Source organism: Methyloceanibacter methanicus (genome assembly GCF_001723285.1).
Classification (GTDB): Bacteria; Pseudomonadota; Alphaproteobacteria; order Rhizobiales; family Methyloligellaceae; genus Methyloceanibacter; species Methyloceanibacter methanicus.
Genome location: NZ_LPWG01000013.1, coordinates 331,498 through 384,508 on the forward strand (window position 1 = coordinate 331,498; position 53,011 = coordinate 384,508).

General features: G+C 64.6%; 46 protein-coding genes and 4 pseudogenes (1 of these 50 cut by a window edge). 25 read left to right on the plus strand and 25 right to left on the minus strand.

The genetic code is table 11. The annotated features are described in order from the left end of the window. From AUC68_RS13485 to AUC68_RS13505, 5 genes are all read right to left on the minus strand, one after another. On the minus strand, positions 1-123 hold the beginning of the coding sequence (locus AUC68_RS13485; protein ID WP_342027494.1) for a PQQ-dependent catabolism-associated beta-propeller protein. It extends 768 nt beyond the left edge of the window; 123 of the gene's 891 nt are visible here — the first part of the coding sequence; its start codon is at positions 121-123; its stop codon lies off the left edge, out of view. Between the two features lie 5 nt (positions 124-128). Beyond that, positions 129-1,436, minus strand: coding sequence for an ABC transporter substrate-binding protein (locus AUC68_RS13490; protein ID WP_069438118.1), 1,308 nt, complete (start codon positions 1,434-1,436; stop codon positions 129-131). Then, complete coding sequence (locus AUC68_RS13495) at positions 1,433-3,274, minus strand: quinoprotein dehydrogenase-associated putative ABC transporter substrate-binding protein (protein ID WP_158008320.1); 1,842 nt, start codon at positions 3,272-3,274, stop codon at positions 1,433-1,435. The genes AUC68_RS13490 and AUC68_RS13495 overlap by 4 nt, the downstream gene beginning before the upstream one ends. 138 nt (positions 3,275-3,412) lie before the next feature. Next, positions 3,413-5,338, minus strand: a complete 1,926-nt coding sequence (locus AUC68_RS13500; protein ID WP_069438120.1) for a PQQ-dependent dehydrogenase, methanol/ethanol family — start codon at positions 5,336-5,338, stop codon at positions 3,413-3,415. A 374-nt stretch (positions 5,339-5,712) separates the two neighbouring features. Then, positions 5,713-6,435 (minus strand): response regulator transcription factor, encoded by a 723-nt coding sequence (locus AUC68_RS13505; protein WP_244500527.1) that lies wholly within the window; start codon positions 6,433-6,435, stop codon positions 5,713-5,715. Positions 6,436-6,665: 230 nt separating this feature from the next. Here AUC68_RS13505 and AUC68_RS13510 point away from each other — a divergent pair, with 230 nt between their 5' ends. From AUC68_RS13510 to AUC68_RS13520, 3 genes are all read left to right on the plus strand, one after another. Continuing rightward, the gene (locus AUC68_RS13510) at positions 6,666-7,640 is read left to right on the plus strand and encodes a VHL beta domain-containing protein (protein WP_158008321.1); all 975 of its coding nucleotides are present in this window, start codon (positions 6,666-6,668) and stop codon (positions 7,638-7,640) included. A gap of 209 nt (positions 7,641-7,849) precedes the next feature. Continuing rightward, positions 7,850-9,229 (plus strand): magnesium transporter, encoded by a 1,380-nt coding sequence (gene mgtE, locus AUC68_RS13515; RefSeq protein ID WP_069438122.1) that lies wholly within the window; start codon positions 7,850-7,852, stop codon positions 9,227-9,229. Positions 9,230-9,244: 15 nt separating this feature from the next. Then, positions 9,245-10,078, plus strand: coding sequence for a YdcF family protein (locus tag AUC68_RS13520; RefSeq protein ID WP_069438123.1), 834 nt, complete (start codon positions 9,245-9,247; stop codon positions 10,076-10,078). On the opposite strand, the gene AUC68_RS13525 is transcribed toward AUC68_RS13520, so the two are convergent. The 3 genes from AUC68_RS13525 to bufA2 all read right to left on the minus strand — a co-directional run bounded on the left by AUC68_RS13525 (position 10,046) and on the right by bufA2 (position 12,055). Next, positions 10,046-10,852, minus strand: a complete 807-nt coding sequence (locus AUC68_RS13525) for an HvfC/BufC family peptide modification chaperone (RefSeq protein WP_083240741.1) — start codon at positions 10,850-10,852, stop codon at positions 10,046-10,048. The two genes, AUC68_RS13520 and AUC68_RS13525, sit on opposite strands and share 33 nt — an antisense overlap. Before the next feature lie 3 nt (positions 10,853-10,855). Next, positions 10,856-11,710 carry an MNIO family bufferin maturase gene (gene bufB, locus AUC68_RS13530; protein ID WP_069438125.1) on the minus strand — a complete coding sequence of 285 codons (855 nt, stop codon included), beginning with the start codon at positions 11,708-11,710 and terminating at the stop codon, positions 10,856-10,858. 87 nt (positions 11,711-11,797) lie between these two features. Beyond that, positions 11,798-12,055, minus strand: coding sequence for a BufA2 family periplasmic bufferin-type metallophore (gene bufA2, locus AUC68_RS13535; protein ID WP_069438126.1), 258 nt, complete (start codon positions 12,053-12,055; stop codon positions 11,798-11,800). A gap of 219 nt (positions 12,056-12,274) precedes the next feature. On the opposite strand from bufA2, the gene AUC68_RS13540 reads away from it, so the two are divergent. Both AUC68_RS13540 and AUC68_RS13545 read left to right on the plus strand, forming a co-directional pair. Then, entirely contained in the window at positions 12,275-13,114 is an 840-nt protein-coding gene (locus AUC68_RS13540) for a universal stress protein (protein ID WP_069438127.1), read from the plus strand. Positions 13,115-13,130: 16 nt separating this feature from the next. Continuing rightward, complete coding sequence (locus tag AUC68_RS13545) at positions 13,131-13,571, plus strand: DUF1489 family protein (protein WP_069438128.1); 441 nt, start codon at positions 13,131-13,133, stop codon at positions 13,569-13,571. A gap of 5 nt (positions 13,572-13,576) precedes the next feature. Here AUC68_RS13545 and panC read toward each other — a convergent pair whose 3' ends face one another. Then, entirely contained in the window at positions 13,577-14,458 is an 882-nt protein-coding gene (panC, locus tag AUC68_RS13550; RefSeq protein ID WP_342027499.1) for a pantoate--beta-alanine ligase, read from the minus strand. 63 nt (positions 14,459-14,521) lie between these two features. Between panC and putA the strand changes: the two are divergent. From putA to AUC68_RS13565, 3 genes and pseudogenes are all read left to right on the plus strand, one after another. Next, positions 14,522-17,695, plus strand: a pseudogene (gene putA / locus AUC68_RS13555) (bifunctional proline dehydrogenase/L-glutamate gamma-semialdehyde dehydrogenase PutA). A gap of 90 nt (positions 17,696-17,785) precedes the next feature. Further along, positions 17,786-18,502 carry a vWA domain-containing protein gene (locus AUC68_RS13560; RefSeq protein ID WP_069438130.1) on the plus strand — a complete coding sequence of 239 codons (717 nt, stop codon included), beginning with the start codon at positions 17,786-17,788 and terminating at the stop codon, positions 18,500-18,502. 11 nt (positions 18,503-18,513) lie between these two features. Beyond that, on the plus strand, positions 18,514-19,224 hold the full coding sequence (locus AUC68_RS13565) for a DnaJ domain-containing protein (RefSeq protein WP_069438131.1): 711 nt from the start codon (positions 18,514-18,516) through the stop codon (positions 19,222-19,224). A gap of 26 nt (positions 19,225-19,250) precedes the next feature. Here AUC68_RS13565 and AUC68_RS13570 read toward each other — a convergent pair whose 3' ends face one another. Next, the gene (locus AUC68_RS13570; RefSeq protein WP_158008322.1) at positions 19,251-20,564 is read right to left on the minus strand and encodes a D-alanyl-D-alanine carboxypeptidase; all 1,314 of its coding nucleotides are present in this window, start codon (positions 20,562-20,564) and stop codon (positions 19,251-19,253) included. A 376-nt stretch (positions 20,565-20,940) separates the two neighbouring features. Between AUC68_RS13570 and AUC68_RS13575 the strand changes: the two genes are divergently transcribed. From AUC68_RS13575 to clpA, 3 genes are all read left to right on the plus strand, one after another. Next, complete coding sequence (locus AUC68_RS13575) at positions 20,941-21,270, plus strand: phasin family protein (protein WP_069438132.1); 330 nt, start codon at positions 20,941-20,943, stop codon at positions 21,268-21,270. Positions 21,271-21,539: 269 nt separating this feature from the next. Then, a complete protein-coding gene (gene clpS, locus AUC68_RS13580) occupies positions 21,540-21,869 on the plus strand; it encodes an ATP-dependent Clp protease adapter ClpS (protein ID WP_069438133.1) in 330 nt (109 codons plus the stop codon). 6 nt (positions 21,870-21,875) lie between these two features. Beyond that, complete coding sequence (clpA, locus tag AUC68_RS13585) at positions 21,876-24,335, plus strand: ATP-dependent Clp protease ATP-binding subunit ClpA (protein ID WP_069438134.1); 2,460 nt, start codon at positions 21,876-21,878, stop codon at positions 24,333-24,335. A 245-nt stretch (positions 24,336-24,580) separates the two neighbouring features. Here clpA and AUC68_RS13590 read toward each other — a convergent pair whose 3' ends face one another. Next, entirely contained in the window at positions 24,581-25,015 is a 435-nt protein-coding gene (locus AUC68_RS13590) for an HIT family protein (protein ID WP_069438135.1), read from the minus strand. Positions 25,016-25,262: 247 nt separating this feature from the next. On the opposite strand from AUC68_RS13590, the gene AUC68_RS13595 reads away from it, so the two are divergent. Next, complete coding sequence (locus tag AUC68_RS13595) at positions 25,263-25,463, plus strand: dodecin family protein (protein ID WP_069438136.1); 201 nt, start codon at positions 25,263-25,265, stop codon at positions 25,461-25,463. A gap of 21 nt (positions 25,464-25,484) precedes the next feature. Here the strand turns inward: AUC68_RS13595 and AUC68_RS13600 are convergent, their stop codons facing one another. The 3 genes and pseudogenes from AUC68_RS13600 to AUC68_RS13610 form a co-directional block, all read right to left on the minus strand. After that, positions 25,485-26,708: a GNAT family N-acetyltransferase gene (locus AUC68_RS13600; RefSeq protein WP_069438137.1), complete on the minus strand. Its 1,224-nt coding sequence runs from the start codon at positions 26,706-26,708 to the stop codon at positions 25,485-25,487. 65 nt (positions 26,709-26,773) lie between these two features. After that, entirely contained in the window at positions 26,774-27,517 is a 744-nt protein-coding gene (locus AUC68_RS13605) for a glycerophosphodiester phosphodiesterase family protein (protein ID WP_069438138.1), read from the minus strand. A gap of 33 nt (positions 27,518-27,550) precedes the next feature. Beyond that, positions 27,551-28,014: pseudogene (locus AUC68_RS13610) on the minus strand (RidA family protein). Between the two features lie 202 nt (positions 28,015-28,216). Here AUC68_RS13610 and AUC68_RS13615 point away from each other — a divergent pair. The 3 genes from AUC68_RS13615 to AUC68_RS13625 all read left to right on the plus strand — a co-directional run bounded on the left by AUC68_RS13615 (position 28,217) and on the right by AUC68_RS13625 (position 31,157). After that, positions 28,217-29,062, plus strand: a complete 846-nt coding sequence (locus AUC68_RS13615; RefSeq protein WP_069438139.1) for a cell envelope integrity EipB family protein — start codon at positions 28,217-28,219, stop codon at positions 29,060-29,062. Positions 29,063-29,403: 341 nt separating this feature from the next. Then, positions 29,404-29,778 (plus strand): response regulator, encoded by a 375-nt coding sequence (locus AUC68_RS13620; RefSeq protein WP_069438140.1) that lies wholly within the window; start codon positions 29,404-29,406, stop codon positions 29,776-29,778. Between the two features lie 5 nt (positions 29,779-29,783). Beyond that, positions 29,784-31,157 (plus strand): PleD family two-component system response regulator, encoded by a 1,374-nt coding sequence (locus AUC68_RS13625; protein WP_069438141.1) that lies wholly within the window; start codon positions 29,784-29,786, stop codon positions 31,155-31,157. 617 nt (positions 31,158-31,774) lie between these two features. On the opposite strand, the gene rpmG is transcribed toward AUC68_RS13625, so the two are convergent. The 4 genes and pseudogenes from rpmG to topA form a co-directional block, all read right to left on the minus strand. Continuing rightward, entirely contained in the window at positions 31,775-31,942 is a 168-nt protein-coding gene (rpmG, locus tag AUC68_RS13630) for a 50S ribosomal protein L33 (RefSeq protein ID WP_069438142.1), read from the minus strand. Positions 31,943-32,049: 107 nt separating this feature from the next. Further along, entirely contained in the window at positions 32,050-32,481 is a 432-nt protein-coding gene (locus AUC68_RS13635) for a DUF983 domain-containing protein (RefSeq protein ID WP_069438143.1), read from the minus strand. Between the two features lie 90 nt (positions 32,482-32,571). Then, positions 32,572-34,542: pseudogene (gene rnr, locus AUC68_RS18205) on the minus strand (ribonuclease R). 501 nt (positions 34,543-35,043) lie between these two features. Next, positions 35,044-37,683 (minus strand): type I DNA topoisomerase, encoded by a 2,640-nt coding sequence (topA, locus tag AUC68_RS13645; RefSeq protein ID WP_069438144.1) that lies wholly within the window; start codon positions 37,681-37,683, stop codon positions 35,044-35,046. Positions 37,684-37,908: 225 nt separating this feature from the next. Between topA and AUC68_RS13650 the strand changes: the two genes are divergently transcribed. Next, entirely contained in the window at positions 37,909-38,136 is a 228-nt protein-coding gene (locus AUC68_RS13650) for a hypothetical protein (RefSeq protein ID WP_069438145.1), read from the plus strand. 46 nt (positions 38,137-38,182) lie between these two features. Here AUC68_RS13650 and dprA read toward each other — a convergent pair. From dprA to AUC68_RS13680, 6 genes and pseudogenes are all read right to left on the minus strand, one after another. Beyond that, a pseudogene (gene dprA / locus AUC68_RS13655) lies at positions 38,183-39,378 on the minus strand (DNA-processing protein DprA). Beyond that, positions 39,308-39,943 carry a glycerol-3-phosphate 1-O-acyltransferase PlsY gene (plsY, locus tag AUC68_RS13660; protein WP_069438146.1) on the minus strand — a complete coding sequence of 212 codons (636 nt, stop codon included), beginning with the start codon at positions 39,941-39,943 and terminating at the stop codon, positions 39,308-39,310. The pseudogene dprA and the gene plsY overlap by 71 nt, the downstream one beginning before the upstream one ends. A 36-nt stretch (positions 39,944-39,979) precedes the next feature. Then, a complete protein-coding gene (locus AUC68_RS13665; protein ID WP_069438147.1) occupies positions 39,980-41,308 on the minus strand; it encodes a dihydroorotase in 1,329 nt (442 codons plus the stop codon). Beyond that, entirely contained in the window at positions 41,233-42,267 is a 1,035-nt protein-coding gene (locus AUC68_RS13670; protein WP_083240745.1) for an aspartate carbamoyltransferase catalytic subunit, read from the minus strand. Before AUC68_RS13670 ends, AUC68_RS13665 begins: the two co-directional genes overlap by 76 nt. A 163-nt stretch (positions 42,268-42,430) precedes the next feature. After that, positions 42,431-44,104, minus strand: a complete 1,674-nt coding sequence (locus AUC68_RS13675; protein WP_069438148.1) for a tetratricopeptide repeat protein — start codon at positions 44,102-44,104, stop codon at positions 42,431-42,433. A 63-nt stretch (positions 44,105-44,167) separates the two neighbouring features. Next, a complete protein-coding gene (locus AUC68_RS13680; protein WP_069438149.1) occupies positions 44,168-44,791 on the minus strand; it encodes a hypothetical protein in 624 nt (207 codons plus the stop codon). A gap of 323 nt (positions 44,792-45,114) precedes the next feature. Here AUC68_RS13680 and AUC68_RS13685 point away from each other — a divergent pair, with 323 nt between their 5' ends. Beyond that, positions 45,115-45,306, plus strand: coding sequence for a DUF5993 family protein (locus AUC68_RS13685; protein ID WP_069438150.1), 192 nt, complete (start codon positions 45,115-45,117; stop codon positions 45,304-45,306). Positions 45,307-45,316: 10 nt separating this feature from the next. Next, positions 45,317-45,871, plus strand: coding sequence for a disulfide bond formation protein B (locus tag AUC68_RS13690; RefSeq protein ID WP_069438151.1), 555 nt, complete (start codon positions 45,317-45,319; stop codon positions 45,869-45,871). Between the two features lie 9 nt (positions 45,872-45,880). Here the strand turns inward: AUC68_RS13690 and ruvX are convergent, their stop codons facing one another. Further along, the gene (ruvX, locus tag AUC68_RS13695) at positions 45,881-46,363 is read right to left on the minus strand and encodes a Holliday junction resolvase RuvX (protein WP_069438152.1); all 483 of its coding nucleotides are present in this window, start codon (positions 46,361-46,363) and stop codon (positions 45,881-45,883) included. A gap of 29 nt (positions 46,364-46,392) precedes the next feature. On the opposite strand from ruvX, the gene AUC68_RS13700 reads away from it, so the two are divergent. The 7 genes from AUC68_RS13700 to AUC68_RS13730 all read left to right on the plus strand — a co-directional run bounded on the left by AUC68_RS13700 (position 46,393) and on the right by AUC68_RS13730 (position 52,684). Continuing rightward, the gene (locus AUC68_RS13700) at positions 46,393-47,094 is read left to right on the plus strand and encodes a metal-dependent hydrolase (RefSeq protein ID WP_069438153.1); all 702 of its coding nucleotides are present in this window, start codon (positions 46,393-46,395) and stop codon (positions 47,092-47,094) included. A gap of 162 nt (positions 47,095-47,256) precedes the next feature. Further along, positions 47,257-47,544, plus strand: coding sequence for an Asp-tRNA(Asn)/Glu-tRNA(Gln) amidotransferase subunit GatC (gatC, locus tag AUC68_RS13705; protein WP_069438154.1), 288 nt, complete (start codon positions 47,257-47,259; stop codon positions 47,542-47,544). Positions 47,545-47,550: 6 nt separating this feature from the next. Continuing rightward, complete coding sequence (gatA, locus tag AUC68_RS13710) at positions 47,551-49,035, plus strand: Asp-tRNA(Asn)/Glu-tRNA(Gln) amidotransferase subunit GatA (protein WP_069438155.1); 1,485 nt, start codon at positions 47,551-47,553, stop codon at positions 49,033-49,035. Positions 49,036-49,077: 42 nt separating this feature from the next. Next, entirely contained in the window at positions 49,078-49,386 is a 309-nt protein-coding gene (locus AUC68_RS13715) for a chorismate mutase (RefSeq protein ID WP_069438156.1), read from the plus strand. Positions 49,387-49,407: 21 nt separating this feature from the next. Next, positions 49,408-50,880: an Asp-tRNA(Asn)/Glu-tRNA(Gln) amidotransferase subunit GatB gene (gene gatB, locus AUC68_RS13720; protein WP_069438157.1), complete on the plus strand. Its 1,473-nt coding sequence runs from the start codon at positions 49,408-49,410 to the stop codon at positions 50,878-50,880. Between the two features lie 256 nt (positions 50,881-51,136). Further along, complete coding sequence (locus tag AUC68_RS13725; protein WP_069438158.1) at positions 51,137-52,111, plus strand: quinone oxidoreductase family protein; 975 nt, start codon at positions 51,137-51,139, stop codon at positions 52,109-52,111. A 297-nt stretch (positions 52,112-52,408) separates the two neighbouring features. Continuing rightward, positions 52,409-52,684: an SEL1-like repeat protein gene (locus AUC68_RS13730; protein WP_069438159.1), complete on the plus strand. Its 276-nt coding sequence runs from the start codon at positions 52,409-52,411 to the stop codon at positions 52,682-52,684. Positions 52,685-53,011: the final 327 nt, after the last annotated feature.

Sequence of the window (53,011 nt, forward strand, 5' to 3'; positions counted from 1 at the left end):
ATCGACCACGGTGACCGTGTTGTCCCGCTCATTCGAAACAAAGATCTTGTCGGCATAGGCCGGCGTGACCGCGAGCATCGCGATCGGCGCCACGACCAGCATGGCGGCATTTCGGCGTTTCATCTCCACTACCTCTGGACAGTTGTTTTTGGGGTCTTGTGTTCGGGGAAACGGCAAGCCGTTTCCGGTTCGTCGAAGCCGAGCGTGTCGGCGGGGAAGTGCTGATGCAGGAATCCCTCCTGCGGCGAGAGGGAGACGAGCGCGCGCGGCGCCATGATCAGGATCGGCTGACGCAGCTGGTGGTCCCAGGGCCGCACGGTCATCTTTTGCCCTTTGAAGCCGGCCACGCGGAACTTGTCCGAAAGGATGTAGTCGCGCAGGGCTTTCACATCGTGCTTGGGCGAGCGCGTGGCCGCTTCCCCGAATGCGCGCACGGCCAGCCAACCGCCATAGTCCTGCTCGGTCATGTCGCGCTTGGCCAGTTTCTGGAACCCGCTTTGCAGGGACATGCCGCCCCATTGCTCGAAGGCACGATGCCAGATGGAGGAGGTGAGGCCATGCGTGCCGACGACCGGATCGGGATCGGCAGTGCGATACATGAAGTAGAGTCCAAAGGCTTCGCCCGTATCGATCACGAAGATGACATCGTGATCGGCGGCGTTGTCCGTGGCCATCGGGATCTGGGTCTGGATTTGCTGGTGACCGGTCTCGACGCGCCGTGATCCCGCCTCGAATTTGTATGTGCGTTCCTCGACGACCTCGCCGCCAAACCGTTTGGCCGCGCGTTTGACCGCCTCAGCGTAATCGTCGTCCTCGGGCGTGACGCCTTTGACGATCATCCAGCGTGGCCACTTCTTCCAGATGAGATATTGCGCGAGCGCGTCGGCGCGCATGGCCCAATTGGGCACGATGTGAACGACGTTGTAGCGGCAGTCCTCCTGACGGAGCCGGTCGTCGGCCGAACGCATGCTTAGGATGAGGGAGTCGTGCGCCTCCGGAAGGTCGGCGACGGCGAGCAGGTCGTCCGGCTCCAGGTCGGCGACGATCAGCTTGGGTCCATCGGCGAGCAGCGCCTTGGCTTCGGCGACGACGTCGTCATCTTCCTGAACGATGTGCTCCTTAAGGGCCGTCTCGACGCCGAGAAACCGTCCCGTGGCATTGTTGTCGAGAACGGCGAGCCGCGCGCCCTGGATCCCCTTGTCGTTCAGCACGGGCTCCATGAGAGAGAGCGGGATGGGCTCCTTGTACTGCTTGCCGAGATAGACGATGTCGACGACCGTCTTCGGCTTCGGCGCGGGGCGCTTCCGGGCCGGGCGGGATTTCTCGGCCGGTTCGGAAAGGGTCCTTCCCGGGTCCTCTACGGCGTGCGCCGGCGCGCACAGCGCAAGGGGAAGGGCCGCGACGGCCAGACGCAAGAGTGTCGTTCCGTATGTCATTTCACCTCCATCAGGGCAGCGGACGCCTTCCCGGGGGCATCGTCCGGACCGCGCCCGGACTTGTTCGTCTTCGGCGTACGGCGCTTGGTTGACAGCTCGAGTTGCATCGCGGCGGCCTTGTTCTGGTTGGCCTTGGCGATATCCAGAGCCGTCTGGCCGGTCGGCGTTTTGACATTCGGGTCGGCGCCGGACTGCAGCAAAATGCCGATCAAAGGCGGGTTGTCGTGGGACGCGGCAATCATCAGCGGGGTCACGCCGTTCTTGCTCCGCGCGTTGACGTCGGCGCCGCCTTCGATCAAGCGCCGCGCGACATCGAGGGAACTCATGCCTTGATTGAAGCGGGCCGCGCGGCCCTTCTTGAGAGGCTGGCTCGCGACAACCATGAGCGGGGTCAAGCCCTCCGACCCGACCGCTTCGTCAAGCTTGGCGCCGGCATCCATCAACGCGTCGGCCGCGAAGTACTTCCGCTCCATGATCGCGATGGCGAGCGGTGTCGCACCATTGGGACTTGCGATTTCCATGTCGGCGCCGGCCTGGACCAGCGCCTCGATCGATGGAACGTGGTTCCGGAACGCAGCATGGAGCAGGGCCGTCCAGCCATCGCGGTCGAGACGATTGGGATCGGCACCATGCGCGATCAGAAACGCGATCATTTCGGAGTCGCGTGCGCGCGCGGCGGTGTGCAACGGCGCCAGTCCCATGAGGTTCAGCTTGTTGATGTCGGCGCCACGCCCGAGCAGGAAGGCGGTGCGCTCGCGGTCGGTTCCCGTCACCGCGTTGCTGAGCTCTTCGTCGATGTTGGCACCGTCATTGAGCCATTGATCGAGACGCTTCTCCGTCACCACCTGATCGGCCGATGCCTGGTCCTTCTTCAGGGCCTCTCTCGTCTTGGTCAGGGCCGTCAGGTAGAGCGCGCGGATCTTTTTCTGACGGTCGGTGAAGAACGTGCCGTGGGAGGGAAGATCGCCTTGCACCACGCACTTGCTGCATTGCACGAGGGGAACGCCGTACTCCGCGAGCACGTCGGCGATCTCGTCCCGGCTCTCTTCAAGGGCGTTGTCCAGCATGTATTTGAGGACGATGTTCGTCGGCTGCACGCCAAGCGCCAGATCGAACTCGAGCGGAATCTCGTCGTCCATGAGATTGACAGGCTGAATGGCGATGTTCTCGCCGCGCATGGTCTTCAGGAACCCGGCGAAGGGGCCGAACACGCCCGCGACATCGAGTTCTCCATCGACGACCTGCTGCACCTGGCGCCAGGGCTGTTTCTCGGGCACGAGATCGGCGTCGTGGCTCAGAACGTGGATGTTGATGTCTTGCATGACGCCGTGTTTCGACAGGACGAGCCGCAGGCCGGAGTGTTGAAACAGGCCGAGGCGGAGTTCCTGCAGGCGGGGGTCGTCGAAGTCCTTGATGACGATCCCGTCATCCGCGCGGGTGACGAAGACATAGGGCGTGCGATAGATCGGCGTGGTCGTCAGCACACTTTCGTAGTGGGCGGGCATTCCCAACAGGACGTCGCATTCATAATTGTCGAAGGTCTGGCGGGTGAGGCCGCGATCGATCTGAGGGCGCCAGAAATAGACGATCCCGGCGTCGAGTTTCTCGGCAACAATGTCGATAATCTTGTTTTCGAAGCCTTCGCGCTTCTCGTTCGACAGCGGCATGTTGCCGGGGTCGGCGCAGACGCGCAGCGTGTCGATCTTCATCTTGCGCGCGATTTCCTTGGCCTTGGTATGTTCGGCCGAGGTCAGCTCGTCCCACGTCTTGTCGGCAAAGCCTTGGCTCAGGAACTCGGCCGTCTCTTCGGCCTGCGCAAGTTCGATTGCGCCGTTCATAAAACAGAGAAACGCCGTGAAGACGGCGGTGCAGGTCATTCGGCGGGTCAACGCGGTAATCCCAAATAGCGAACGGGTTCTCGAATAGGGGGCGGCGCCAGGCGGGTTCTTCCACCTGGCGCCGCTGACAAGCCATAGCTAGTCGGACAGCCTGAAGGTGTAGACCGTTCCTCCCTGCGGGATGTTGGTGAGACCGGTGGCTTTGGCCATGGCCGTCGCACCGATCGCGCCGAACTTGTCGTTCATGTCGAGACCCGCCGTGACCGGGAGGCCGATCCAGCCGCCGATACCGGAATGCACCGACACGTACTGCTTCCCGCCCACCTTGTAGGTGATCGGATTGCCGATGATGCCGGAGCCCAGCTTGCGGCTCCAAAGGATCTTGCCCGAGTTGCGGTCGACAGCGCGCAAGTCACCACCCAGCGAGCCGTAGAAGACGAGGCCGCCGTCGGTCACCATGCCGCCACCCCAGTTCGGATACGGATCCGGGATCTCCCAGACCGTCTCACCGGTCAGCACGTTGAACTTCTTGAACTTGCCGGTGACGCCGGGCTTCTCGGGATACATGTACACGTTCGCGAACACATAGACCGTGCCCTGCTGGGTGTGCGTGCGCTCCTGAGGCTCGTCTTCCATGCACCAATTGTTGGTGGGGCAATAGAACATGTTCGGCTCTTTCGGATCGACAGCGCAGGGCTGCTGATCCTTGCCGCCCATGGCGGACGGGCAGGCCGACGTGTTCACGCCGATGTTGAAGGGCGAGTGCTCCTTCACCTTGATCGGACGGCCGGTCTTCAGATCGACCTTCTCGGCCCAGTCGACGGTGACGAACTTATGCGCGCGGAGAAGCGTGCCGTCGGTCCGGTCGAGCACATAGGCGAAGCCGTTGCGATCGAAATGCACGAGCGTCTTGCGCGGCTTGCCGTCGATCTCCATGTCCACGAGGATGTTCTCGTTGACGCCGTCATAGTCCCACTGATCGAACGGCGTCATCTGATAGGCGAAGACGACCTCGCCCGTGTCGACCTTGCGGCCGAAGATCGTCATGGACCACTTGTTGTCGAACTTGCCCGAGGTGAGATCCGGATCGAACTCGTTGCACTTCTCGTGGGTGTGCTCGTCGCCCTTGAGGCCGCAGCGAAGGCCGGGGCTCCAGTGACCGGGGTTGCCGGTCGAGGCGTAGATCATCTTCAGCTCGGGATCGTAGCTGAACCAGGCCCACGGGGCGCCGCCGCCGATCTTCCACTCGCCTTCCGGATAGGTGACGATGCCAAGATCCTTGCCGTAGGTCCCGTAATGCGGGTTGGCCTTGTTCGAGTCCGGCGTGAGGCAGACATCCTTGTCCGAGCCGGTCGAGTGGCAGGTCCAGACGAGGTCGCCGTTCTCGATATTGTAGGCATCCAGGCGGCCACGTGCGGCGAACTCGTCACCGCCGAAACCGGCGATCACCAGATTCTCGGCGATCATGGTCGGGCCGGTGTGAGTCTCGCCGTGTTCCGGATAGGCGTGCTTGACGGTCCAGATCTCCTTGCCGGTCTTGGCATCGAGCGCGATGACGAAACCGTCCAGCGTGTGGAAGACCACCTTGCCTTTCGCATAGTTCAGGCCGCGATTGACCGTATCGCAACAGGCGCGCGGGATCGCGGACTCGTCACGATCGTTCTTCTTCACGTAGTTCCAGGTCTGCTTCGGATTGTCGGGATCGGACAGATCGAGAGCCTGCACGACGTTACAGAGCGGCATGGACGGGCAGCCGCTCACGAAGAACATCATGGGCGTGCCGTCGTCGAGCTTCACGACAACGGGCTGCCCCTCCTGTCCACGCAGCGAGTTCATGGACTGCGCCCAAGCCATCTCGAGCTGGTCGACGTTCTCGGCGTTGATGTCCGAAAGCGGGCTGTGACGGGTCAGCTGATTGTCGCGGCCCGGCGCGGGCCACAGATTGGGATCTTCGGCTCGCTTGTCGATCCCGGCCGAGGCGGATTCATCCGCCATCACCGACACCGGCGCGAGCAGAAGCGCCGCGGTCAGGCCCACTCCTAGGCCTAGCTTTCCAAACTTCATCTCGGTTGCTCCTCCCGAATTGTCCAATGGCTCGCGGGGATGTTCTCCCGGCGGGCCAGACTTGCCCTGTTGGGGGCGCTATGTCGGGAAGCGCCGACCGGCCAACTTGTCAGAGTGCAGGATGTTTCTAGGGAAGCCCGGTTTGGGAAGAATTGCCCAGCCGCGTGTTCGAAACGATGTCAGCACTCTGACAAGCCGAGCGCCGTCAAAGCTCCCGACGCTTGAATGGTACAGAGTGTCCCTGTGCTTGGTGTTCCAGACCTCGACGAGAAGTTTTCGGACCGGCTTCGATACGACTTGTCCGGGTTTTGGGGAATTTGTCCCGGAAACGCACAACAGATTGTCCCAATGTTGCTCCCGGCTTTCGGGAAGACTTACCCCGAATCTTTTGGATGTTTGGCAGGCTTGCGCGTGGTGGTGGAGGCCGCCGGAAAGTTCTGAACGGCAAAGCGCACCAGCTCTTGCAGCGATTGCACACCAAGCTTCGGCTTCAGGCGATTGCACAGATGAGCGACGGCCTTGTAGCTGAGCGCGAGGTTGTCCGCGATTTGGGCGTAGGATTTCCCCTCCGCGAGCAGAGACAGGACATAGCGTTCCCGCGACGACAACGCATCGATCGCCATCGACTCCGGCGCGTGCGTTTTGTGGAACGCAAGGTCGGAGGCCAAGACGCGGCTGACATAGGGTGTGCCGTGCAGGATCGCCGCCAGACCCTGGACGAGCTCCTCGGGAGAGGTGTCCTTCACCACATACCCGTTCGCCCCGGCTTTCAGGGCCGCCCGCGCGATGAGCGGATCGTCATGCATGCTGAGTACGAGGATCGGGATATCGGAATCGTAGCGGCGGAGCCGGCGCACGAAGCTCAACCCGGCGAGGCTGCCGGCGCTCATGGCAAGGTCGACGACCACGGCCTCGGGCCTGGCACGGCGGCAGAGCCGGAACGCCTTTGCGAAACTGGACGTGTGCTCAACCGCGTGCCAGCCGGCATCGTGCAGCAGGCGGCGAAATCCGGCGACGACGATCGGATGATCGTCGACGATGAGGATGCGCGTATCCGGGCCGTGTCGCCGGCCAATTTGGGCTTGGGCGTTGGGCAAGGCTGCCGACGCTCCCTGACTGAGTCGCTGAAGCAGGGAGCTAGCCGATTGTACGATGCCACTGTTTCCAGACCGGTCGAAGGAAAACGGGAAGCGGCAGGTCTAGGACTGGTAGAAGAGGGCGGCGCGCGCCGGGGGCTCGATCATGCCGATCCGACGCCCACTGTCTGATGTCGGACAACGTCGGTTCGTGTAGGCTCGGCCCGTCCGCTTCGTTGGAGAACCAAGAAATGCTTCCTCGTGTCTCGTTGGCCGTTGGGATTGCCGCCGGCTCAACCATCGCACTTTCCACGGGCCTTCCCTCGGCGAGGCTCCATGCGGAGGAGATGGCCTGGACGGTGAACCGGTACCAAAGCGACGTGCCGGACGACGCCGACACCGTGGTTTTGACCTACGGCATTCCCGAAACCGACGCCGTCGCCTTCGAGGCGGTCTGCGGAGGGCGGGACGGACCGGAGCCGCGCGCCGTCTTCTGGTACGACGTCGTCGATCTTTCGGAGAACGAGGACGTAGTCGTCACCTTCTCGAGCGGGAGCTTTAAGGACGCGTTGCCGGGAAAAGTCTACGGCAGGGACGCGGAAGTGGGCGTCTCCGGCATCCAGATGACGATCGATGCGAGCGCGCCGCTCTGGTCGGCCATGACCACGGGCACGGCGCTCAGCTACGGGATCGCGGGCGGTAAGCGCGAGACGCTTCAACTCAAGGACGCGGCCATCGCCGTCGGCGGTTTCGCGGCCGCGTGCAAGGCCGGAGCCTCGTCGAGCCCTGGAGACGAGGCCGCGCGGGGCGATGTGCCGACAGGCGATCTCGTGGCGCAAGCCGCTGGCTCTGCTGTGGCCGCCTCGCTCAACGACTTGGCGTCGAGATCGCCGAACGGTGCCCCCGCGAGCCCGAAAGCGGATGCCGCGTCTTGCGCGGACTTCGGCACGCTCCGTTCCCAAGACTCCGAGACGCCGGCAACCGTGACCTTCGTCAACACGTCGGACGGCTATCGCGGCCTCGTCTGGATCGACCCGGAAGGGACGCCCATCGACAATACCGGCCTCAATCAAGGGGAGTCGGTCACCGTTCCCACATTCGAGGGACACGTCTGGATGATCACGGACGGTCCGGGGAACTGCATCGAGATGCTGGTGCCGCCGGGCGGCGAAACGACGTTCGAGATCACCGCGCCCGCGCCGGTCCTCGGCCCGGAAGACGACTAGACGCGCCGCGCGACCCCAACCCCAAGGGGCGGGCGCGGTCCGTTTCGTCTCCAGATTGTCCCCGTCACCCTCTTTCATAGGCATCGGGCGGCGGGCCTGTTATCACAGGCGGGCCGGTGCGGACGAATCGTCTCGGGCGGGGACGTGGCGCCGATGGGGCCCGATGACCTGCCGCTTCGAGCCTTGAGAACCCAGCGATTGGACGGTCGATGCAGGACGTCGTAAGCGATTTTCCCTTACGCGACGAGGAAGGGGACATTCGTCCCGAATTCCTCCATGCGGTGACCGATGCCCTGGAGGCGGACGACATCGCGCGCGCCCGCGCGCTGACCCTCGATCTGCATGAAGCCGACCTTGCCGACCTCATCGAGGTTCTGCGGCAGGACGATCGCGCCGCGCTCATCGCGGCCCTGGGCGATGAGTTCAAGGCCGCGGCACTGCCGGAGCTCGACGAGGCGGTGCGCGACCAGGTGCTCGAGGACATGCCGCCCGAGCAGGTCGCCGAAGCGCTGCAGGAGCTCGATTCGGACGAGGCGGTCTATCTGCTCGAGGACCTCGACCGGGAAGACCAGGAAGACATCCTCTCCAAGCTTCCCTATTTCGAGCGGATCGCGCTTCAGCGGAGCCTCGAATATCCGGAAGATTCCGCCGGCCGCATGATGCAGACGGACCTGATCGCGGTGCCGCCGTTCTGGTCCGTTGGCCAGACGATCGACTACATGCGCGAAGCGTCCGATCTGCCCGAGCGGTTCTACGAGATCTTCGTGGTCGATCCGGCCTACCATCTAATCGGCTGCGTCCCCCTCAACAGGATCCTGCGGTCGAAGCGTCCGACGGAGATGGAGGCCATCGTCGATGAGACGATGCATCCGATTCCCGTCGCGGTGGACCAGGAAGAGGTGGCGCGGCAGTTCGAGCGCTACAATATGAACTCGGCGCCGGTGGTGGACCCGGACGGACGGCTGGTCGGCGTGATCACCGCGGACGATATCGTCGAGGTGGTTCAGGAAGAGGCTTCGGAAGACATCCTGGCCATGGGTGGCGTCGGGGGCGAGTCCATGGTCGACACGGTCTGGGAGACGACGCGGCTGCGGTTCAGCTGGCTCGTGGCGAATCTGATCACCGCCATCGTCGCCTCCATCGTTATCAGCTTCTTTGAAGCGACGATCGAACAGATGGTGGCGCTCGCCGTGCTCATGCCCATCGTGGCGTCCATGGGCGGCAATGCGGGAACGCAGACCATGACCGTCGCGGTTCGGGCACTCGCGACCCACGATCTGGGGCCCGCCAACGCGGCGCGGGTCATCTGGCGCGAATGCGCCGTCGGTCTTCTGAACGGGCTCCTGTTTGCCGTCATCATGGCGCTCATCGCCTATTTCTGGTTCGGGAGCGACGGCCTCGGGCTCGTGATCGGCGTTGCCATGGTCGTCAATCTCTTCGCCGCCGCCCTCGCGGGCATCTTGATTCCACTCGGGCTCGACGCCCTGGATCTCGATCCGGCGATCGCGTCCGGCGTCTTCGTGACGACCGTGACGGACGTGGTGGGCTTCTTCGCCTTTCTTGGACTCGCCGCTTTGTGGTTAGCTTAGGGGCGAGGGGGCTTTATGTTCTTTTATCTGGCCAAGGCGGTTTGGTTCGTTTTTCAGCCGTCCACGTTTATCGCGCTGCTGATCGGCTACGGCGCGATCCTGATCTGGACGGGCTGGGCGCGCTGGGGCCGGCGCTTCGTGACGATTGGGGCGATCCTTCTTCTGGTGGTCGGTCTGTCGCCCCTCGGCAATGCGCTCATCCTGCCGCTCGAGGACCGTTTCCCGCGGGCCGATCTCGCCCGGCCGCCGGCGCCGGCGGGTCTCATCATCCTAGGAGGCGCGGAAAATCGTCTGGTGGGCGGGGCGCGCAACGCCCCTACCTTGAACGAGGCAGGCGAACGCCTGGTGGAAGGGGCGATCCTCGCGCTTCGGTTTCAGGACGCCAAAGTCGCGTTCTCCGGCGGCGATGCCGGCATTCTCTATAAGTCCGGGAGCGAGGCGCTGGGCGCCGCGGAGCTTCTCGCCCAACTCGGTATCGCCCGGGACCGGCTGATCCTGGAAGCCAATGCGCGGGATACCTACGAGAACGCGATCTATCTGAGGAAAGAGCTCGAGGCGTCGGGCGCGTTCGGTGACGGCGCGCGCTGGCTTCTCATCACGTCGGCCTACCACATGCCGCGCTCGATCGGGGCCTTCCGGCAGGCGGGGTTCGACGTGGAGCCCTGGCCGGTCGATTACCGGACGCGCGGGCCGCAGGATCTCTCGAAACCGTTCGACAAGGTCTCGGAAGGCTTGCGGCGTGTGGATACGGCGATGCGCGAATGGGTGGGGCTGCTCGCCTACCGGCTTACCGGCCGCACGGATGCGCTGTTCCCATCACCAGATCGGACTGGGGACAGTCAGGGCTGACACCGGCGAGCGCGCCCGTTTCGAGCCAGGCCTTGAGATAGGTCGCCGCGCGGAGCTCCGCTTCGTCCTCGCCGGCGAAGTCGCGACCATCTCGCACAGAACGCCGAAGCGCACGCCCTTGGCGGCCTCGGCCCACATCATCGCCTCTTCGGGGCCAAGCGGCCTGAAGCGCGACATGAGGTCTTGCCGCCACACCAGGATCGTTTGCGGCTCCGGAAGTTGCGCGGGCTCAGGGGGGGAGTCTTCGCCGTTGAGCGCTGTCCAAATGTCTGCGGCGTTCGTCTTGAACCGTAGCCGCGTCGCGGCCGGCTGCGGCGTGAAGACAAGATTGACCCAGTCTTCGGGCGGGATCGCGGCGAGTTCCTCGAGGCTGACCGGGGCGGTATCGGGTCCGTCGAAAGCATCCGCAAGAGCCTTCTCGAGCGCGGCGAGTTCGGCGACCTCCCGGTGCTCCGAAAAGGGGGCCGTCGTCCGCGCGAATTCGGGAAGATAACGGCTGAACCAGCGCGCATTGCGCTTGTCGGACGGGTGGGCCGCGATATAGCCCCGGGCGAGGTCCGAAAAGGCCTCGTCGCCGAGATAAGCGTGCGTCAACTCGTAGTCGTGCTCCAGGATCTCGGCGAGCCGCAGCCCATAGGCGTTGCGGTAGACGCCGAACAGGGTGCGTTCGTCCTCGCGGCTGCTCGGATTGATCTCGCTGAGAACCGCCTCGTCGCGGATAGGATTCCGGCCTGAAAGCGCGCCTGCAGATCTTTGAGCGTCGTCATGAGGTATCTCTCACTCCGCGGCGACCACGTGCTTCGCCTCGGCGACCTCGCCGGCGATCCTGCGGGCAATGTCGAGTTCGGCGATCACCTCCGCCAACGGGGGAATATTGTCGTCGCGCTCGATCATCGTCGAGACCGGGCCGAAATGGGCGACGGTCTCGCGGTAGAAGTCCCAGACCTCGTCGCAGACCGGATGGTCGTGCGTGTCGACGATATGGTCCCCTTCATGGCTGTGGCCGGCGAGGTGGAACTGAACGATGCGGTCGCGCGGTACGCCGTGGAGGAAGTCGCGCGTGGAAAAGCCGTGATTGTAGGAACTCACATAGACGTTGTTGACGTCAAAGAGCAGCCAGCAATCGGCGCGGGTCGCCACTTCGCTCACGAAGTCCCATTCGCTCATTTCGGACTCCGCGAAGGTTACGTAGCTCGAGACGTTCTCGAGGGTGAGGCGGCGGCCCAGGAAATCCTGCACGCGGGCGACCCGGTCGACCACATGGTCCAGGGCTTCCTTCGTATACGGAATGGGCAGGAGGTCGTGCAGATTGACCCCGTGCACGCCGGTCCAGCACAGATGATCCGAGATCCATTTCGGGTCGACACGGTCCGCGAGCGTCTTCAGCTCGGTCAGATAATCCATATCGAGCGGCGCGGTGGACGCGATCGACAGCGACACGCCGTGCATGACGATCGGATACCGTTCGCGAATCTCGTCCAGGATCCGCAATGGCTTGCCGCCGGGGATCATGTAGTTCTCGGAGATGACCTCGAACCAATCCACGTTCGGTTCTCCCGACAGGATCTCGTCGTAGTGCTCCGGACGGAGCCCAAGGCCGAAGCCGAGATAGGGTGGTTTGTGGTCCGACAAGGCGATCTCCGAAGGCTCGATGCGTCGATCTATCCCAATGAGAGGCGAGGCCGGCCGCAAAGGCGGCCGGCGTCACGTGGCGTGGGGCTAGCTCTTGAAATCGCCGCCCTTTTCAGCGCACTCGGTGTCCGTCATGACGACGAAGCCTTTGCCCTTGCACGCATTGTGGCCCTTGCACGAGCTCGAGGCGGTCTTGCAGGCACTCTGACCCTTGCAGGCGTTGACACCGAAGCATTTTCCGGTGGTGCCGCCAGCGGCGATCGCAGACGTGGCAAGCGTGCCGGACACCAGCAGCGCAGCTGCGGTGAGGGCAATCGAAGTGCCGGTCTTCTGAGTCATCTTCATCAGTACTCTCCTGTTTGTGGGGGTTCCCTAAATCTGGCGCCGAACGCCATTTCGAAACGGTAGCCTCGATTGCTGTGGAGGGTGCGTCACACCTCTTCAAAGCGTTGTGACTTGCCTCACGCTGGCGTGAATAATGGCGCGCCGCGTCTGTTTCGGTTTTGCAGTGTTTCCGCTGGGCGCTCCGAACCGCTATCATCCATTGTCCAGGGGGAGCTCGGGATGAGTTTCAAGGATGTCATTGTCTATGTGGACGGGACCGAGGCGTCCAAGGCGCGCGACGGGCTCGCGGTCGCCTTGGCCAAGGCCCAAGGCGCTCATCTCGTCGCGGTCGCGTTTGCGCCGCAGGCGCTGATGCCGCTTTACGGCGCCGACGTCGCCTTCGCCGATATGAGCGGCGTGCTCGAAGGCGTGAGGGCGCAAGGCGAGGAGGCGTTGGCGCGCTTCAAGTCCGCTGCGGATGCGGCCGGGGTCTCACATGAGACCCGGCTCATGCATGGGACGAGCGACGAGTTCCCGCACGACTTCGCTGCCGCTGCGCGCCTTGCCGACCTCGCGATCCTCGGCCAGCCACGGGACGGGGACCCGCTTGTGGGTCAATATGCGTTGCTGGAGCGCTGCCTGTTCGCCTCGGGCCGTCCGGTGCTCATCGTGCCGGCCGCGCCTGGGGACCTGGCCGGCGGCGATAGGATTGTCGTGGCATGGGACGGAAGCGCCGAGGCGGCGCGCGCCGTCAGCGATGCCCTCGCATTCCTCAAGGCCGCGAAGCGGGTCGTGCTTCTGGCCGGCCTTCGCGAGGACTCTCGCCACGATACCGGCGTCTCGGCGGACGGCATGGTGGCGCATCTGGCCCGTCATGGCGTCAAGGCCGAGGCCGTCAAGGTCACCATGAGCGAGGGCGGCGATGTGGGCCGGCTGTTGCTCTCCCGCGCGAAGGAGCTGGAGGCCGACATGATCGTGATGGGCGCGTTCCATCATTCGCGCTGGCGCGAGTTCATCCTGGGCGGCGTTACGCTTACCATGCTGGAAGAGGCGACCATCCCGCTGTTCATGGCGCATTAGCGATGGCCGTAACCGTATGACGCTTCACCTGGTCAAGCTGTGCGTCGGCATCGACCGGCTGCAGGACCTGAGGACCTGGCAGGCGAAGCGCCTGGACGATTTGGCGCGGGCGGGACGCGTGGCGGAACTCTGCCACAAGACGAAGCAGATGCCGCGCCGCCGGGCCGAGGTGCTCGATGGCGGCTCGCTCTACTGGGTGATCAAAGGGTTCATCTGCGCGCGGCAGCGCATCCTCGATTTGAAGGAGACGGCGCGCGAGGACGGCAGCCCGTGTTGCGGCATCGTACTGGATCCCAGGATCGTCGAGACGCGGGCCAAACCGCGCCGGCCGTTTCAGGGCTGGCGTTATTTGGAGGCGGGCGAGGCGCCGCCTGACCTCACCGCGTCGGACGACGGCGCCGCCGAGATGCCGCCCGGCATGCGCGAGGAACTGCGCGCCCTCCGGCTGATCGACTGACGCGCCTAGGCCCGCGGCGGAACCGGCACATTGTCGATCAGACGCGTCTTGCCGAGAAAGGCCGCGACGAGGATGCGGGCCGTGGCCACGGACCCGGAAAGGCGCGCGAGCGTTTCCGGGTCGCGCGCCTCGAGATAGTCGACACGGAAGCCGGCGGCCTCGAGGGCGGCACGCGCGCTTTCGAGCGCATGCTCGGTGGCATGCCCCGCCGCCAGTGCGTGCGCGGCCTGCTGGATCGTGGCGTACAGCAAGGGCGCCGTCTCGCGTTCCTCCGCCGAGAGATAGGCGTTGCGCGAGGACAGGGCCAGGCCGTCCGGTTCGCGCACGATCGCACCGCCGACGATCTTCACCGGAATGTTCAAGTCCCGCACCAGGCGCTTGATGACGAGGAGCTGCTGGTAGTCCTTCTCGCCGAAGATCGCCACATCGGGCCCGCACTGCAGAAGGAGCTTCGCGACCACGGTGGCGACGCCGTCGAAATGATCCGGACGGCTCGCGCCGCACAGGCCCTCGGTGATGTCGGCCACGTGGACCGTGGTGGCGAATCCTTCCGGATACATTTCGCCGGCGCCCGGCGCGAACAACAGGTCCGCACCGGCCTCCGCCAGGAGCGCCGCATCGCGGGCCTCGCCGCGCGGATAGGCCTCGAAGTCCTCGCTGGGACCGAATTGCAGCGGATTGACGAAGATCGAGGCGACGACGTGGCCGGCCAGTCCTTTGGCCTGCCTCACCAACGACATATGGCCTTCGTGGATCGCACCCATGGTGGGGACCATGGCGAGGCTCCCGCCCCGGGCACGCCAGGCCGAGACGCGGGCGCGCAAATCGGCCACGGTTCTGACGGTCTCGATCTCGGTGGTCATCGGGGCTGGTCCAAGATTGCGCATTGCCGGGAAAGGGCGCGACCATAACGCCTCGCCGCGAGCGGCCGAAACCCCTAAATTGGGGGCATGAACGCGCCAACCGCCGCATTGGGTTCGAGCGCCCCGGAGGGCGACCGGGCGGCGCTGAGCGCGGCCTTGCTGGCCGACGAGGATGCGCTGGTCACGGCGCTGATCGAGGCGGCGCGGTTCAGCGGCGAAGACCGCCGCCGGATCGCCGCCGCCGCCACGCGGCTCGTCGAGGCCGCCCGGGCGGGACGGCACGCGCAGGGCGGCATCGATTCCTTCCTGGCCGAGTATGGGCTCTCCAGCGAGGAGGGCGTGCTGCTCCTGTGCCTCGCCGAAGCGCTGCTCAGGATTCCGGACGGGGCGACCGCGGACCGGCTCATCGCGGGCACCATCGGGTCCGGAGACTGGGCCCGGCATCTGGGGCACTCCGACTCCGTACTGGTGAACGCCTCGACCTGGGGGCTCATGCTGACAGGGCATTTGCTCGATTGGGGCGACGACACGGGCGGCGATCTTGGCGCCCGCGTGCAGCGGCTCGTGGCCCGCAGCGGCGAGCCGGTTATCCGCGGAGGCGGTGCGCCGCGCCATGCGCATTCTCGGAAAGCAATTCGTGCTCGGCGAAACGATCCAAGGCGCACTCGACAATGCCGCGCCGGACATGCGGGAGGGCTATCGATTTTCCTTCGACATGCTGGGCGAGTGCGCGCGGACGGCCCGGGATGCCGACCGCTATTTCAGGCGCTACACGGAGGCTGCGTCGGCCATCGCCACGTGGGCCGGCGCGCCGGAGGCGCGAACCGAGGACGCGTTGCATGCGCGCTCGGGGCTCTCCGTCAAGCTGTCGGCCCTGCATCCGCGCTACGCCGCCTCGCAAGAGGCGCGCCTTGCGCGCGAACTGATCCCCCGTCTTCGCAACCTCGCGCTGCAGATGCGCGATGCCTGGTTGCCGCTCACGGTCGATGCGGAGGAGGCGGAGAGACTCGCGCTGTCACTGTCCATGCTGGAACCGCTCTTGGCCGACCCCGCGCTGTCGGGATGGAACGGGCTGGGGATCGCCGTCCAAGCCTATTCCAAGCGCGCGCTGCCGCTGATCGCGTGGCTCGCGCGCGTCGCCGAGGAGACCGGGCGGCGCATTCCCGTTCGTCTCGTGAAGGGCGCCTATTGGGACAGCGAGATCAAATGGGCGCAGGAAGCGGGGCTCGCCGGCTATCCGGTGTTCACGCGGAAGGTCAACACGGATGTGGCCTATCTCGCCGCGGCGCGGGCGCTGCTCGTGCGTCCCGATTGCTTCTATCCGCAATTCGCGACCCACAACGCTCATACGATCGCGGCGGTGGCGGACCTCGCGGGCGACGGCCCATACGAGTTCCAGCGCCTCCATGGCATGGGCCAGGGCGTCCATCGGGCCGTGGTCGAGGACCTGAAGAAGCCCTGCCGCATCTACGCGCCCGTCGGCGGCCACCGCGACCTGCTCGCCTATCTCGTGCGGCGGCTTCTCGAGAACGGGGCCAACACGTCCTTCGTGCACCGTCTGGCGGACGACGAAGCGCCGATCGCCGCCATCATCGCCGACCCGGTCGAGAAGGCGGCCAGGCTGCCCGAGAAAGCCAATCCCGCGATCCCTGCGCCGCCGGATCTCTACGGCGGGGCGCGGCGGAACAGCCTCGGTCTGCCGCTTTGGGACGAGGCGACGCGCGCGTCCCTCCTCGATGGGATCGGGCGGGCCTTGGAACAGCCCGCCACCGCGGCACCCATCGTCTGCGGCAACGAGATCGAGACGGGTCCGGTCACGCAGGTCACATCGCCCCATGACGGCCGGGTCGTGGTCGGTACGTGCCGGGACGCGGACTCCGCCGCCATCGATGCTGCGCTGGAGGCTGCCGGGAGGGGCGCGCAGGACTGGGACGGGCTTGGCGGGGCGGCGCGCGCTTCGATCCTCGACCGCGCGGCGGAGCTTTTCGAGGCGGCGCGGCCCGACCTGATGCGCTGCTGGTACGCGAGGCCGGAAAGACGCTGGCCAATGCCCAGAGCGACCTGCGCGAGGCGGTCGACTTCCTGCGCTACTACGCGGCGCAAGCACGCGCCAAGTTCGAGGACCCGCTAGTACTCGCCGGACCGACGGGCGAACGCAACGAGATGGCGCTGCATGGGCGCGGCGTCTTCGCGGCGATTTCGCCGTGGAACTTCCCGCTCGCCATCTTCACCGGGCAGGTGGCGGGCGCGCTTGGCGCCGGGAACGCCGTCGTGGCCAAGCCCGCGGAGCAGACCCCGCTCACGGGCGCCGCCGCTGTGCGCCTCCTTCATCAAGCGGGCGTGCCGTCCGACGTTCTGCACCTGCTGCCCGGTCCCGGCGAAGTTGTCGGCGCGGCCCTGGTGGCCGATCCGCGTGTGGACGGCGTGGTGTTCACGGGCGGGACCGATACGGGCAAGGCCATCGCCAAGGCTCTTGCCATGCGGCCCGGTCCCATTCCGCAGCTGATCGCCGAGACCGGCGGACTCAACGCCATGATCGTGGACTCTTCCGCGCTTCCGGAGCAGGTGGCGGACGATGTGCTGCGCTCGGCCTTCGACAGCGCCGGTCAGCGGTGTTCGGCGTTGCGCGTCCTGTTCCTTCAGTCCGACATCGCCGACCCGGTGATCGAGATGTTGATAGGAGCGGCGAGGGAACTGACCCTTGGCGACCCGCTCGACTTTGCCACCGATATCGGCCCCGTCATCGATTCCGAAGCCAAGGCGGCGCTCGAGGCGCACAAGGAGAGAATGCGCGCCGAGGCGAAGGTCCTGTTCGACCCGCCGACCGATCCCGCACTCCGTCACGGCAGGTTCGTCGCGCCCGCGATTTTCGAGATTCCGGAGATCGGCGTTTTGAAACGGGAGGTGTTCGGCCCGATCCTTCATGTGGTGCGGTTCGACGGGAACCGGCTCGGGGAGGTTTGCGAGGCCATCAACGCGACGGGCTACGGTCTGACGCTCGGTCTGCACAGCCGCATCAAGGCCACGGCGGATTTCGTCGCCGCGCGGGTCCGGGTCGGCAATTTCTACGTCAACCGGAACCAGATCGGCGCCGTGGTCGGCGTGCAACCCTTCGGCGGCGAAGGTCTTTCAGGAACCGGCCCCAAGGCGGGCGGTCCGCATTATCTGGAGGCGTTCGCCGTGGAGCGCGTCCGGACGACCAATCTGACCGCCTCGGGCGGCAATGCGAGCCTGCTTGCGGCGGGCGGCGACGACAGTTGAGCCTCGATCGGCATTGTGAATGCGGCAAAAAATGACCATCTACGAGAGTATGGATTTTCTTGGATTTGAACGGCATCGCGGAGCGGGTCGATGAGTGAACCGAAGACGCCGTCTAAGACCGCTTCGAGCGATGTCGCCCCGGGGCGTTCTTCGTCGGCGGAGGTCGATGCCTTTCTGAACAAGGTGCAGAGCCTCCAGCCCGCCGCATCCGGAACCGGGCGTCTGATCTTCGCCATGGACGCGACCATGAGCCGGCAGCCCACCTGGGACCTTGCCCTCGGCCTGCAGAGCGAGATGTTTCGCGCGGTCAAGGAGGTCGGCGGGCTCGACGTGCAACTGATCTATTTCCGGGGCTTCGGCGAATGCCGCTCCAGCCGGTGGGTCCGCGACCCGGATGCGCTGGCGCGGCTGATGCGCCAGGTCCGTTGCGAGGGCGGGCATACGCAGATCCGGAAAGTCCTGTCTCATGCGCGCAACGAGACCGGGCGCCAGACCGTCAATGCCCTGGTCTATGTGGGCGACTGCATGGAAGAGAGCATCGACGATCTGAGCCAGCTCGCGGGCGAACTCGGCCTCGTGGGCGTGCCGGTCTTCGTCTTCCAGGAAGGCCACGATGCGCGCGCCGAGCGGGCGTTCAAGGAGATCGCGCGGCTGTCGCGCGGCGCCTATTGCCGTTTCGACGCGGGGTCGGCCGCACAGCTTCGCGCCCTGCTGACGGCGGTCGCGGTCTACGCCACGGGCGGGCGCAAGGCGCTCCAGAACGCGAAGAGCGACGCCGCGACGCTGCTGCTCGAACAGCTCCGGTAGGCTGAAATCGCATGGTCTACTTCTTCATCGGTTGCGCGCTGCTCCTTGCCCTGCTGTTCGTCGGGCGCGTGATTGTCAGGTCGAACCCGCAACAGCTCGCCGGCACGGTCCGGAAAGTCGGCGCGGTCGCGCTCTTCGGCGTTGCGGGCTTCCTCGCATTGCGCGGCGCGCTGCCGCTGGCGATCCCGCTTGCCGCCTTCGCCATGAGCCTTATCGCCGGCGGGGGCGGTCTCGGAGGCTTTGGCGGTTCGGCCCACAAGTCCGAAGGGCAGACCTCGCAGGTGCAAACCGAGCGGCTCGAAATGGAGCTCGACCACGACACGGGCTACATGGACGGCAAGTGCCTCAAGGGTAAGTTCGCGGGCCGCGCGCTCTCGTCCTTGAGCGAAACCGAAGCGATCGAGCTCTATCTCAGCTTCAAAACCGACGGCCTCAAGGAAGCCGCGCTGATGGAAGCCTACCTCAACTGGCGCGTTCCGGACTGGCAGGATAAGACCGGCGGCGCCGGAAGCGCGGGCGAGACCGCCCCGGGCGGGTTCTCGAAGGGGCGCATGAGCACCGAAGAAGCGCGGGCCGTGCTCGAAGTCGCACCCGATGCCTCGGAGGAGGAAATCCGGCAGGCGCACCGGCGTCTCATGATGAAGCTGCACCCGGACCAGGGCGGCTCCAATTACCTGGCGGCGCGCATCAACGAAGCCAAGGACGTTCTGCTCGGCGGCTAGGCGTGGGTGCGTTATTCGGCGGCAAGTTACTCGGCAGCAAGCGCGATGCAGTCGAGCCGCATGCGCTTCAAGGCCTCGCAGGTGCTGCGCGCATCGTCCTTGGAGAAGCCGGCAAACCGGGCCCGATACCACTCTTTATCGTCCATGTAGAACGTGGCCGTGAAGGGCAGGTGGCCTTCCAGAAGCTTCGGCGCGCGCTGACGCACCATCCCGAGCCGGTTCTGCGCATCCGCCGGCGAGGCATAGGACCCGACCTGGACGTGATAGCTGCCCATGCGGTCTGCGGCGGCGGGGCTCGGCGCGGAGAGGCGGGTCGGCGACAGGCTGGCCTGTACGAAGGGACGCTGCGCTGCGGGCTGTGCCACGGCCGGCTGCGCGACGACCGGGTCCGCCGCAGCCTGCTGAACGGCGGGTGCCGGGGCAGGCGTGCGGGTCGCGACGGGAACGGCGGCGCTCGCCACGGAGAAGATGGGCTTCCTGGACGGCGGAGGCGGTGTGGGCGCACCCAGCAGCGAGGCAATGAAGCTCGTCGGTTTCCGCTTGGACGAAGAGGCTTTCGACCAGTGCTTGTCGAGCAGCGACACCATGGCGGCGTTGCGGAGTGAACTCGTCTGGCCACCGAGGACAACGCCGATCAGATGCTTGTCGTCGCGTTCGACGGCGGCTGTGAGGTTGAAGCCGCTGGCGCGGGTGTAACCGGTTTTGATGCCGGTCGTGCCCTTGTAGCTGAACAGCAGACGATTGTGATTGCGGTACTTGCGGCCCTTGTAGTCGAAGTACTTGGTCTCGAAGACGGTGTAGTACTCCGGGTAGTCGCGCATGATGTGCATGGCGAGGATCGCCTGGTCCCGCGCGGTGGTCAGCTGCTCGTTATTGGGCAGCCCGGACGCGTTGCGGTAGGTCGTCCTCTTCATGCCCAGGTTGTGCGCCGTCTGGGTCATGATACGGGCGAAGTTCTCCTCCGTGCCGCCGACATTCTCCGCCACGACGGCCGCGGCATCGTTGGCCGACTTCGTCACCAACGCCTTGATGCAGTCTTTGACCGAGATGGTGGAGCCGGGCTTGAGATAGAGCTTGGTCGGCGCCTGGCTCGCGGCATGCTTGGAGACCTTCAACTTTGTGTCCGGCGTGAACCGGCCTGCGCGCATGTAGGCGAACAGGACGTAGAGAGTCATGATCTTCGTGAGCGAGGCGGGCGAGCGCAAGACATCGGCCGACTGCGAATACAGAACGTTGTTGGTATTCGCATCGACGATGATCGCGCCTTTACCCGCTTGTCCGCGTAGGCCTCGCCGAGGCCGGTCAGCGTCACGCCGAGCGCGAGCAAGGCCACCAGGCACATCCGCACCGTACGACGTACTGGCCCCCAAGAGGCGCGCCTACCCGACGCGCGCATCCGAGCCACCCGCGTCCCGGCCCCAAACTGTACTTGTAAGAACACTGTGGCTTACGCCCTTCCCCGTTTGTCACGCCGCCTTCAAGCGCTTGCGCGCGCGTCCCTGCTAGGCGGTTGCGGATCAGAAATTCCGCGTTGCAACGCCGACAAGCGGAAAGGCTAGAATTTGTCGATTGCCAAAGCGTTAAGGGGGTTTGAGGGGGCGAAAGCGCCACAATGTTGTGCAGTGCAAAATCCAGGTTGACGTTTTTTGTGCAATGCATATATTTGAGTTCGCGTTCGCAGCAATTCTCCCCAATCCAACTCGTGAAGAGGGCCCGATGATTAAAGGTTTTGAAGAGTTTCAGAAAGTTGGCAAAGACGGTTTCGATGCCTATGTCCGCTCGTTCGGCGAGATGAACAAAGGTTTCCAGGCCATTGCCGCCGAGTTCACCGATTACTCCAAGAAGGCGTTTGAGGATTCGACGAAAGCCTTCGAACAGCTCGCGGGCTGCAAGTCCTTTGAGCAGGCCATCGAGATTCAGTCGGAGTTCGCGAAAAAGGCCTATGACGGCTACATGGCCGAGATGTCCAAGATCGGCGAGATGTATGTCGGTCTGGCCAAGGATGCCTACAAGCCGGTCGAGGCCATGGCCAAGAAGGCCGCGTAACGCGACCGCACCTACTTCTTCCTCCCAAAAAAGGCTCGGGGCCTCGGCTCCGAGCCTTTTTTTATGGCAGGTTGCCACAACATGCGGCGTGTTGTCCCTTTTCTGTCGGCAAACCGCGTCACATTCGCATTTTCGTGTCTCGCCGAATTGCTGCGCCAGCTGTGATCACGCTAGAATGGTTTCGAGAGGGTTTTCGGACCTAGCAGGGCGCTCGGCCTTGGAAGAGGCGCGGCGCGTCCCACATAAGGGACGACGATTGAAGGCTTACGATGGCGCGCAATGGCGACCCGCGCCGGGACGACGACTCCGGCACCCAGATTGTTACGAAGACGCGGCCGAAGACAAAACGGCCGAGCCTGTACAAGGTTTTGCTGCTCAACGACGATTACACGCCGATGGATTTCGTCGTGTATATTCTCGAGCGGTTCTTCAACAAATCTCCGGAGGAGGCGACCCGCATCATGCTCCACGTCCACCAAAAGGGCGTCGGGATCTGCGGGGTCTACACTTACGAAGTTGCCGAGACTAAGGTGGCTCAGGTCACCAGCTTTGCCCGTCAGCATGAGCATCCGCTTCAATGCACGATGGAGAAGGAGTAGGAATCCGTGGCTTCTTTTTCGACTAGTTTAGAGCAGGCCCTGCGGCGCGCGCTTCAATATGCCAACGAGCGAAGTCACGAATACGCGACGCTCGAGCATTTGTTGCTGTCGCTCCTGGACGACCGCGACGCCGCGGCCGTGATGCGCGCCTGCGACGTCGATCTCGACCTGCTGCGGGAAAAGCTGACCGGCTATATCGACAACGAGCTGTCGGGCCTGGTGCTCGACAGTCACGGCGACGCGCAGCCGACCGCCGGCTTCCAGCGCGTCATCCACCGTGCCGTGGCTCATGTACAGTCGAGCGGCCGCGAGGAGGTGACCGGCGCCAACGTGCTGGTCGCGATCTTCGCCGAGCGGGAAAGCCATGCGGCCTTCTTCCTGCAAGAGCAGCACATGACGCGGTTCGACGCGGTCAACTACATCAGCCACGGCATTGCCAAGCGTGGCGGCATGTCGGACGCGCGGCCCGTGCGCGGGATCGATGACGACGCGGCCACCGTGGAAGGCGGCGAGGACAAGAAGCGCGGCGCGGACGCACTCGAGGTCTACTGCATCAACCTCAACCAGAAGGCCAGGACCGGGCGGATCGATCCGCTGATCGGACGCGAGGCGGAAGTTCAGCGCACGATCCAGGTCCTGTGCCGGCGCCAGAAGAACAACCCGCTTTTCGTGGGCGACCCGGGCGTGGGCAAGACCGCCATCGCCGAGGGTCTCGCGCGCCGGATCGTCATGGCCGACGTGCCCGAAGTCCTGTCCGATGCCACAATCTTTCAGCTGGACATGGGCGCGCTTCTGGCCGGCACGCGCTATCGCGGCGATTTCGAAGAGCGCTTGAAGGCGGTGATGCGGGAGATCGAGAATTTCCCCGGCGCCATCATGTTCATCGACGAGATCCACACGGTGATCGGCGCGGGCGCGACCTCGGGCGGGGCCATGGATGCCTCGAACCTGCTCAAGCCGGCGCTGCAGTCCGGCTCGCTGCGTTGCATCGGCTCGACCACCTATAAGGAATACCGTCAGCACTTCGAGAAGGACCGGGCGCTGGTGCGCCGTTTCCAGAAGATCGACGTGAACGAGCCGTCCGTGCCCGACACGATCGAAATTCTGAAAGGCCTCAAGCCCTATTTCGAGGACTTCCATCGCATCCGGTACACGAACCAGGCGATCAAGTCGGCGGTGGAGCTGTCGGCGAAGTACATCCACGACCGCAAGCTGCCCGACAAGGCGATCGACGTGATCGACGAAACGGGCGCCTCGCAAATGCTGGTGCCCGAGCGGCAGCGGCGGAAGACCATCGGCGTCAAGGAGGTGGAGACCACCATCGCGACCATGGCGCGCATCCCGCCCAAGACCATCTCCAAGACCGACGCGGAAGTCTTGCGCGCGGTGGACGAGGATCTGAAGCGCGTCGTGTTCGGGCAGGACAAGGCGATCGAGGCCTTGGCCGCGGCGATCAAGCTGAGCCGCGCGGGGCTGCGCGAACCGGGCAAGCCCATCGGCTCCTACATGTTCTCCGGCCCCACCGGCGTCGGCAAGACCGAGGTGGCCCGCCAGCTCGCCACGCTGCTTGGCGTGGAGCTTCTGCGCTTCGACATGAGCGAGTACATGGAGCGCCACACCGTGTCGCGCCTGATCGGTGCGCCTCCAGGCTACGTGGGCTTCGATCAGGGCGGTCTCCTGACCGACGGCGTGGACCAGCATCCGCATTGCGTGCTGCTGCTCGACGAGATCGAGAAGGCCCATCCGGACCTGTTCAACATCCTTCTCCAGGTGATGGACCACGGCAAGCTGACCGACCACAACGGCAAGCACGTGGACTTCCAGAACGTGATCTTGATCATGACCACCAATGCCGGCGCGGCGGACATGGCCAAGGCGGCCATCGGCTTCAACCGCACCAAGCGCGAGGGCGACGACGAGGAGGCGATCAACCGCCTGTTCTCGCCGGAGTTCCGCAACCGGCTCGACGCGATCATTCCGTTCGGTGCGCTGCCGCCTTCGGTCATCGCGCAGGTGGTGGAGAAGTTCGTGTTCCAACTCGAAGCCCAGCTTGGAGACCGGAACATCACCATCGAGCTGACGCCGGAAGCCAATGCCTGGCTCGCCGAACGTGGCTATGACGACAAGTTCGGCGCGAGGCCCTTGGCGCGCGTGATCCAGGAGAACATCAAGAAGCCGCTGGCGGAGGAGATCCTCTTCGGCGCGCTGAAGGATGGCGGCACGGTGCGCGTGGTCGTCAAAGAGAAGGACGGCGAGAAGGGTCTCGACTTCGACTACATCTCGGCCGACGCACCGATCAAGCCGCGCGATTCCGACGAGAAGGACGCCGAGGCCAACGTCAAGGCGAAGGCCAAGTCGGCGAAGCCCAGGGCCAAGCGCGCCCGAAAGCCCCGCAGCAGCAGCGCCAAGGACTCCAAGGAGAGCGGGTCGGGCTCCGTGCCCAAAGTGCCCCTCGGCGAGGACTAAGGACTTCGTCCTGCGCTTCGCGCTTCATCGCAGATCAAATTGTCGGATCGACTTCATGGCCGGGCGCTCGACAGAGCCCCGGCCATGATCGTTCTGACCACCGTCATGCCCGGACTTGGTCCGGGCATCCACGGGCAACCTTGCTTTGCTGCAAATCGTGGAGGCTCGGGACAAGCCCGAACATGACGAGGTTGGTGCCGGCTACTTGATCCGGAACCGATTGCGGACCGCGAGTTGCGTTTCGGCTACCCCTCCAACACGGCCTTGATCTTCTCGGCGGTGGCTTTGAGCTCCTCCGGGTCGGCCATCTTGGCCGCCTCGGGCCGCATGGGCACACCCGCCTTGCGCGGCACGATGTGGACGTGGAGGTGGAACACGGTCTGGCCGGCGGCCGCACCGTTGAACTGCTGGATCAGGACGCGTCGCGCCGACGCCTCCTTGATCTTCGGCGCGAGCGTCTGCACCACCGCCATGACCTTGGCGAGCGCGCCCGGTGAGATGGCGAACAGGTCGCGGGCCGGCTCCTTGGTGATGACGAGGGCATGGCCGTCCGTGCGCGGCATGATGTCGAGAAACGCGAACGTGTCCTCGTCCTCGTAGATCTTGTGGCAAGGGATCTCGCCCTTGAGAATCTTGGCGAAGATGTTCTCCGGATCGTAGGTCGCACCGTTGTCTGCCATGGGGCTGTCCCTCCTCTCGTCGTTTCTGAGCCGCGGACGTTTTCCGATTCATTTCGGGTCCCTAACGCCGCGAGGTCAACCCGTTCGTCAACGGGCAGGGCTATGCGGAACTTTCCCGCACGCCATTCATTGGTCTTGTTCAGGCGGGCGGAGAGCTGCCCAGGCTCGGCGGCCAGGCCCCGTGACGCCGCTTAAGATATTGTGATAGAATATCTTTCTCGAAACTCCACCCCATAAGGAGGTTTCCATGACAATGCTCAAGGTCATCGAAGTTCTGGCCGAGTCCAATAAGAGCTGGGAGGACGCCGCGCAAAGCGCCGTGAAGACGGCTCAGGAAAGCGTGCGCAACGTGCGCTCGATCTACATCAAGAACCTCGAGGCGTCGGTCGAGAACGGCAAGATCAGCAAGTACCGCATCAACGGGAAGATCTCGTTCGTCCTGGATTAGGCGCGCTTCGCCTCATCCCACTTACGCGTCCCGCTTATAGGGCGACTCCGCGGCGAGAAGGGCGTTCTCGTCGGCGACGGCCCGCCGCTCGCGTGCGAGGTAGTCGGCGACGGCGCCCCGGAGGCGCGGGTCCGCGATGTAGTGGGCGCTGTACGTCTCGGCCGGGAGATAGCCGCGCGCCAGCTTGTGGCCGCCCTGGGCTCCGGCCTCGACGCGCGCCAGCCCATGTGCGATGGCGTAGTCGATGGCTTGGTAGTAGCAGACTTCGAAATGTAGGAAGTCGTGGGTCTCGAGCGCGCCCCAGTAGCGTCCGTAGAGCGTGTCCGCGCCGATCACATTCAGCGCGCCCGCGATATAGGTGCCGCCGCGCTTGGCCATGACCAGGAGCATCCGGTCGGCCATGGTCTCACCCAAGAGGCTGAACGCCTCGCGGGTGAGATAGGGGCGCCCCCATTTGCGCGCGCCGGTGTCCTGATAGAAGGCGAAGAAGGCGTCCCAATGAGCCTCGGTGAGGTCGCTGCCCGAGACCCAGTCGATGGCGACGCCGTCGCTCAGGGCGCTGCGCCGCTCGCGCTTGATGGCTTTGCGCTTGCGCGAGGCGAGGGCGCCGAGGAAGTCGTCGAAGCTGTCGTAGCCGTCATTGCGCCAATGGAACTGCTGGTCGGTGCGCTGCAGATAGCCGAGCTCGCCCGCGAGCCGCCACTCGTCCCGCGGCATGAAGGTGATGTGCAGCGAAGAGACGCCAAGCCTGTCGGTGAGGGTCCGTCCCGCCTCAAGGAGGAGCGCCTGCCGTTCGATGCGGGCGCCCCCGCCGCGCACCAGCAGGCGCGGTCCCGGGACGGGCGAGAAGGGCACGGCGGCCTGCAGCTTCGGATAGTAATCGCCGCCCGCACGCAGATAGGCCTCCGCCCAGCCGTGATCGAACACGTACTCACCTTGGCTATGGCCCTTCAGATAGCAGGGCATGCAGGCGAGCAACCGGCGCTGATCGTCCTCGAACAGGAGATGCTGCGGCAGCCAGCCGGTCTCCCGCGTGGCCGAGCCGCTCTCTTCCATCGCCCTCAGAAAGGCATGAGAGACGAAGGGGTTGGGCGGTTTGGCTGAAGCGTTGTCGCCGCGCGCGCAGGCGTCCCATTGGTCCTCGGGGACATCGGCGATGCGGCCGGCGACGCGCACGACTGCTTCGTGCGCCTCGTCGTGCGCCTCTTGGTCTGGATGCTTCGCTGGTCTGTCGACGCTGCCCATGATGGTTGGTCTGTGATCCGGCCCTAATGATGCGATCCCGCCCCGGGGCCCATGCCCTGCGGCCACTAGAGCGCGATCTCCTCGAAGATCGGCGCGTCGGCGTAACGCAAGGCCCGTTCCAGATCCGCCTGCGTTCGAACGGTCCACGCCAGAAGCGGGAGGCCTGCCACGAACTTGGCGATCAGCGGTGCGACGGCCGGCAGCGCCCGCACATCGTACGCGACAAAATGGGGTCTCGCGAAGACGGATGTGAGGAGATGCCGCATGGCGAAACGCTGCACCATCGAAAGGTGCGTCTTCGAGACGCCATCGGCGAAACGGCAAGAGACGAGGCCACGGGGCAGGTCCGGGGCATGATGCCGGAACGCCGCGACCGCATGGGGATCGAACGACATCACCGCCACCGCGCCGTCATAGCCGGCCAGCAGGTTGGCGATGTTCGCCTCGAACGTGCCGGTGCGGCTGCCGTTGCTCTTGACCTCCAGAAGGAGCGGCACCGCGTTGCCGACAAGATCGAGCAGGTCGGGCAGCGACAGGATCCGGTCGCCGCCGTCCTTCAAGGGGATGGTGCGGAGCGTGCCGACGTCACGGGCGGCCACGGGGCCGCTCTCGTTGGTGAGGCGGTCGAGCGTCATATCGTGAAAGACGACCGGCATGTCGCCGCCGGCCCGCTGCAGATCGACTTCGACGGCGATCCCCTTGCGCATGGCCGCCTTCACCGCGGACACGCTGTTCTCGACGATCCCGCGCCCGGCATCGTGAAGACCGCGATGGGCGATCGGCCGCTTCAGCCAGTAGAGTTCGCCCATATGCGCCCTCGCTCGCGCGTAGCCTTGTCGCGACTAGTCTATGGCGAACACCGCATCGATCTCGACCGCGGCGTTCAGGGGGAGCTCGAGCAGCCGACGGCGATCCGCGTATGACGGCCCTTATCGCCGAGAATTTCAACCAGGAGGTCCGATGCGCCGTTGATCACTTTGGGATGGTCGGCGAAGTCGGGGGTGGCGCTCACAAAGCCGTTCAAACGCAAGAGCTGGGTGATCCGGTCGAGGTCGCCGAGGGCCGTCTTGGCTTGCGCCAGGATGTTCAGGGCGCAGAGCTTGGCCGCGTCTTGACCGGCCTCCAAGGCCACGTCGCGCCCAAGGTGTCCCGTGACTGCGATTGCACCGTCCTTCATAGGCAACTGCCCGGAAATCAGGAGCTGGCCGTTCATATGGACGAAGGGAACATAGGTCGCGATGGCCGGCTTCGGTTCGGGCAGAACCAGGTCCAGGGCTTTGATGCGCGCCTCGATCGTTCCTGCCATGATTCCTCCAATACTCGACGTTACCGTTACAGTTGAGCAAATCGCCTTATCCCGCAAGGCTGTCACGCCAAATTCGCGCCGGAACCGGCCGGGACGAGGCGCGTCCGGCCTCTTGCCGGACCGAAGCGATAGTGACAAGAATTACGCCCTGTACAGGGCAGTTTGGTTGCCGCCCACCACGCAGCTTGAGAATGCCGAAGAAATGATACGCGCCAAAGGCCGTTTGCTGCCAATCCTTGTTTTTCTCGCCACGTGGGGCATGTCCCATGAGGCCAGTGCGATCGCCGCCAGCAATCTGGCGCCCCACCGGGCGATCTACGAAATGTCCCTGGGCGAAGCCCGCTCGGGCTCGAGCATCAGCGCGATCGACGGGCGCATGGTGTTCGAATTCACCGGATCCTCCTGCGACGGCTATTCGCTCAACATGCGCATGGTCACGCAGATGACCGATTCCCAAGGGGAATCCAATCTCTCCGATTTGCGATCCTCGACCTGGGAGCAGGGCAACGGCAAGAAGTTCCGGTTTCAGTCGGCGCAGTATCTGAACGACAAGCTCGGGGAGGTGACCATGGGCCGGGCCGTCCGCGGCACGCCGGACGACAGCGTGACGGTGCGGCTGAGCCAGCCGGTGCGCGACGAACTCGATCTGGCGGAGCCGGTCCTTTTCCCGACGCAACACAGCCTTGCTCTGATCGAGCGTGCCGTCACCGGCAAGACCGTGTTCCAGGCGAAGGTCTATGACGGCTCGGAAAAGGGCCAAAAAGTCTACGACACGACCGCTTTCATCGGTAAAAGAGTGAGGCCGGGCAGCGACCGCGACCGGCTCGAGAAGGTGGCGCAGGAGAAGAAGCTCGGCGAGCTACCGTCGTGGCCGATTTCGATCGGCTATTTCGACCTGACCGATGGAGATCTCACCCCGAGCTATCAAATCGATTTCCGGCTTTATGAGAACGGCGTTAGCCGCGATTTGCTCATCGACTATGGCGAGTTCACGGTCCAGGGCAGGCTGACATCTCTGGAGTATTTGAAGGAAAAGCAGTGTAAATAGTCAGAGCACGGATCATCGCCTTCACGGCCGCTTCGAACGCGGATTTGACCCCGTCCGGCGGGCTGCCGAAGTCCCAAATTGGGTCAGAGATTTCTGCGAAATTCCGCTCCGCTTCAGAGTTTAGTTACGGGTTGAAGGCGATAGTGCCCGAAACCATAAGGGGCGATGACACCATGTTTTGGAGGACAAGATCAATTTCCGTGGAGGCGCGCGCACCGGACTTCAGCGCCCTACAGGCGCCATTGGCGTCGTCCATTCGGCCGCCGGTGACGCCAAAGCCTATGGCGTATGGTAGCCAGATCGCGGATCGTGACGGACCAGAATCGCCAGGACCGACGCCGATGACGAAGACAGTGCTGATTGTCGAGGACAACGAGCTCAATATGAAGCTGTTCCACGACCTGCTCGACGCGCATGGCTATCGGACGCTTCAAACCCGCAACGGCGTCGAAGCGCTGGAGCTGGCGCGCGAGCACCGTCCAGACCTCATTCTCATGGACATTCAGCTGCCGGAAGTGTCGGGTCTCGAAGTCACGAAGTGGTTGAAAGAGGACGATCAGCTGAGAGACATTCCCGTCGTTGCCGTGACGGCGTTCGCCATGAAAGGCGACGAAGAGCGGATCCGGGAAGGGGGCTGCGAGGCCTATATCTCCAAGCCGATTTCCGTGATGATGTTTCTGGACACCGTCAAGCAATTCATTGGTGAGGCGCGTTAGAGGCCATGACGGCGCGGGTTCTCATCGTCGACGATATGCTGGCCAATTTGAAGCTGCTCGAAGCGCGGCTCGTGGCCGAGTATTTCGAGGTCCGGACGGCAAGCAACGGCGCCGAGGCCCTGGAGCTTTGCGACCGCGACCTGCCGGATGTGATTCTGCTCGACGTCATGATGCCCGGCATGGACGGGTTCGAAGTCTGCCGGCGGCTCAAGGCGGATCTTCGGACGCAGCATATTCCGGTCGTGATGGTCACGGCGCTCGATCATCCAAACGACTTGCTCAAGGGCCTCGAGGCCGGCGCCGACGATTTTCTGACAAAGCCCGTCAACGATCTGGCGTTGATCACCCGGGTCAAGAATCTGGCGCGGCTCAAGCTTCTCACCGACGAAATGCTCATGAGGGCCTCCACGGAGGAGCAGATGGGCTTTGCCGCGGCGATGGGCGGAGAGGTTGTCGAAGCGGGCCGAAGCGGCCGGATCCTCTTGGTCGAAGACCGGGAAGGCGCCGCCGCGCGTATGGTCGATGCTTTGAAGGCGGACAACGACGTCGTGCATCTGACGGATCCGGCCGAGGCGCTGCTTGGCGCGCCGGATGGGAACTACGACCTTCTGATCGTGAGTCTGAACCTGCAGAACGCGGACGGGCTGCGCCTGTGCTCGCAGTTGCGCTCGCTCGACCGGACGCGGCATCTGCCGATCATGATCGTGGTGGAGCCCGGCGAGGAAGACCGGCTGCATCGCGGGCTCGACATGGGCGTCAACGATTACATCGTGCGTCCCGTCAGCACGAGCGAACTTCTTGCGCGGGTGCGCACTCAGGTGAAGCGGAAACGCTACACGGACTTCCTGCGCTCGCGGCTGGAGCAGACCGTGGAGATGGCGGTGCTCGACCCGCTCACGGCCCTGCATAACCGGCGCTATCTGAGCAATCACCTGGACACGCTCTTCCAAGAGTCCGCCGATCGCGGCCGTGCGCTCTCGGTCCTGCTGATCGACGTGGATCACTTCAAGGCGATCAACGATACGCACGGCCATGACGCTGGCGACGACGTCTTGCGGGAACTGGCCTTACGGCTTCGGCGCAATATCCGGGGCATCGACCTTGCCTGCCGGCTCGGCGGCGAGGAGTTCGTGGTGGTCATGCCGGACACGAGTCTCGACAGCGCCTATTTGGTCGGTGAGCGCCTCCGGCAATGTATCGCCGCGGCACCCTTTATCGTGGGAGCCCACGACCGGCCGATCAGTGTCACGGCCAGCATGGGGGTGGCCGCACTCGAATACGAAACCGATACGCCCGACCTCATCATGAAGCGGGCGGACCAGGCCCTCTATTGCGCCAAGCGCGACGGTCGCAACCGGGTCGTCGCCGACGCCGCCTGAGCCATTCAACTTCCGCGGCGCTTTGCCCGCGATCGGCACCGAATCACTTGGGTGAGGCTCCAAATGGCCGCTCGGGGCGCCGAGAGCCGATTTCGCCCTAAATTCCGACTTGATACCCCAGCTTAGGGTCAATGCTTAACGCTTTACACTACCAGGGAATTTATCGTATTAATCAATTGGCAACGATTGATTTGGTTCCCGTTGCCGCCGTTTATATGCTTTGAGTTAGTTCCAAATGCGCCGTGTGGAAGGCGACATGGGAACACAGACGCAAGGCGTTCGCCTTCGTGGCTGTTATCTCGTCCTTCCACCAGTGAACAACCCTGCGGAATGCTCAGGTCCGCCGCATCTCCTGCGTCCGTGGGGTTTGGCCGGTCGGGGCGCGGTAGAGTGGCCTCCTCGTTAGCGCCGCGTGTCGACCGGCCACCACCTTTGGCGGACTGCCTTATGGGCGGATCGAACACTCCAACACTTCGCTGGATTTGACACCGGGCGCTTCTGTCATGGCGCGGCGTCACGCGATTGCGCGTTCGAATTCGCCAAGCGCTTTTCGGTGCATCGGATGCGCGTGCGCGACCGGTCCCAATCGCTTGCAGGGCGCTGATCGCCCCGACAGATTATTTGATCTTGGTTTCCTTGAACTCGACATGCTTGCGCACGACGGGATCGTATTTCTTGAAGACCATCTTTTCGGTCTGATTGCGCGGGTTCTTCTTGGTCACGTAGAAGTAACCGGTGCCGGCGGTGCTCAAGAGCTTGATCTTTTGGGTGACGGGCTTCGCCATTATCGTCCTCGGATGAAACTGTCGGGATGTTGCGCGGGACCTTCTGGTCCGCGTCAAGTTGCGCGAAACCTAATGTTTCGCGGGCGGAAGTCAAGCTGAGCCGTACCCTAGGCCGATGGCGGTGCCAGCCGGTCTCCGATCTCTTCCTTGTAGTCGGGGTCGAACCCGTGCATCAGAAGCGCCCATTGCAGCGAGACCAGCATGCCCTTGATGGGGGCGAGGACCGCCAGCGCGACCAGGATCGTCATGGGTAGCCAGATGGCGGCGTGAAGCCATAGGGGCGGGCGGAAGGCCATTTCAACCGCAAGCACGAGGCTGACGATCACGTGGCCGACAATGACGATCGTGAAATAGGCCGGGGCATCGTCGGCGCGATGATGATGCAAGGCCTCGCCGCATTCCGGGCAATGGTCGGCGACTTTCAGATAGCGCGAAAACAGTGAACCAACGCCGCAGGCCGGGCATTTCATCAGCGCGCCTCGCAGAAGCGATTGCTGCAAGGGGCGTTCGCCCGTCGACTGGCCTGCATGGTCTGACATGTCCTGCGTTCCTCTCACTTTGCCCGGGCAAATTGCCCAACACTATCGGCGTTTCATGTTACCGGCGCTCCAAGTTACCGGTATCACAAGTCACCGGCGCTTCTTGGACCGTCCGCCTCGGGGCGGGCCGCCGCTTCGCGAACCGCCTCGACCGCCCCGCTTGCTCCGATCGGGGCCAGGCGACCGCCGCCGGCTCCCAGACGTAGCGATCTTGCGTCCCTCGCTCAACATGTCAAATCGTAGCGCACCGGCGGTCGGGATGGCTTCGACCAGGCGGACCTCGACAGGATCGCCGAGCTGGTAGGCCAGCCCCGTGTCTTCGCCGACCAGGGCCTGGCGCACCTCGTCATGGTAGAAATATTCATGGCCAATGGCCGAGGCGGGCACAAACCCATCGGCGCCGGTTTCGGCCAGGCGTACGAACAGGCCGGAGCGCACAAGTCCCGAGACCTTCGCCGGGAACGAGGCCCCGATACGGTCTGCGAGATAGGCGGCGATGAGCCGGTCCACCGTATCGCGTTCGGCCGCCATCGCGCGCCGCTCCGTATCGGAAATGGCGGCGGAGACCTCCTCCAGCTCGTCGATCTCCTTGTCGGTCAGCCCGCCTTCGCCGAGGCCGAAAGCGCGGATCAGGGCGCGATGCACGACCAGGTCGGCGTAGCGCCGGATCGGGGAGGTGAAATGGGCGTAGCGGCGGAGGTTCAAGCCGAAATGGCCGAGATTGCGCGGGTTGTACTCGGCTTGGCTTTGGCTCCGCAGAACCACCTCGGCCACGAGCTCGGCGTGGGCGATTTGCGTGTCTCGGCAAGGATGCGGTTGAACTGCGCGGGCTTGAGCGTGCCGGCCTTCGCGAGCTTCATGTCGATCGTCGCCAGGAACTCGCCGAGCGCACGAGCTTCTCCTTCGAAGGCGCGTCATGGATGCGGTAGACCAGCGGCGACCGTTTGGTTTCGAGCGCTTCGGCGGCGGCCACGTTCGCTTGGATCATGAACTCCTCGATCAGCCGGTGGGCGTCGAGGCGCGGCGGCGTCGCGATGGCCCGGACCCGGCCTTCGTCATCGAGCAGGATCTTGCGTTCGGGCAGGTCGAGTTCCAGCGGTCCGCGTGCCTTCCGGGCTTTGTCGAGGCTCCCATAGGCGCCCCAGAGCGGGCGCAGCACCGTGTCGAGCAGCGGCCCCGTCGCTTCGTCGGTGCGGCCGTCGATGGCCGCTTGGGCCTGTTCGTAGGACAGGCTCGCCGCCGACCGCATCAGGGCGCGGAAGAAGCGATGGCTCTTCTTGTGGCCGTTCTTGTCGAAGATCATGCGCACGGCGAGGCAGGGGCGGGGGACACCCTCTTTCAGGGAGCACAGCTCGTTCGAGATGCGCTCCGGCAGCATGGGGACGACGCGGTCGGGGAAGTACACCGAGTTGCCGCGCTTGCGCGCTTCCCTGTCGAGGGCGCTCCCCGGCGTGACGTAGTGCGCCACGTCGGCAATGGCGACGACGACGGTCCAGCCGCCCTCGTTGCCCGGGTCGGTGTCCGGTTCGGCGAACACCGCATCGTCATGGTCGCGGGCGTCCACGGGGTCGATGGTGATGAGCGGGGTGTTGCGGAGATCGCGCGCGCGCCAAGTTCGACCTCCTTGGCGGCGTCGGCTTCGGCGCTGACGTCCGACGGAAACACGTCCGGGATGCCGTGGGCATGGAGAGCGATCAGGCTGATGGCCTGCTGGGCCTCCGGGTTCCCGAGACGCGCGACAACGCGGGCCGTGGGAACGCCGTATCGCGCCGAGCGGGCAATTTCGAAGCGCACCAGTTCCCCGTTTTCGGCATCGTCGGTGGAGCCCTGCGGCACCGTCCATTCCTTCAGCTGCTTCTTGTCGATGGGATCGATGACGCCGCGCCCGCCCGACAGGGACCGGAAGATGCCGAGCAGGCTGCGCGCGGTGGTGCGCGGCAGCTTCTTGATGGTCCGGGCATGATAGGGGTAGTCGGCATCCGCACTCTGGGTGGTGATCCGGGCGAGGACGCGATCGCCGACGCCAGGGGTTGCTGCGAGATTGCCCCGGCCTTCGACCATCAGGATCTTGGGCGCAGGGCCGGATTCGTCGTCCCAGGTGGCGGGACGCGCGATGAACTCGCCGTCCTCGTCGCGGGTGTAGATCTCCAGCACGGTGACCGAGGGCAGGAGGCCGGGGCGCGCGAGTTTGCGCCGCGAGCCGGCCAACTGGCCATCCTCGGTCATCTCGCGCAGGAGCGATTTCAGAGCGATCCGGTCCGCGCCTTTGATTCCGAACGCCCGGGCGATCTCACGTTTTCCGGCCTTGGCCGACGTGGTCTCCAGGAATTCGAGGATCTCTTTCTTGGAAGGCAGGCCCGTCTTCGCGGCGGCCTTTTTTCCCGATGCCGGCTTGTTTCCCGGTGTCGGCTTGCCGCCCGCGGGGGCCCTCTTCTTCCCAGGCGATTTCGTTTTCGCAGGGGTCTTGGCTTTGGCCTTCGTCTTGGCCGTGGTCTTGGGTCTTCCGGCGGAAGTGGTCTTCTTGGGCGGGGCAGTCTTCTTGGATGTGGCCACGTTCGCCGCTTAGCTGGCCGCCTCGTCGGCGGCCTCCTTGGACGGGGCGCTCTTGCGCGTGGGCTTCTTCGCGGTGCCCTTCTTCGCAGCCGTCTTCTTGGCCGCCTTCTTTTTGGCGGGGGCCTTCTTCGCGGCCTTCTTCTTGGCGGGGCCCTTGGCCGCGCGTGCCGCTATCAAGGCCACGGCGTCGTCCAGGGTGATGTCCTCAGGGGCACGGTCGCCCGGGATGGTGGCGTTGACCTTCTCGTGTTTGACGTAGGGCCCGTAGCGCCCGTTCAATACCTGGACCTTGCCGCCGGCTTCGGGGTGTTCGCCAAGCTCCTTGATGACGCTGGCGCCGCGCTGGGCGCCTTTCGCGGCTTTTTCGGCCAGGAGCGTGATGGCGCGGTTCGCGCCCACCTCGAAGACCTCTTCCGGCGTCGACAGGCTCGCATATTTGCCGTCGCACTGGACGTAAGGACCGAACCGGCCATACCCGGCCGTGATCGGCTTTCCCGACTCGGGGTGAATGCCGACCTCGCGGGGGAGCGACAGCAGCGAAAGCGCGCGTTCCAGATCGATCGCGTCCGGATCGGTTCCTTTGGGAATGGAGGCGCGTTTGGGTTTCTCGCTGCCTTCGGCTTCGCCTAGCTGAATGTACGGCCCGAACCGGCCCGTGCGGATGCTGACTTCGAAACCGGTCTCCGGATCGAGGCCGAGCACCTTGCCGTCGGCAAAGGCGGCCTTTCTCGCCCGTCTCGCGAGCTGCCGCGTGTACCGGCAATCCGGATAGTTGGAGCAGCCGACAAAGGCGCCGAACTTGCCCACCTTGAGGCTGAGCTGACCGTCCTTGCAGGACGGGCAGGCGCGCGGGTTGCCGTCGCCGGTGTCCGGGAAGATGTGCGGCCCCAGCAGGTCGTTCAGCGCGTCGAGCACCTGCGCGATGCGCAAATCGCCGATGTCGTTCACCGCACCAATGAAGTCGCGCCAGAACTCGCGCAGCACGTCCTTCCACTCGAGCGTGCCGGCGGAAATCAGATCGAGCTTCTCTTCCAGGTCGGCGGTGAAGTCGTACTCCACGTAACGCTGGAAGAAGCTCTCGAGGAACGCGGTGACAAGCCGGCCCTTGTCTTCGGGGAAGAGGCGCTTCTTGTCGATGCGCACATATTCGCGCTCGCGCAGCACGTTCAGCGTGGCCGCATAGGTGGACGGGCGGCCGATGCCGAGCTCTTCCATCTTCTTGATGAGGGTCGCTTCGGAGTAGCGGGGCGGCGGCTCGGTGAAATGCTGCTTGGCTTCCACAGCACGCGGATCGAGGCTCTCGCCTTGGGAGAGCGCCGGCAGCGAACCGTCCTCGCCGACCGCGTCGTCGACCCCTTCCTCGTAGATCTTGAGGAATCCGTCGAAGCGGATGACCGAGCCGGTGGCGCGGACCCCGTAGGGCTTTCCGTCCGACCCGGCCACATCGATATCAACCGTCGTGCGTTCGATCTCCGCGCTTGCCGCCTGGCTTGCAAGCGTGCGCTGCCAGATGAGCTTGTAGAGCTTTAGGGCGTCCGGCTGGAGGTAACGGCTGACCTCGTCGGGCGCCTTGCTGAAGTCGGTGGGCCGGATGGCCTCATGGGCTTCCTGCGCGTTCTTGGCCTTGGTCGAATATTGGCGCGGGGAAGACGGCACGTAGCGCGATCCGTAAAGGCCGCTCACCAGCGCGCGGACTTGCGAGACGGCTTCGGGCACGATCTGCACGCCGTCGGTTCTCATATAGGTGATGAGGCCTTCGGTCATGCCACCCAAGTCCACGCCTTCGTAGAGCCGTTGGGCGACCTGCATGGTCTGGCGCGGGCTGAAGCCGAGCTTGCGCGAGGCCTCTTGCTGGAGCGTGGACGTGGTGAACGGGGCGGCGGGGTTTCGCTTCTGAGACTTGCTCTCGATGTTCCCGACCGTGTAGCGCCCGCCCTCGAGCGCGGCCTTCAGGGCGCTGGCCGTCTCCTCGTCGGGGACGTCGAACTTGCCGAGTTTCTGCCCGTCCGCCGAGACGAGGCGCGCGGCGAGCGTCTCGTTCTTGGCCGTCGCGAGGCTCGCGGTGATCGACCAGTATTCCTGGGCGACGAATTTCTCGATCTCCAGCTCCCGCTCGCACACAAGCCGCAGCGCCACGGACTGAACCCGGCCGGCGGACCGGGCGCCGGGAAGCTTGCGCCACAGGACGGGGGAGAGCGTGAAGCCCACGAGATAGTCGAGGGCGCGGCGGGCGAGATAGGCGTTGACCAGCGGCTCGTCGATCGCGCGGGGGTTCTGCATCGCATCGCGGATCGCATCCTTGGTCACCGCATTGAAGACGACGCGCTCGACGGGGATCTTGCCGAGCAGCTTCTTCCGCTCCAACACCTGCAGCACGTGCCAGGAGATGGCCTCGCCTTCGCGGTCGGGGTCGGTCGCGAGAATGAGCTTATCGGCGCCCTTGACCGCCTGGGCGATCTCGTTGAGCCGTTTCGCCGACTTTGGATCGACGTCCCAGTGCATCTCGAAGTCGTTGTCTGGCAGCACGGAGCCGTTCTTCGACGGCAGATCGCGCACGTGGCCATAGGAAGCCAGCACCCGGTAATCGGACCCGAGATACTTGTTGATGGTTTTGGCCTTGGCCGGCGATTCGACGATGACGATGTTCATTGGGATGTTCCTAGCCGCGCGAGTGGCGCGCAGCCAAGGGGGAATTTCGGATTCGGCCCCCAGACTCGAGGGCGAAAATGGTGTCTCGATCAGCCGCTGTCAAATTCGGGCCGAGATCGATTGACAAGCAACAAGTGTATATAATACTAGTCCGCAACCGGAGAGAGAAGGAAGAGACTCTGTGGGACGCGGGGCCGCGGCCGCCGATATCTTGGAAATTTGGACATGGCTGCGGTGACGAAAAGCGGCGGATCGAAACGAGGCGGCGGCGCCAAAGCGCGTTCCGCAGAAGCAAAAGAGCCGGATGCCACGCGCGAAGAGGTGGCCGACTATATCGCGTCCATGCTCACGAGCCTGCGGCTGCTGGCGCATCGAAAGGATATGGCATTGTTGGCGTATCTGATCGGGGTCGCGCTGGAAGAGGCGAACGCGCAGAAGGCCGGGCAGGACTGACCCCTATCGGGGCTCCAGCCGAGACCGCACGGCTCGACCCGAAAAATCACGGTTCCACCAGCGACACGAGTTGGCGCGGATGGCGCTGCAAGCGTCCCGCGAGATCGAGCTCCAGCAAGATGATGTGGACCTTGCGCGTCTCGACCCCTGTGCAGCGGATGATCTCGTCGATATCGATCGGACTTGGTCCCAGGGCCTCCAAGACCCGGCTGCGTTCGTTCGGGCCGATATCGGGAAGCGGGCGGGGGACCTCCTGGTCTTCGCTGGATGAGAGCTCCGTCCGTGTTGCACCCGCGGGCCTGCCGAGGATGGGCGCGAGAACGTCGACGATGTCGGCCGCCGCCGTAACGAGCGTCGCGCCCTGTTTCAGGAGGTTGTTGGTGCCGGTGGCGCGCGGGTCGAGCGGGCTTCCCGGCACGGCGAACACCTCGCGTCCCTGTTCGCCCGCCAAGCGGGCCGTGATGAGCGAGCCGGAGCGCTGGGCGGCTTCCACGACGACGACGCCGAGGGCGATGCCCGAGATCAAGCGGTTACGGCGCGGAAAGTCCTTTGCTTTCGGTCTATGGCCCGGCATTCGCTCGCTGACGAGAAGGCCGCGCTCCCCGATCGCCTCTTGGAGTTCCGCGTTCTCAGGGGGGTAGACCACGTCGATGCCGCCAGCGACCACCGCGATGGTTCCGGCGTCGAGGCTTGCGGCATGGGCCGCCGTATCGATGCCGCGCGCAGCAGCCGATGCGATGGCGAAGCCTCGAGGCCGAGCGCGTTGGCGATCTGTCTCGTAAACTTTTGTCCGGCGGCGGACCCGTTGCGCGCGCCGACAATGGCCACTATCGGCATGTCGGCGAGCTCCAGCCGCCCCTTCGCGTAGATCAGGGGCGGGGGCGCATCCACCTGCGCGAGCGCCGGCGGGTAACCGGCTTCGCCATGGGCGACAAGATGGGCGCCAATCCGCTTAGCACGCGCGAGCTCGGCTTCGGCGTCCTCCATGCTGCAGAGGCGGATGGCCTGCGCCCGTCCGCCGCGCCGCGACAGCTCGGGCAGGGCCTCGATCGCCGCCTCCGCGCCGCCGAACTGATTGACGAGGGCCCGGAACGTCGCCGGACCGACATTCTCGCTGCGCAGGAGGCGGAGCCAGGCGAGACGTTGCGTGTCGCTCAGGCGCCGTCCCGTCTCAGGCGTCTTGTTTGCTCCCGCCAATGCGCGATTCCTCACCCCGTCGCAGCCGGCCGATATTCTCCTCATGACGAAGGTAGAGGAGCACGGTCATCAAGCCAAACAGGATGGCAACCGGTCCTTGTCCGGCAACGGCCAGTCCGAGCACCGTGGCCGCGCTCGCGGCGAGCGCGGCCAGCGAGGAATAGCGCGTCAGCACCGCCACGAGCAGCCAGACGAGGCAGAAGCCGACCGCGGCCGGCCAGTAGAGGCCGAGCGCGACGCCGATATAGGTGGCGACGCCCTTGCCGCCGCGAAAGCCGAGCCAGACCGGAAAGAGATGACCGAGAAAGGCCCCGAGCCCGGCCGCGAGTGCGCCGTAGGGACCCGCCATCCCGCCGATCAGAACGGCGACGGTGCCTTTGAGGAGATCGAGGAGAAGCGTCAGCGCGGCCAGGCCCTTGTTCCCGGTCCGCAGGACGTTGGTCGCGCCGATATTGCCGGAGCCGATCTGCCGGACGTCCCCGAGTCCTGCGAGCTTCGTCAGAATGAGACCGAACGGAATCGCGCCCAGGAGGTAGCCGATCACGAAGCTCAGGAGGCAAAGGCCGAGCATCATCGGCAAGACGGCGGCCCAGCCCTCAGATGGCAGCATTCTTCCTCCCCCTCAGCCTTGTCGCGGCCGTTCGGGTCAACCGTAATGATAGACGGGGCGACCGGCAACGAATGTCACCAGCGGGCGTCCTTCGAACCGGGCTTCGTCGAATGGCGTGTTCTTGGACTTGGAGCGGAGATCCTCGCGCGCGACGGTCCAGGGCATCTCCAGGTCGATCAGGACGAGGTCGGCGGGCGCGCCCTTGACCAGCCGTCCGCCCGGAAGGCCCAACAGCTCGGCGGGGCGTGCCGACAGCGCGTTCAGGAGCCGGTGCAAGGTGATTTCGCCGTTGTGATATAGACGCAAGCCCGCGCCAAGCATGGTCTCGAGCCCGACCGCCCCGTCATTGGCCTCGGCGAAGGGGCGGCGCTTGCCTTCCGCCCCGCGCGGATCGTGCGCGGAGACGATCACGTCGATATCGCCCTCGGCAACGCCTTCGACCATCGCTTGCCGGTCATCCTCGGAGCGGAGCGGCGGCGTCATCTTGAAGAAGGTGCGGTAGGGGCCAATGTCGTTCTCGTTCAGCGTCAGATGATTGATGCTGACGCCGCAGGTCACGGGCAGGCCTCGCGCCTTTGCGGACCGGATGACCTCCAGGGAGGCACGGCAGGAAATCTGTGCCGCATGGTACCGGCCTCCGGTCAGTTCCACGAGGCGGATGTCCCGGTCGAGCATCATGGTTTCGGCTTCCGTCGGGATTCCGCGCAAGCCCAGCCGCGTCGCCACTTCACCTTCGTTCATGACGCCGTCCTCGGCAAGGTTCGCGTCTTCGAGGTGGTGCACGATCAGCGCACCGTAGTCCTTGGCGTAGGACAGGACGTTCCGCATCAGCTTGGCGTTGGCGACGCTCGTCTTGCCGTTGGTGAAGGCGATGGCGCCGGCATCGTGCAGCAGGCCGAGTTCGGCCATGTCCTCGCCCTTCAGGTCACGAGTCATGGCCGCCATGGGATGGACATGGACGAGGGCGGTGTCGCGGGCGCGGCGGAGCACGAAATCCACCAGTGCCACGTCGTCGATCACCGGGTCCGTGTTCGGCATGCAGCAAATGGTGGTGACGCCGCCGGCCGCGGCCGCACGGCTCGCGGTCGCCAGCGTCTCGCGGTGTTCGTGTCCCGGCTCCCCGCAAAAGACCATCATGTCGATGAGGCCGGGCGCAACGGTGCGCCCGCCGCAATCGAGCGACTCCGCGCCCGCGATCGATCCTTCGGTGATGTGCATGCCGAGATCGGCAATGGCGCCGTTGGCGATCAAGAGCCCGCCAAAGGCGTCCAAACCGGAGGCCGGATCGATCAGCCGCGCATTGACCAGCGCAAGGGGCTTGTGGTGGGCGCGCGTGGCGGCTTCGGCTTCGTGTTCCTGGTCCATTGCGGCTCGTTCGGCAGGTGGCGCGCCAAGGCCTGCAGCACGGCCATGCGCACAGCGACGCCCATCTCCACCTGTTCGCGGATCACGCTGCGTGGGCTGTCCGCGATCAGGGCATCGATCTCGACGCCGCGGTTCATGGGCCCCGGATGCATCACGATGGCGTCCTCGCGCGCGTTCGCCAGCTTGTCCGCGTCGAGCCCGTAGAAGTGGAAATACTCCCGCTGGCTCGGGATCAGGCTGGAGGCCATGCGTTCGCGCTGAAGCCGCAGCATCATCACCACATCAGCGTCTCTCAGACCCTCATGCATGGAGGTGAAGGCTTCCACACCGAGCCGGTCCACGCCCTCGCCAAGCAGGGTCGAGGGCGCCACAACCCGGACGCGGGCGCCGAGCGTGTTCAGCGACAGGATGTTCGAGCGCGCGACGCGCGAATGCATGATGTCGCCGCAGATCGCGACGGTGAGACCTTCGAAGCGCTTCTTGTGGCGGCGGATGGTCAGGGCATCGAGCAGGGCCTGGGTGGGATGCTCGTGGCTGCCGTCACCGGCGTTGATGACGGAGCAATCGACCTTCTGGGACAGGAGCTCCACCGCGCCGGCCGCGTGATGGCGCACCACCAGCAGGTCGGGGCGCATGGCGTTGAGGGTGACGGCGGTGTCGATCAGGGTCTCGCCCTTCTTGATGGACGAGGTCGGGATCGACATGTTCATCACGTCGGCGCCCAGGCGCTTTCCCGCCAGCTCGAACGAGCTTTGCGTGCGGGTCGAGGCTTCGAAGAAGAGATTGATGAGCGTACGGCCGCGCAGGTCGCTGCTCTTCTTGTCGACCCTACGGCTTTGTGCCGCTGCTTCCTCCGAGAGGTCGAGCAACGACACGATCTCGTCCCGCTTCAGACCTTCGATGCCGAGAAGGTGGCGATGCGGAAAGGATGGGGTAGGGGCTTCAGCCGCGATGCTCATTGAAGTGCACTGTATAGGCCCCGGCCGAAAAAGCTTCAAGCGCGGGGCGGACCCTCCCGCAGAAACAAGGGATTGCCGTTAATCTCATTTGTGTGGGGAACACTTGTGCGCGCCGAATCAACGGAGTGTGCCGGCGGAGTAACTTCGAATCTGCACCACGCAGTCAATTGCTCTTCTTTTGGGCGCTCTCGATACCGGCGCGTAGCCGCTGCGCCAGTTCATGATCCGGTTCGAGTTCAAGGGCCTCGTTGGCGTCCTTCATCGCCTCGTCCATCCGGCCGGCATAGGCGAGCGCGGAGCCGCGCAGGAAGTAGAGCTGGGCCGCGTCCGGCTTCATCGTGATGACGGCGTCGAAATCCTCGACCGCCTGGTCGTATTTTCCCAACTTGGAGTAAGCGATGGCACGCTCGTAGCGGACGTTGAATTCGGCGTCGCGCGCGCGGGCCCCGTCCAGCTTGCTCGCCTTGAGGACGTTGAAGGCCTCATGGAAATCGCCGATGGCATCGCCCGGCTGGTTGAGTTCCTTGTAGGCCAGCCCGCGGCGGAACCAGACGGTCCAGTCGTCGGAGCCGGCATCGATGATCTTACTGAGGTCGTCTACGGCGCCTTGATAGTTGTTGCGTTTCAAGTAGAGCGATGCGCGCAGTAACCGTTGTTTTGCATCGGCCGGCGCTATCTGGAGGATCTCGGTCAGGTCCTCCTCCGCCTTGGCAAGCTCTCCAGTCGAGACATAGGCACGCGCCCGCAACGAGCGGCCGAGTGCGTAGTCTGGATTGTCCTCCACCAGCGGCGTCAACACCGACACGGCGACGTCGAACTTCTTGGCTTCCAGAGCACCGACCGCCTCGTCGAGCGCCTTGTCGATCTTGGCTTGCGGCCACGGCCCCGCCGGTTCCTTCAGCGCCGCCTGCTCCTTCTCCCGCTGCGCCGCCTGCTTTTTCTCGCGCTTCGCTTTTTCTTCCCGCGCGAGCCTCGTCAGCGTGATCTGTTGTTTGGCCTTGTTGGCACCCCAAGTCGCGCAAGTCCGAACCGAATGGCACCACCTGTCCCACAGATAGAGGCCGACGCGGGGGCCGTGTCCCTGAATGCCGTCGGGCGCCTTGCCGAAATCGGCGATCGCCTCGTCGTATTGCCTGGCGTTGAGATGGGCATAACCGCGCAAGAGACGCGCCAGGGCATTGCGGGGATCTCGCGCGAGGGCGGCATCGAAGGCCGCGATGGCCTCGTCGTAGCGCTTGAGTACGAAGGCCGCGCCGCCGCGCGCAAATGGCGCCGCCTTGGCGTCCGGGTCGATCTTGATCGCCGCCTCGTATGCCGCCTTCGCCTGGTTGTAGCGCTTGAGGCGATAGAGCGCTTCGGCGCGGGCGAACTGCGCCTCGGCCATGTTCGGGTCGCGCTCCAGGGCCGCATCCAGATATTCGAGGGACTGCTCAAGCGTGCCGCTGCTGTGCATGAGGTCTCGGCCCCCCAAAAACCGCGGCTCGGCGGCGCCCGGCTTGATCTCCATGGCGCTATGGAAGTCCGCGAAGCCGCCTATCCGCAAATATTCGACTCTAAGCTGGCCGAGGCCGATATGGGCCGCGTATTTGTCGTCTTCGCTCGCGCCCGGGAAGTCGAGGACCGCCACGCAAGCCTTCTTCCGGGCGTCCGCTTGCTCTTTCTGCACCTCCGGCGAGGCGGTGTAGCTGGGCCGGCTGGTGTCGGTGCAGAGGGCGAGCGCCTCCGGCAGTTGGGCGCCGCCGGCGACGGGGGAGGGGGCGTCCTCGCCGAGCGCGGCCGATGGCGCTATGGTCATGGCCGCCAGGACCGCCATCGCTTTGGCAATCGAGAGCGTCATCGGTTACTCCCGCTGTCTGCATCCCCGCTGTCTCTGTGTGGCGAAACGCCGCCGATCCGCCGGTTACTCCACGGCCGGCTCCTCGGGCTCGCCCGCCGCGGCCTTCGCCTCCGGCTCCGCCGGAGTCCCCTGATCGGGTTCCTCCGCAGGCTGTTCCTGTGCCGCGTCCACGCGCCACTTGTTTGGGTTCCAAAGATGTTGTGTCTGCCGTGCCTCGTTCACGGCCTCGTCGATCAGTTTCCTGATCTGGACCGGCGTCACGTCGCGGTTGGGAAGGCTGCCGGCCAGGCGGAGCTTGCGCAACCTTTTGAGGTAGATGAACCGCACCGTGCCGAGGTTGAAGTTGCGCTCCAGTGCTTCGAGCAGAACGTCGTAGGGGAATTTCTGGTTTTCATTGAGGCCCCAAAAATCCATTTCCAGCCAAACCAGCTTGGAGTTGGGGTTCACCGCGAGATCCGCGGTCCAATTGAGGTCGGGCGCGCTGCCCTTGATGCGTTGATAGGGGTCGCCGTTCGGATATTTCTGTTCCACCGGCTCGTAGCCCAAATTCTGGAGCATCGTGACCAGGCCCGCATTGTCGATCTCCACCGGTTCGGCGGAGACCGTTCGCGGTGCGGTGAGGAGCGCGAGGACGAGGATGGAAACGGCGGCAAGGGCCGCAGGCAGGAAACGGATCGCGCAGCGCATGGCAGGTCTCCCGTTCGAACGGATCGCACCGCGTTCCAAGATCGAACCACCGTCGTGGTGGACGCGCTGCGCACAGCTTGGCAGTCTACAATCTCTGCAATGTTCGCCTTTTTTGGCGTCGTCCGTATGAACCCGTTGGCGGCGTGAGACCGGGCGAGAGCATACCAAATGGCATCGAAGCCCCGGTTCGCATCGGACGCAGCAAACATACTACAAGTTGGAGCGGTTGGGCGGAACAATCTGCTTACGCAGGCTGCGCTGCGCCGGCTACGGACTTGTCAAGACGGGCACAATCCCAAATAGTTTGGGTAGAGACGAATCGTATGTCGGCGGGCGAGGACAAACAGGAACGCAGACCCATGATGAGCTTGCCCTTCGTTTTGTTTGCGTGCGCGATTGGCGCCGCGTGGATGCGTCAGCGCGGCGTGTCCTTAGGCTTCTGGCTGGTCGGCCTTGTCACAATGCTGATCCTATTTCGTGTCCATGTCAGCGAAGTGTTGAGCATCCAACTCTGAGGGGGGTGCGGTGTCCACAGAGCTTTCGAGGCTGCTGAATGCGCTCGGGCTGATCGCCATCGGCGCGATCCTGACGATGGCGTTCATCGACCAGGTCTGGTTTGGCGAGTTGCCGTGCCCGCTATGCATTCTGCAGCGGGCGGGGTTGATCGCGGCCGGGTGCGGCATTGCGCTCAACATCGTGTTCGGTCCGAAGCCGAGCCATTACGGCGTTGCGATCATTGGCGCCATCGCGAGCGCGGCGATTTCCATGCGGCAGATCTTGCAGCACATCGTTCCCGGGACCGGCTTCTACGGGCCGCCCGTTTGGGGCCTTCACCTTTACACCTGGGCCTTCCTGTTCGCGGTCGCCATCGTGCTGGGCTGCGGGCTGATGCTGCTCGGCGACCGGCAGTTCTCGCAGGTGCAGCCGATATCCGGGCGCCTGAAGGGGCTGCCCTTCATCGCGCTGCTTCTGTTCCTGGTCCTGACGCTTGCCAATGTCTTCTCGACGCTCGCCCTCTGTGGCACGGGGCTGTGCCCCGACGAGCCGGTGGACTACGAGCTCTTCGAACTCAACGATTGACGGCAGACATTACCCCTGGCCGCGCGCAAGCGCCTTCATCCGGTCGAGCGCGCCTTGCAGGATGTAGGCGGCGGCCATGCGGTCGATCACCTCGGCCCGGCGCTTCCGCGAGGCATCGGCCTCGATGAGGTGGCGCTCGACCGCGGCCGTCGACAGGCGTTCGTCCCAAAAGGCCATGGGCAGGTCCACGTGCTGCGCGAGGTTGCGGGCGAAGGCCCGCGTGGATTGGGCCCGGGGTCCTTCCGAGCCGTCCAGATTGAGCGGGAGCCCGATCACGAGCCCGCCCACGCCCTCCTTGGCGGCGATGGCGGCGATGGCCTTCGCGTCGGCCGTGAATTTCGTCCGGCGCACGGTCTCGTAGGGCGTCGCGATGGCGCGGGTCACGTCCGAGAGCGCGAGGCCGATGGTCTTCGTTCCCACATCGAAGCCAAGAAGCCGCGCTCCCGGCTGTAGCTTCGACGGCAACTCTTCGATAGGAAAGGGCGGAGCCATAGTCACTTGGTCAGGCGAGGAGTGAGACGATGAAGATTACGTGGTTCGGCCATTCTTGTTTTCGCGTTGAGTTCGGCGCAAGCCGCATCCTGATCGATCCGTTTCTCACCGGCAATCCCACCTTCGAAAAGGCTGAAATCCCGTTCATCGACGTCGTCGACGGGGCGACCCATGTGGTTCTCACGCACGGCCATGAAGACCATCTCGGCGACACGGTCCGCGTTTGCAAGGAAACCGGGGCCACGCTGGTCGCGGTGCATGAGTTGGGAACCTACCTGGCCGGCCAGGGTGTCGAGAAGCACGAGCCGGGCAATACGGGCGGGACGATCGCGCTGGGCGACTTCGACCTGACCTTCGTCCAGGCGCTCCATTCGGCCTCCAATATGGTGGATGGGCGGCCGCTCTATCTCGGCAATCCGTGCGGGATCGTGATCGCGGCAAAGGGCGGCAAGACGCTCTACCACATGGGCGATACGGACGTGTTCTCGGACATGGCGCTCATCAACGAGCTCCACGAGCCGCAGATCGGCATCGTGCCCATCGGCGACCGCTATACGATGGGCGCCAAGTCCGCCGCACTGGCCTGCAAGCGGTTCTTCGATTTCGACACCGTCATTCCCTGCCATTACGGGACTTTTCCGATCATCGACCAGACGGCGGACAAGTTCGTCGCGGCGATGGGGGATCACGAGGTCACGGTGCCCGAAGTCGGCGTTCCCTTCGAGGCTTAGGTTTTCGAGGGCTTTGACGTCGAGGCCCGGGATTTCAACGGTTTCAGAGGTTTCGCCCGGTTGCCGCTCCGCCGGGGCGGTGCTACAGGGGATGCCCCGGATTTGAACCGGCCTCCCGATCATCGCGCCCCAGGGCCGCACATCAAGACCAGCTTCAGAACCATGTCCGTCGACCGCGCCACCGTCTTTCGTATCGCCCGTCTCGCCCGCATCGCCATTACCGATGCGGAAGCCGAGCGGCTGGAATCGGAGCTTTCCGGCATTCTCGACTGGGTGGCGCAGCTGGACGAGCTCGACACGGCCAACGTGGAGCCCATGACGCGGGTGGAGGCCATGACCATGAAGATGCGCAAGGACGAGGTGACCGACGGATTCTGTGCCGCCGACATCGTCAAGAACGCGCCCCAAGAGGACGACCACTATTTCGTCGTCCCGAAAATCGTCGAGTAACCCATCGTGACGGACCTCACTGACCTGACCATCGCCGATGCCCGTGAGGGCCTTGCCGCCAAATCCTTTTCGGCGGTCGAGCTGGCGGAAGCGCACCTGGCGGCGATCAGGTGCGCCAATCGCGCGCTCAATGCCTATGTGCTCGAGACGCCGGAGCGCGCGCTCGACATGGCCAAGCAGAGCGACGCGCGCCTTGCCAAGGGGGAGGCGGGGACCCTCGAAGGCATTCCGCTCGGCATCAAGGACCTGTTCTGCACGAAGGATGTGCGCACCACCGCGTGCTCGCACATTCTCGATCGCTTCACGCCGCCCTACGAGTCGACCGTGACCGCCAATCTTTGGGACGCGGGCGCGGTCATGCTCGGCAAGCTCAACAACGACGAATTCGCGATGGGCTCGTCGAACGAGACCAGCTTCTACGGCGAGGTGGTCAATCCCTGGCGGCGCGCGGGGTCCGATGCGCCGCTCGTGCCGGGCGGCTCGTCAGGCGGATCGTCAGCGGCCGTCGCCGCGCGCCTGTGCCTCGGGGCCACCGCCACCGATACGGGCGGGTCGATCCGGCAGCCGGCCGCGTTCACCGGGACCGTCGGTGTGAAGCCGACCTACGGGCGCTGTTCCCGCTGGGGCATCGTCGCCTTTGCCTCGTCTTTGGATCAGGCGGGCCCGATCGCGCGCACGGTGCGAGATGCAGCCATTCTGCTCGGCGTCATGGCCAGCCACGACCCGAAGGACGCAACCAGCGCCGATCTGCCCGTCCCCGATTTCGAGGCGGCGGTCGGCCAGGGCGTGAAAGGGCTGACGATCGGCATTCCCAAGGAATACCGCGTCGAGGGTATGGCGCCCGAAATCGAGGCCCTCTGGCAGCAGGGGATCGCCTGGCTGACGGAAGCGGGCGCGACCGTCAAGGACATCAGCCTGCCGCATACGAAATATGCCTTGCCCTCCTACTACATCGTTGCGCCCGCGGAGGCGTCGTCGAACCTCGCCCGTTACGACGGTGTCCGCTATGGCTTGCGCGAGCCGGGCAAGGATGTGCTCTCCATGTACGAGAACACGCGTGAGTCCGGGTTCGGCGCCGAGGTGAAACGGCGCGTCCTGATCGGCACCTATGTGCTCTCCGCCGGGTACTACGATGCCTACTATTTGAAGGCGCAGAAGGTCCGCACCCTGATCAAGCGCGACTTCGATCAAGCTTTCGAGAACGTGGATGCGATCCTGACGCCGACAACGCCCGCGCCTGCTTTCGCGGCGGGCGAGAAGTCCGGCGATCCGCTTGAGATGTATCTGAACGACATCTTCACGGTGACGGTGAACATGGCCGGGCTTCCGGGCATTTCGGTGCCCGCGGGCCTGTCGTCCGAAGGCACGCCCTTGGGGCTACAGGTGATTGGACGTCCTTTCGACGAGGAGACGCTGTTTCGCGTCGGCCATGCGCTCGAGGAGGCGGCCGGGCCCATGGCCAAGCCACAAGACTGGTGGAGCAAGAGCTGATGCGCGCGCTGGCCGGGGCGTTCCGGCAGGAGAGATAGAGTCATGGCGACACGAGCGGCACAGAGTTGCAACAGCATGGACGAGGTCCGGGTCGAGATCGATCGCATCGACGAGCAGATGGTGGATCTGATCTGCGAGCGCTTCGCCTATGTGGACCGGGCCTGGCAGTTGAAGAATTCGCCTGCGGACGCGACCGTGCCGTGGCGCATCCAGCAGGTGATCGACAAGGTCCGCGCGCGAGCCGAGAAAAACGCGCTGCCGCCGGAACTTGTCGAGGCGCTTTGGCGTCAAATGATTGGCTGGTTCATCCAGTATGAGGAAGAGAATCTCCGCAAGGAGCCGAAAGCGTAGCGGGTTTCCAAGGTCACTGAAATGGACGCCAAGACGGAAAAGTCGAATTTGATCGCGGGCGAGACCGGCGATTGGGAGGTCGTGATCGGCATGGAGGTGCATGCCCAGGTGACCTCGAACGCCAAGTTGTTCTCGGGCGCTCGAACCGAATTCGGCGGCGAGCCGAATGCGCATGTCAGCCTTGTCGACGCGGCGATGCCCGGCATGCTGCCCGTCATCAACGAGGCCTGCGTGGCCCAGGCCGTGCGGACAGGGCTCGGGCTCAAGGCGGAGATCAATCTCTCCTCCGTCTTCGACCGGAAGAACTATTTCTATCCGGACCTGCCGCAGGGCTATCAGATCAGCCAGTACAAGAACCCGATCGTGGGCGAGGGCGAGGTGATCGTCGATCTCCTCAGCGGCGAGCGCGTCGTCGTGGGCATCGAGCGGCTGCATTTGGAGCAGGACGCGGGCAAGAGCCTGCATGATCAGCACCCGCAGAACTCCTATGTGGATCTCAATCGTTCCGGCGTGGCGCTGATGGAAATCGTGTCGAAGCCGGACCTGCGGTCGTCGGAACAGGCGAAAGCCTATGTGTCCAAGCTGCGCACGATCCTGCGCTATCTCGGCACCTGCGACGGCAATATGGAGGAGGGCTCCTTGCGCGCGGACGTGAACGTGTCGGTCCGCCGGCCGGGTGACGGGTTCGGGACGCGCTGCGAGATCAAGAACGTCAACTCGATCCGGTTCATCGGACAGGCCATCGAGTACGAGGCGCGCCGCCAGATCGAGATCATCGAGGACGGTGGCACGATCGATCAGGAGACGCGCCTGTTCGATGCCAAGACCGGCGAGACGCGCTCCATGCGCTCCAAGGAAGAGGCGCATGACTATCGCTACTTCCCCGACCCCGATTTGCTCCCGCTCGAGCTCACGCAGGACTTCGTCGACGAGATCGCCGGGAGCCTGCCCGAGCTGCCGGACGAGAAGCGCGCGCGCTTCATCGCCGATTACGGGCTCACGCCCTACGATGCCGACGTGTTGGTGTCGGAGCGGGAGAGCGTGGACTATTTCGAGGACGTGGCGAAGGGGCGCGATGCCAAGCAGGCGGCGAACTGGGTCATCAACGAGTTGTTCGGCCGGCTGAACAAGGAAGGCCTCGCCATCGACGACAGCCCCATCTCGTCGGCGCAGCTCGGCGGTATCGTCGATCTCATCAAGGCCGGCACCATCTCCGGCAAGATCGCCAAGGACGTCTTCGACATCGTCTGGACCGAAGGCGGCGACCCGGCCGAGATCGTCGAGAAGCGCGGCATGAAGCAGGTGACCGACACCCGCGCCATCGAAAAGGCGGTCGACGAGGTCATGGCGGCAAACCCCGACAAGGTGGCGCAGGCCAAGGAGAAGCCCGCGGTGGCGGGTTGGTTCGTCGGTCAGGTGATGAAGGCGACCGGCGGCAAGGCGAGCCCGCAGGCGGTCAACGCGCTGCTCAAGTCGAAGCTCGGTTTGGAGTAGTGGGATCGAGGGACATGGCTACATGTCGTCCTTCCGGCCCAGGCCGGATTCCACTTGTGCGTCATGGTGAGGTGCGCAGGCCGTCCTTCGAGGCGCGCCGACGGCGCGCACCTCAGGATGACGGCCTCCGCCTCGAACCATGCGCTTCTTGCTCCCGCACCTCGTCGTTCCAGCGCACGCCGGAATCGTGGAGCAGCTACAATGAGCTTGGACCGTGGATATCGGCGTTCGCTCGTGGTGGCCGGGACGCCCGAGCATGACCCACGTCATCCGCGTGCACGACTATGGCGGGCCGGATGTCCTCGAATGGGAAGAGGCCGAAATCGGCGATCCGGGGCCGGGCGAGATCCGCATCGAACAGACCGCGATCGGCCTCAACTTCATCGATGCCTATATGCGGTCGGGCCTGTATCCGCAGGACGCACTTCCCTTCATTCCGGGAACGGAAGGCGCCGGCATCGTGACGGCGCTCGGCGAAGGCGTTCGCACCTTGAAGGTGGGGCGCGGGGTGGCCTATGCCGGGCAGGTGGGGAGCTATGCGCAAGAGCGGCTGATCGATGCGGATCGCGTGGTGCGCATTCCCGACGGGGTGAGCGACGAAGTCGCCGCCGCCGTGATGCTGAAGGGGATGACCGCGCAATATCTGCTGCGTCAAATCTTCAAGGTCGGTCCCAAAACGACATTGCTATTCCATGCCGCGGCCGGCGGGGTCGGCACCATTGCCTGCCAGTGGGCGGCATCCCTTGGCGCGACGGTGATCGGCACGGTGAGCTCGGCCGGGAAAGCGCTGATCGCGCGCTCCCATGGCTGCACCCATGTGATCAACTATCTGGAAGAGGACTTCGTCGCCAAGGTGAGAGCGTACACCAAGGGCGAGGGGGTCGATGTGGTCTACGACTCCGTGGGCAAGGAAACGTTTCCCGGCTCGCTCGATTGTTTGAAGCGCCGGGGCCTGTGGGTCAGTTTCGGCCAGTCGTCAGGGCCCGTGCCGGAGTTCCGCATCAATCTCTTGGCCCAGAAGGGCTCGCTCATCGCCACGCGGCCCTCGCTTTGGGACTTCATCGCCACGCGCAAGGAGCTCGTCGCGGCGGCCAACGATTTGTTCGCCGTGTTGGCGAGCGGCGCGGTCAAGGTCTCGGTGAACCAGACGTTCGCCTTGAAGGATGCGGCCAAGGCGCACCGCGCCATGGAAGGGCGCCAGACCACCGGGTCGTCCGTGCTGATCCCGTAGGGCGGCGAATTTTTTTGCCCCTTGTTGGTCGTGGTTATCGCGGGGTGAGCGCGGATGGTCAAAGAAGTCTTGCAAAACGCCGATCTTAATCTTTACCCCGCCGAATTGCGTCCTGCGTAAAGCAAACTTACCAAGCGATTCAGCTTTGGTGAGCTTGCATTAAGCACATCGATTCAGACGTTCTTCAAAGACCTGGCCGATGATCGTCCTCGTTGAACACAGCACCGCGCATCGCATGTCTTTCGTGGGGAAAGCCAGATACGCGGCGCTACTAACGAGCCAAAAACGGGGGACGTCATGGCACGAATGGAACTTGGAACGATCTTGGGTAGCCAGTTTGAGCCTGCGGTTCAGGCCGGCGGAGCGGATGCGCTCTTCGAGCTTGGAATGCTGTATGCGACGGGGCTCGACGTGGATGTGGATCTCGTCACGGCGCATAAATGGTTCAACCTCTCGGCGGCCCGGGGCAATGTTTCGGCGCGGGATTATCGGGTCGAACTGGCCGGGGAGATGACCTCGGACCAGATCGCCGAGGCGCAGCGTCAAGCACGCGAGTGGCTGCAGAGCCATTAGGCTTGGACGACTTCGGGATTGGACGACGTCGAGGTTGGGTGCGCCACGGCGCACTCCGGGGCGGTGTGCCAGCGCGAGCCGGCGTGCCGCCTTACTCGTCTCCGCACTCCTGAACAACGACACCATGCAGTCCCAGCTGCGGCGTGCGAAGTTCTTTTGCGGCGGGCTTGCCTGCGTTGCGGGAGGCGGAGCCGGAGCGGCCTGAGGCTGCGGAGCCGTCCTCGGAGCGGGCGCAGGCTGAGACGCGGGGGCCGGCAGGGTCGCCGGAGCCGGCTGAGGCGTTGGCGCGGCGGCACCCCCAAGGCCGATGGCGGCACCGGCGCCTTG

Coding starts and splice junctions, on each gene's coding strand:
- AUC68_RS13490 (WP_069438118.1), bottom strand. CDS start 1,436: ATGACATACGGAACGACACTCTTGCGTCTGGCCGTCGCGGCCCTTCCC.
- AUC68_RS13495 (WP_158008320.1), bottom strand. CDS start 3,274: ATGAACGGCGCAATCGAACTTGCGCAGGCCGAAGAGACGGCCGAGTTC.
- AUC68_RS13500 (WP_069438120.1), bottom strand. CDS start 5,338: ATGAAGTTTGGAAAGCTAGGCCTAGGAGTGGGCCTGACCGCGGCGCTT.
- AUC68_RS13510 (WP_158008321.1), top strand. CDS start 6,666: ATGCTTCCTCGTGTCTCGTTGGCCGTTGGGATTGCCGCCGGCTCAACC.
- mgtE (WP_069438122.1), top strand. CDS start 7,850: ATGCAGGACGTCGTAAGCGATTTTCCCTTACGCGACGAGGAAGGGGAC.
- AUC68_RS13520 (WP_069438123.1), top strand. CDS start 9,245: ATGTTCTTTTATCTGGCCAAGGCGGTTTGGTTCGTTTTTCAGCCGTCC.
- bufA2 (WP_069438126.1), bottom strand. CDS start 12,055: ATGAAGATGACTCAGAAGACCGGCACTTCGATTGCCCTCACCGCAGCT.
- AUC68_RS13540 (WP_069438127.1), top strand. CDS start 12,275: ATGAGTTTCAAGGATGTCATTGTCTATGTGGACGGGACCGAGGCGTCC.
- AUC68_RS13545 (WP_069438128.1), top strand. CDS start 13,131: ATGACGCTTCACCTGGTCAAGCTGTGCGTCGGCATCGACCGGCTGCAG.
- panC (WP_342027499.1), bottom strand. CDS start 14,458: ATGCGCAATCTTGGACCAGCCCCGATGACCACCGAGATCGAGACCGTC.
- AUC68_RS13560 (WP_069438130.1), top strand. CDS start 17,786: ATGAGTGAACCGAAGACGCCGTCTAAGACCGCTTCGAGCGATGTCGCC.
- AUC68_RS13565 (WP_069438131.1), top strand. CDS start 18,514: ATGGTCTACTTCTTCATCGGTTGCGCGCTGCTCCTTGCCCTGCTGTTC.
- AUC68_RS13575 (WP_069438132.1), top strand. CDS start 20,941: ATGATTAAAGGTTTTGAAGAGTTTCAGAAAGTTGGCAAAGACGGTTTC.
- clpS (WP_069438133.1), top strand. CDS start 21,540: ATGGCGCGCAATGGCGACCCGCGCCGGGACGACGACTCCGGCACCCAG.
- AUC68_RS13590 (WP_069438135.1), bottom strand. CDS start 25,015: ATGGCAGACAACGGTGCGACCTACGATCCGGAGAACATCTTCGCCAAG.
- AUC68_RS13595 (WP_069438136.1), top strand. CDS start 25,263: ATGACAATGCTCAAGGTCATCGAAGTTCTGGCCGAGTCCAATAAGAGC.
- AUC68_RS13600 (WP_069438137.1), bottom strand. CDS start 26,708: ATGGGCAGCGTCGACAGACCAGCGAAGCATCCAGACCAAGAGGCGCAC.
- AUC68_RS13605 (WP_069438138.1), bottom strand. CDS start 27,517: ATGGGCGAACTCTACTGGCTGAAGCGGCCGATCGCCCATCGCGGTCTT.
- AUC68_RS13615 (WP_069438139.1), top strand. CDS start 28,217: ATGATACGCGCCAAAGGCCGTTTGCTGCCAATCCTTGTTTTTCTCGCC.
- AUC68_RS13620 (WP_069438140.1), top strand. CDS start 29,404: ATGACGAAGACAGTGCTGATTGTCGAGGACAACGAGCTCAATATGAAG.
- AUC68_RS13625 (WP_069438141.1), top strand. CDS start 29,784: ATGACGGCGCGGGTTCTCATCGTCGACGATATGCTGGCCAATTTGAAG.
- rpmG (WP_069438142.1), bottom strand. CDS start 31,942: ATGGCGAAGCCCGTCACCCAAAAGATCAAGCTCTTGAGCACCGCCGGC.
- AUC68_RS13635 (WP_069438143.1), bottom strand. CDS start 32,481: ATGTCAGACCATGCAGGCCAGTCGACGGGCGAACGCCCCTTGCAGCAA.
- topA (WP_069438144.1), bottom strand. CDS start 37,683: ATGAACATCGTCATCGTCGAATCGCCGGCCAAGGCCAAAACCATCAAC.
- AUC68_RS13650 (WP_069438145.1), top strand. CDS start 37,909: ATGGCTGCGGTGACGAAAAGCGGCGGATCGAAACGAGGCGGCGGCGCC.
- plsY (WP_069438146.1), bottom strand. CDS start 39,943: ATGCTGCCATCTGAGGGCTGGGCCGCCGTCTTGCCGATGATGCTCGGC.
- AUC68_RS13665 (WP_069438147.1), bottom strand. CDS start 41,308: ATGGACCAGGAACACGAAGCCGAAGCCGCCACGCGCGCCCACCACAAG.
- AUC68_RS13670 (WP_083240745.1), bottom strand. CDS start 42,267: ATGAGCATCGCGGCTGAAGCCCCTACCCCATCCTTTCCGCATCGCCAC.
- AUC68_RS13675 (WP_069438148.1), bottom strand. CDS start 44,104: ATGACGCTCTCGATTGCCAAAGCGATGGCGGTCCTGGCGGCCATGACC.
- AUC68_RS13680 (WP_069438149.1), bottom strand. CDS start 44,791: ATGCGCTGCGCGATCCGTTTCCTGCCTGCGGCCCTTGCCGCCGTTTCC.
- AUC68_RS13685 (WP_069438150.1), top strand. CDS start 45,115: ATGTCGGCGGGCGAGGACAAACAGGAACGCAGACCCATGATGAGCTTG.
- ruvX (WP_069438152.1), bottom strand. CDS start 46,363: ATGGCTCCGCCCTTTCCTATCGAAGAGTTGCCGTCGAAGCTACAGCCG.
- AUC68_RS13700 (WP_069438153.1), top strand. CDS start 46,393: ATGAAGATTACGTGGTTCGGCCATTCTTGTTTTCGCGTTGAGTTCGGC.
- gatC (WP_069438154.1), top strand. CDS start 47,257: ATGTCCGTCGACCGCGCCACCGTCTTTCGTATCGCCCGTCTCGCCCGC.
- AUC68_RS13715 (WP_069438156.1), top strand. CDS start 49,078: ATGGCGACACGAGCGGCACAGAGTTGCAACAGCATGGACGAGGTCCGG.
- gatB (WP_069438157.1), top strand. CDS start 49,408: ATGGACGCCAAGACGGAAAAGTCGAATTTGATCGCGGGCGAGACCGGC.
- AUC68_RS13725 (WP_069438158.1), top strand. CDS start 51,137: ATGACCCACGTCATCCGCGTGCACGACTATGGCGGGCCGGATGTCCTC.
- AUC68_RS13730 (WP_069438159.1), top strand. CDS start 52,409: ATGGCACGAATGGAACTTGGAACGATCTTGGGTAGCCAGTTTGAGCCT.